Annotated in this window: 53 protein-coding genes and 3 tRNA genes (1 of these 56 cut by a window edge); 21 read left to right on the plus strand and 35 right to left on the minus strand. The window is 59.1% G+C overall.

Annotated features, from left to right (window positions below):
• The first annotated feature begins 254 nt into the window (after window positions 1-254).
• Both J3352_RS08685 and J3352_RS08690 read left to right on the plus strand, forming a co-directional pair.
• Window positions 255-1,031, plus strand: a complete 777-nt coding sequence (locus tag J3352_RS08685) for a type III pantothenate kinase (protein WP_156066913.1) — start codon at window positions 255-257, stop codon at window positions 1,029-1,031.
• 27 nt (window positions 1,032-1,058) lie between these two features.
• Complete coding sequence (locus tag J3352_RS08690; RefSeq protein ID WP_097773114.1) at window positions 1,059-2,459, plus strand: S41 family peptidase; 1,401 nt, start codon at window positions 1,059-1,061, stop codon at window positions 2,457-2,459.
• 70 nt (window positions 2,460-2,529) lie between these two features.
• On the opposite strand, the gene J3352_RS08695 is transcribed toward J3352_RS08690, so the two are convergent.
• A tRNA-Arg gene (locus tag J3352_RS08695) sits at window positions 2,530-2,603 on the minus strand.
• A gap of 235 nt (window positions 2,604-2,838) precedes the next feature.
• Between J3352_RS08695 and J3352_RS08700 the strand changes: the two genes are divergently transcribed.
• Window positions 2,839-4,206 (plus strand): MATE family efflux transporter, encoded by a 1,368-nt coding sequence (locus J3352_RS08700; RefSeq protein ID WP_156066910.1) that lies wholly within the window; start codon window positions 2,839-2,841, stop codon window positions 4,204-4,206.
• A 48-nt stretch (window positions 4,207-4,254) separates the two neighbouring features.
• Here the strand turns inward: J3352_RS08700 and J3352_RS08705 are convergent, their stop codons facing one another.
• The 6 genes from J3352_RS08705 to J3352_RS08730 form a co-directional block, all read right to left on the minus strand.
• The gene (locus tag J3352_RS08705; RefSeq protein WP_035393274.1) at window positions 4,255-5,280 is read right to left on the minus strand and encodes an aldo/keto reductase; all 1,026 of its coding nucleotides are present in this window, start codon (window positions 5,278-5,280) and stop codon (window positions 4,255-4,257) included.
• 125 nt (window positions 5,281-5,405) lie between these two features.
• Window positions 5,406-6,422, minus strand: coding sequence for a flagellar protein FliT (locus J3352_RS08710; RefSeq protein WP_035393272.1), 1,017 nt, complete (start codon window positions 6,420-6,422; stop codon window positions 5,406-5,408).
• 159 nt (window positions 6,423-6,581) lie between these two features.
• Window positions 6,582-8,087, minus strand: a complete 1,506-nt coding sequence (locus tag J3352_RS08715; protein WP_005929235.1) for a carbon starvation protein A — start codon at window positions 8,085-8,087, stop codon at window positions 6,582-6,584.
• A gap of 411 nt (window positions 8,088-8,498) precedes the next feature.
• Window positions 8,499-10,004, minus strand: a complete 1,506-nt coding sequence (locus J3352_RS08720; protein ID WP_156066907.1) for a carbon starvation protein A — start codon at window positions 10,002-10,004, stop codon at window positions 8,499-8,501.
• Window positions 10,005-10,076: 72 nt separating this feature from the next.
• The gene (locus tag J3352_RS08725; RefSeq protein ID WP_156066904.1) at window positions 10,077-10,241 is read right to left on the minus strand and encodes a hypothetical protein; all 165 of its coding nucleotides are present in this window, start codon (window positions 10,239-10,241) and stop codon (window positions 10,077-10,079) included.
• A 64-nt stretch (window positions 10,242-10,305) separates the two neighbouring features.
• A complete protein-coding gene (locus J3352_RS08730) occupies window positions 10,306-11,226 on the minus strand; it encodes a LysR family transcriptional regulator (protein WP_156066901.1) in 921 nt (306 codons plus the stop codon).
• A gap of 336 nt (window positions 11,227-11,562) precedes the next feature.
• Between J3352_RS08730 and J3352_RS08740 the strand changes: the two genes are divergently transcribed.
• A complete protein-coding gene (locus J3352_RS08740) occupies window positions 11,563-12,111 on the plus strand; it encodes a histidine phosphatase family protein (protein ID WP_154277250.1) in 549 nt (182 codons plus the stop codon).
• Between the two features lie 41 nt (window positions 12,112-12,152).
• Here J3352_RS08740 and J3352_RS08745 read toward each other — a convergent pair whose 3' ends face one another.
• From J3352_RS08745 to J3352_RS08780, 8 genes are all read right to left on the minus strand, one after another.
• A complete protein-coding gene (locus tag J3352_RS08745; protein WP_156066898.1) occupies window positions 12,153-13,505 on the minus strand; it encodes an MATE family efflux transporter in 1,353 nt (450 codons plus the stop codon).
• Window positions 13,506-13,530: 25 nt separating this feature from the next.
• Window positions 13,531-13,770 (minus strand): hypothetical protein, encoded by a 240-nt coding sequence (locus J3352_RS08750; protein ID WP_156066895.1) that lies wholly within the window; start codon window positions 13,768-13,770, stop codon window positions 13,531-13,533.
• A complete protein-coding gene (locus tag J3352_RS08755) occupies window positions 13,763-17,101 on the minus strand; it encodes an ATP-binding protein (protein WP_156066892.1) in 3,339 nt (1,112 codons plus the stop codon). The genes J3352_RS08750 and J3352_RS08755 overlap by 8 nt, the downstream gene beginning before the upstream one ends.
• Window positions 17,098-17,703, minus strand: coding sequence for a DUF4194 domain-containing protein (locus J3352_RS08760; RefSeq protein WP_005929221.1), 606 nt, complete (start codon window positions 17,701-17,703; stop codon window positions 17,098-17,100). The genes J3352_RS08755 and J3352_RS08760 overlap by 4 nt, the downstream gene beginning before the upstream one ends.
• Complete coding sequence (locus J3352_RS08765) at window positions 17,687-19,120, minus strand: Wadjet anti-phage system protein JetA family protein (RefSeq protein ID WP_156066889.1); 1,434 nt, start codon at window positions 19,118-19,120, stop codon at window positions 17,687-17,689. The genes J3352_RS08760 and J3352_RS08765 overlap by 17 nt, the downstream gene beginning before the upstream one ends.
• A 131-nt stretch (window positions 19,121-19,251) precedes the next feature.
• Window positions 19,252-19,461, minus strand: coding sequence for a BrnA antitoxin family protein (locus J3352_RS08770; protein ID WP_097769926.1), 210 nt, complete (start codon window positions 19,459-19,461; stop codon window positions 19,252-19,254).
• Between the two features lie 10 nt (window positions 19,462-19,471).
• A complete protein-coding gene (locus tag J3352_RS08775) occupies window positions 19,472-19,756 on the minus strand; it encodes a BrnT family toxin (RefSeq protein WP_097769925.1) in 285 nt (94 codons plus the stop codon).
• A 111-nt stretch (window positions 19,757-19,867) separates the two neighbouring features.
• Complete coding sequence (locus J3352_RS08780) at window positions 19,868-20,368, minus strand: hypothetical protein (RefSeq protein ID WP_156066886.1); 501 nt, start codon at window positions 20,366-20,368, stop codon at window positions 19,868-19,870.
• Between the two features lie 313 nt (window positions 20,369-20,681).
• On the opposite strand from J3352_RS08780, the gene J3352_RS08785 reads away from it, so the two are divergent.
• Window positions 20,682-21,350, plus strand: coding sequence for a hypothetical protein (locus J3352_RS08785; protein WP_156066883.1), 669 nt, complete (start codon window positions 20,682-20,684; stop codon window positions 21,348-21,350).
• Window positions 21,351-21,422: 72 nt separating this feature from the next.
• On the opposite strand, the gene J3352_RS08790 is transcribed toward J3352_RS08785, so the two are convergent.
• Window positions 21,423-23,078: a putative manganese-dependent inorganic diphosphatase gene (locus tag J3352_RS08790; protein ID WP_156066880.1), complete on the minus strand. Its 1,656-nt coding sequence runs from the start codon at window positions 23,076-23,078 to the stop codon at window positions 21,423-21,425.
• Window positions 23,079-23,272: 194 nt separating this feature from the next.
• Between J3352_RS08790 and J3352_RS08795 the strand changes: the two genes are divergently transcribed.
• The 3 genes from J3352_RS08795 to J3352_RS08805 all read left to right on the plus strand — a co-directional run bounded on the left by J3352_RS08795 (window position 23,273) and on the right by J3352_RS08805 (window position 26,444).
• Window positions 23,273-24,070 carry a hypothetical protein gene (locus J3352_RS08795; protein WP_156066877.1) on the plus strand — a complete coding sequence of 266 codons (798 nt, stop codon included), beginning with the start codon at window positions 23,273-23,275 and terminating at the stop codon, window positions 24,068-24,070.
• 91 nt (window positions 24,071-24,161) lie between these two features.
• Window positions 24,162-25,520 carry an MATE family efflux transporter gene (locus J3352_RS08800; RefSeq protein WP_156066874.1) on the plus strand — a complete coding sequence of 453 codons (1,359 nt, stop codon included), beginning with the start codon at window positions 24,162-24,164 and terminating at the stop codon, window positions 25,518-25,520.
• Window positions 25,521-25,790: 270 nt separating this feature from the next.
• Window positions 25,791-26,444 (plus strand): phosphatase PAP2 family protein, encoded by a 654-nt coding sequence (locus J3352_RS08805; RefSeq protein ID WP_242699919.1) that lies wholly within the window; start codon window positions 25,791-25,793, stop codon window positions 26,442-26,444.
• 58 nt (window positions 26,445-26,502) lie between these two features.
• On the opposite strand, the gene J3352_RS08810 is transcribed toward J3352_RS08805, so the two are convergent.
• The 4 genes from J3352_RS08810 to J3352_RS08825 all read right to left on the minus strand — a co-directional run bounded on the left by J3352_RS08810 (window position 26,503) and on the right by J3352_RS08825 (window position 31,731).
• Window positions 26,503-27,531, minus strand: a complete 1,029-nt coding sequence (locus J3352_RS08810) for a leucine-rich repeat domain-containing protein (protein WP_005929212.1) — start codon at window positions 27,529-27,531, stop codon at window positions 26,503-26,505.
• A 219-nt stretch (window positions 27,532-27,750) separates the two neighbouring features.
• Entirely contained in the window at window positions 27,751-28,695 is a 945-nt protein-coding gene (gene gluQRS, locus J3352_RS08815) for a tRNA glutamyl-Q(34) synthetase GluQRS (protein ID WP_156066871.1), read from the minus strand.
• Window positions 28,692-30,008 (minus strand): M18 family aminopeptidase, encoded by a 1,317-nt coding sequence (locus tag J3352_RS08820; protein ID WP_156066868.1) that lies wholly within the window; start codon window positions 30,006-30,008, stop codon window positions 28,692-28,694. The genes gluQRS and J3352_RS08820 overlap by 4 nt, the downstream gene beginning before the upstream one ends.
• A gap of 181 nt (window positions 30,009-30,189) precedes the next feature.
• Complete coding sequence (locus J3352_RS08825; RefSeq protein WP_156066865.1) at window positions 30,190-31,731, minus strand: PTS transporter subunit EIIC; 1,542 nt, start codon at window positions 31,729-31,731, stop codon at window positions 30,190-30,192.
• 259 nt (window positions 31,732-31,990) lie between these two features.
• Here J3352_RS08825 and J3352_RS14285 point away from each other — a divergent pair, with 259 nt between their 5' ends.
• Entirely contained in the window at window positions 31,991-32,578 is a 588-nt protein-coding gene (locus J3352_RS14285; protein ID WP_242699920.1) for a hypothetical protein, read from the plus strand.
• On the opposite strand, the gene J3352_RS08835 is transcribed toward J3352_RS14285, so the two are convergent.
• Window positions 32,541-33,770: a DUF362 domain-containing protein gene (locus J3352_RS08835; protein ID WP_242699921.1), complete on the minus strand. Its 1,230-nt coding sequence runs from the start codon at window positions 33,768-33,770 to the stop codon at window positions 32,541-32,543. The two genes, J3352_RS14285 and J3352_RS08835, sit on opposite strands and share 38 nt — an antisense overlap.
• A gap of 159 nt (window positions 33,771-33,929) precedes the next feature.
• A complete protein-coding gene (locus J3352_RS08840) occupies window positions 33,930-34,760 on the minus strand; it encodes an undecaprenyl-diphosphate phosphatase (protein WP_005929199.1) in 831 nt (276 codons plus the stop codon).
• A 252-nt stretch (window positions 34,761-35,012) separates the two neighbouring features.
• Between J3352_RS08840 and J3352_RS08845 the strand changes: the two genes are divergently transcribed.
• From J3352_RS08845 to J3352_RS08880, 8 genes are all read left to right on the plus strand, one after another.
• Entirely contained in the window at window positions 35,013-35,426 is a 414-nt protein-coding gene (locus tag J3352_RS08845; RefSeq protein WP_005929195.1) for a TrkA family potassium uptake protein, read from the plus strand.
• A gap of 47 nt (window positions 35,427-35,473) precedes the next feature.
• Window positions 35,474-36,139, plus strand: a complete 666-nt coding sequence (locus J3352_RS08850) for a TrkA family potassium uptake protein (RefSeq protein WP_005929193.1) — start codon at window positions 35,474-35,476, stop codon at window positions 36,137-36,139.
• Window positions 36,136-36,567, plus strand: coding sequence for a hypothetical protein (locus J3352_RS08855; RefSeq protein ID WP_005929191.1), 432 nt, complete (start codon window positions 36,136-36,138; stop codon window positions 36,565-36,567). The genes J3352_RS08850 and J3352_RS08855 overlap by 4 nt, the downstream gene beginning before the upstream one ends.
• Window positions 36,564-37,940, plus strand: a complete 1,377-nt coding sequence (locus J3352_RS08860) for a hypothetical protein (protein ID WP_005929189.1) — start codon at window positions 36,564-36,566, stop codon at window positions 37,938-37,940. Before J3352_RS08855 ends, J3352_RS08860 begins: the two co-directional genes overlap by 4 nt.
• Before the next feature lie 94 nt (window positions 37,941-38,034).
• On the plus strand, window positions 38,035-38,691 hold the full coding sequence (locus tag J3352_RS08865) for an HAD family hydrolase (RefSeq protein ID WP_005929188.1): 657 nt from the start codon (window positions 38,035-38,037) through the stop codon (window positions 38,689-38,691).
• Between the two features lie 152 nt (window positions 38,692-38,843).
• Window positions 38,844-39,512 carry a hypothetical protein gene (locus tag J3352_RS08870; RefSeq protein WP_005929187.1) on the plus strand — a complete coding sequence of 223 codons (669 nt, stop codon included), beginning with the start codon at window positions 38,844-38,846 and terminating at the stop codon, window positions 39,510-39,512.
• A gap of 160 nt (window positions 39,513-39,672) precedes the next feature.
• Window positions 39,673-39,749, plus strand: a tRNA-Met gene (locus J3352_RS08875).
• Between the two features lie 91 nt (window positions 39,750-39,840).
• Window positions 39,841-39,915, plus strand: a tRNA-Glu gene (locus J3352_RS08880).
• Between the two features lie 131 nt (window positions 39,916-40,046).
• On the opposite strand, the gene serS is transcribed toward J3352_RS08880, so the two are convergent.
• The 13 genes from serS to rpmH all read right to left on the minus strand — a co-directional run bounded on the left by serS (window position 40,047) and on the right by rpmH (window position 53,317).
• Window positions 40,047-41,378 carry a serine--tRNA ligase gene (gene serS / locus J3352_RS08885; RefSeq protein ID WP_005929185.1) on the minus strand — a complete coding sequence of 444 codons (1,332 nt, stop codon included), beginning with the start codon at window positions 41,376-41,378 and terminating at the stop codon, window positions 40,047-40,049.
• A gap of 243 nt (window positions 41,379-41,621) precedes the next feature.
• On the minus strand, window positions 41,622-42,491 hold the full coding sequence (locus J3352_RS08890) for a ParB/RepB/Spo0J family partition protein (RefSeq protein ID WP_097773098.1): 870 nt from the start codon (window positions 42,489-42,491) through the stop codon (window positions 41,622-41,624).
• A 3-nt stretch (window positions 42,492-42,494) separates the two neighbouring features.
• On the minus strand, window positions 42,495-43,346 hold the full coding sequence (locus J3352_RS08895) for a ParA family protein (RefSeq protein ID WP_005929178.1): 852 nt from the start codon (window positions 43,344-43,346) through the stop codon (window positions 42,495-42,497).
• A 193-nt stretch (window positions 43,347-43,539) separates the two neighbouring features.
• Complete coding sequence (locus tag J3352_RS08900) at window positions 43,540-44,334, minus strand: ParB/RepB/Spo0J family partition protein (protein ID WP_005929172.1); 795 nt, start codon at window positions 44,332-44,334, stop codon at window positions 43,540-43,542.
• A gap of 157 nt (window positions 44,335-44,491) precedes the next feature.
• A complete protein-coding gene (gene rsmG, locus J3352_RS08905) occupies window positions 44,492-45,199 on the minus strand; it encodes a 16S rRNA (guanine(527)-N(7))-methyltransferase RsmG (RefSeq protein WP_097773097.1) in 708 nt (235 codons plus the stop codon).
• A 206-nt stretch (window positions 45,200-45,405) separates the two neighbouring features.
• Complete coding sequence (locus J3352_RS08910; protein WP_347562998.1) at window positions 45,406-45,960, minus strand: prolyl-tRNA synthetase associated domain-containing protein; 555 nt, start codon at window positions 45,958-45,960, stop codon at window positions 45,406-45,408.
• A 170-nt stretch (window positions 45,961-46,130) separates the two neighbouring features.
• On the minus strand, window positions 46,131-48,002 hold the full coding sequence (mnmG, locus tag J3352_RS08915; protein ID WP_156066862.1) for a tRNA uridine-5-carboxymethylaminomethyl(34) synthesis enzyme MnmG: 1,872 nt from the start codon (window positions 48,000-48,002) through the stop codon (window positions 46,131-46,133).
• Window positions 48,003-48,267: 265 nt separating this feature from the next.
• A complete protein-coding gene (mnmE, locus tag J3352_RS08920; RefSeq protein ID WP_156066859.1) occupies window positions 48,268-49,638 on the minus strand; it encodes a tRNA uridine-5-carboxymethylaminomethyl(34) synthesis GTPase MnmE in 1,371 nt (456 codons plus the stop codon).
• Window positions 49,639-49,767: 129 nt separating this feature from the next.
• On the minus strand, window positions 49,768-50,889 hold the full coding sequence (gene jag / locus J3352_RS08925) for an RNA-binding cell elongation regulator Jag/EloR (protein ID WP_156066857.1): 1,122 nt from the start codon (window positions 50,887-50,889) through the stop codon (window positions 49,768-49,770).
• Between the two features lie 5 nt (window positions 50,890-50,894).
• Window positions 50,895-51,977 carry a YidC/Oxa1 family membrane protein insertase gene (locus tag J3352_RS08930; RefSeq protein WP_117505974.1) on the minus strand — a complete coding sequence of 361 codons (1,083 nt, stop codon included), beginning with the start codon at window positions 51,975-51,977 and terminating at the stop codon, window positions 50,895-50,897.
• Window positions 51,978-52,240: 263 nt separating this feature from the next.
• The gene (gene yidD, locus J3352_RS14400) at window positions 52,241-52,540 is read right to left on the minus strand and encodes a membrane protein insertion efficiency factor YidD (protein ID WP_005929149.1); all 300 of its coding nucleotides are present in this window, start codon (window positions 52,538-52,540) and stop codon (window positions 52,241-52,243) included.
• Window positions 52,537-52,935 carry a ribonuclease P protein component gene (rnpA, locus tag J3352_RS14505; RefSeq protein ID WP_035393239.1) on the minus strand — a complete coding sequence of 133 codons (399 nt, stop codon included), beginning with the start codon at window positions 52,933-52,935 and terminating at the stop codon, window positions 52,537-52,539. The genes yidD and rnpA overlap by 4 nt, the downstream gene beginning before the upstream one ends.
• Before the next feature lie 247 nt (window positions 52,936-53,182).
• Window positions 53,183-53,317, minus strand: a complete 135-nt coding sequence (rpmH, locus tag J3352_RS08945; RefSeq protein ID WP_005929142.1) for a 50S ribosomal protein L34 — start codon at window positions 53,315-53,317, stop codon at window positions 53,183-53,185.
• Window positions 53,318-53,703: 386 nt separating this feature from the next.
• On the opposite strand from rpmH, the gene dnaA reads away from it, so the two are divergent.
• From dnaA to J3352_RS08965, 4 genes are all read left to right on the plus strand, one after another.
• Window positions 53,704-55,026 (plus strand): chromosomal replication initiator protein DnaA, encoded by a 1,323-nt coding sequence (dnaA, locus tag J3352_RS08950; protein WP_005929139.1) that lies wholly within the window; start codon window positions 53,704-53,706, stop codon window positions 55,024-55,026.
• A 400-nt stretch (window positions 55,027-55,426) separates the two neighbouring features.
• The gene (gene dnaN / locus J3352_RS08955; protein ID WP_154277232.1) at window positions 55,427-56,533 is read left to right on the plus strand and encodes a DNA polymerase III subunit beta; all 1,107 of its coding nucleotides are present in this window, start codon (window positions 55,427-55,429) and stop codon (window positions 56,531-56,533) included.
• Window positions 56,534-56,544: 11 nt separating this feature from the next.
• Window positions 56,545-56,760: an RNA-binding S4 domain-containing protein gene (locus J3352_RS08960; protein WP_005929126.1), complete on the plus strand. Its 216-nt coding sequence runs from the start codon at window positions 56,545-56,547 to the stop codon at window positions 56,758-56,760.
• Window positions 56,761-56,763: 3 nt separating this feature from the next.
• Window positions 56,764-56,935, plus strand: the 5' end (the start) of a protein-coding gene (locus J3352_RS08965) for a DNA replication/repair protein RecF (RefSeq protein ID WP_117476649.1). 950 nt of this gene lie beyond the right edge of the window; only the first 172 of its 1,122 coding nucleotides appear in the window; it begins with the start codon at window positions 56,764-56,766; its stop codon lies off the right edge, out of view.

Consider the following 56,935-nt stretch of genomic DNA (forward strand, 5'->3'; position numbering starts at 1 on the left):
TCAGAAGTCATTCTTTCCGGCGGCCCTTGGCGCTCAAGTATAATACCACATCCCCAGCCTTCTGTCAACACTTTTTTGCATCTTTTTTGAGTTTTTTCTATATTTCGCAAAAGGAGTGCTTCCGGGCAGGTTTTGAACCCCTCCGAAATGGCCACGGCCATTTCGGCTCCCCTTTGCCAAGGGGAGAGCTCTTGCAGTTTCCGGGGCGGTGTTATATTATATAATTACATTATAGAGCGGAGGAGACCCCAACCATGATCCTTACGGTCAACATCGGCAACACACACATCACGATTGCCGGCTACGAACACGACACCCTGCAGTTCAGCGGGCGGCTGCATTCCAGCCCGGCCGCAACGGTGGACGAATACGCCATGAACCTGCTGAATCTGCTCTCCTTATATCAGGTTGCCCCCGAGCGGATCGAGGGCGGCATTCTGGGCAGTGTGGTGCCCGCACTGACAGGCCGGGTATTGGGTGCGCTGCAGATGTTCTGCTCTGCCCGCTTCCTGACCGTTGGCCCCGGCCTGAAAAGCGGCATCAAGCTGCGGCTGGACAATCCGGCCCAGCTGGGCGCAGAACTGCTATGCGGTGCGGTGGCCGCACTGGAGGAGGGACCCGGACCGCTGGCGGTCATCTCGGCAGATACCGCCATCTCCATTATGGCAGTCAACGGCAAACAGGAGCTGGTGGGCGGTGTCATCCTGCCTGGGCCACAGCTCTCTCTTTCCGCGCTGGTGCAAAAAACTGCCCAGCTGCCCCAGATCGACCTCTCCGCTCCAGCTTCCTCCTCGATCTTGGGCAAGAACACCTCTGCCTGCTTACAGAACGGTTTTGTGCTGGGCACCGCCGGGCTGCTGGACGGGCTGGCCGAGCGCTTTCAGGCAGAGCTTGGCCCGGATATCCGCTTTTATGCCACCGGCAACCTGCCCCGCACCATCCGGGAGGCCTGCCGCACGCCGATCGAATACCGGGAGTATCTGATCACGGACGGCCTATACCGCATCTGGCAGAAAAATCGGAAAGGGTAATATCAAAATCAAAAGGAGTCCTACACCATGAAGTCCAAACTTGCATCTCTGCTCTGCTGTCTGATCGTGCTCATAAACCTTTCTGGCTGTACCAAAGTCACCCAGCTTGTGAAGGATTCTCAGCCCACAAAGGCCGAACTGTTGGATGAGATCAATACAGAGCATCAGCGTTGGGAAGCGGCTCCTGCCGCCGACCCGACACCCTATCTGCGGCATTACGATGACCCCGCCGATGCACAGAAAGATACAGATTACTTTACCGATACCTACAGCGAATACGATGCCGAAAAGGAACTTACCGTAGATGAAGCGAAAGCAGATGTGAATTACCTCTTCGACGCGCTCTACTATGATTATGCTCTCTACGATTATTTTGGCGGACACGCTGTATTCGATCAGGCAAAGGCTGATACTCTGCAGGAAGTCCAAAGCAGGGACAGCCTGACCTGTGAAGATTTGCAGAAGATTCTGGTAAGTCATCTTACCTTTATCAAGGACGGTCACTTCAACATCAATCAGGACTATCCGTCGGAAAAAGACATTCCGTTTTTCTTCCGTCAGGTGATGTTCGTAAAAACGGATTCGGGCTATCAGAATGCCAATGGAAAAGTCGTTGCATCCGTGGACGATCATCCCGATCTGGATGAACTGTTCAAGCGTTCAATCTCTGAGCAGGGGTATCTGGTGTATTATCCGGTCCTGCTGAAGCCTGCTACATTTGATGGGACAGAATGGGAAAAGCACACCTGTGATGAAACGCTGACGGTGCACTATACAGACGGCAGTACTGACACACTGACAGCAGACGCATGGAGCCAGTATTACAAAGAGCTTCCCAAAGACCAGAATACCGATCTTCGCCAGACAGATGGAATCCCGGTATTCCAGTTCAACAGCTTTGAGGTCTCTTTTCTACAGGAGGTCAATGCTGCGGCAGCACAAATGAGTGATGCTGCGATCTCCATGCTGGATCTGCGCTCCAATGTCGGCGGATATGAAGAAGTAGCTCATCAGTGGATCACCCGATACAGCCGCCAGCGTGTACAGGGCAATGGAGTCCGCTATGACGTTGTTAATCCGGTATCCGTAGCGATACAAGCTCATCGGTGGCAAACGCACGACAACATTCTGATTCTTTTAAGCGGAAAATGCTCTGCCTCTTCTGCAGAAATCACAATGGACCTTGCCTATAATCTGGAAAACAGCCTGATCATCGGAGAAAACACAAATGGATGTATGATCGGAAATGGTGGGCATGTGGAACTGCCGAACAGCAAATGCTCGGTTATAATGACATCCGTATGTGTCTATCTGCTGCCGGAGGGTACAGATTATTTTGAAGAAATGCGTGGCCTTTCTCCGGATATCTGGGTCCCGGCCAAAGAAGCCGAAACGCTGGCCGCAAAACTTATGGAAAATCTAAAGTAAGGTCTGACCCGCCCGGCCACAAAGAAAAATCCCCGGCACACTTTTGTGTACCGGGGATTTTATTAACACATGCGACCGGGAGGATTCGAACCTCTGGCCTTCCGGGTCGGAGCCGAACGCTCTATCCAGCTGAGCTACGATCGCACATTACTGGCAAACCAGTGTAATGTAGTATAGCACAGCCGGAGGCAAAAATCAAGCCGTCTGGCGGCTCTGTATCCGGATTCCGTGCCCGATCCCGCGCCAGCAAGACGCTGATGCATTCTGTTCTCCCTTTTTGAAAGATTCATCTTGCAAAAGTGTGCGCATCTCTTATAATAGGTGTTGTGCCCCGGTGTGCGCGGGCACGGTTTAGGACTGGAAAAGGAAAAAAGAGAACATGAAATCTAGCACAAGATCCCTGACAGAAGGCCCTCTGGCAAAGCAGATCCTTCTGGTCAGCCTGCCGCTGGCATTATCCAATCTGCTGCAGGTCTTATTCAACATGTCGGACGTGGCCGTGGTGGGGCGGTTTGCGGGCTCCACAGCGCTGGGCGCGGTGGGCTCCACCAGCATCTTTGTCACGCTGTTCACCGGCTTTCTCATCGGCCTGGGCAACGGCATCAACGTGCTGGTGGCCCGCTTCTACGGAGCCAGACACCCGAATGATGTCCACGACACCGTCCACTCGGCCCTGATCGTCAGCCTGATCGCAGGCGTGATCCTGCTGGTTGTGGGCCTGCTGGGCTCCCCTGCCATGCTGCGGCTGCTGAACACCAAGGAGGACCTGCTGCCGGGTGCGATCCTCTACCTGCGGGTGTATTTCCTGGGTATGCCGGCACTGGCTCTGTACAATTTCGGCAACGCCGTGTTCAGCGCCATCGGTGAGACCAAAAAGCCGCTGTACATCCTGAGCTTTGCCGGTGTGCTGAATATCCTTCTGAATCTGTTCTTTGTCATCGTCTGCAGCCTGGACGTGGCAGGCGTGGCGCTGGCCAGCGCCATTTCCCAGTGTGTTTCCGCCGGGCTCATCCTCCACGCCCTGACCAGGGTGCAGGACTGCTACGCCCTCCATTTCAAGGAGGCAAAGCTCGACCCCGCCATGACCAAAAGCATTCTGGCGCTGGGCCTGCCTGCCGGGTTCCAGAACGCCATTTTCGCCATCGCCAACCTGTTCATCCAGGCCGGTGTCAACTCCTTTGATTCCCTCATGGTCAAGGGCAACAGCGCCGCCGCAAACGCTGATCCGCTCATCTACGACTGCATGGCCGCCTTCTACATGGCCTGTGCCAGCTTTATGAGCCAGAACTACGGCGCAGGCAAGCCCGACCGTGTCAAGAAAAGCTACTTCATCTCGCTGGCCTACTCCTTTGGTGTGGGTCTGGCGCTGGGCGGCGGCCTGTTCCTGTTCGGGCGGCAGTTCCTCGCACTCTTCACCACCGAGAGCGCCGTCATCGATGCCGGTATGAAGCGTGTGGGTGTCATGGCGCTGGCCTACTGCACTTCGGCCTTTATGGACTGCACCATCGCCGCTTCCCGCGGTCTGGGCAAGACCGTGGTGCCCACTGTCATCGTCATCATGGGTTCCTGTGTGTTCCGGGTGATCTGGGTATACACCATCTTCGCCCACTTCCACACCATCCCCTCGCTCTACCTGCTCTACCCCTGCTCCTGGGCGCTGACCGCCATTGCGGAGATCCTCTATTTCATCCGCTGCTACAGGCAGGCCATGAAGATCTTCCGGGAGCCGATCCCCTCTTCGCTGTAAAACAAAAAGATGGATGTCATGCGGCATCCATCTTTTTTGTTTTCTCTATTACACCTTGACTTCCCCGGCCAGGACCCGCTTGTAGTCCTCATAGTTGCGGGCCAGCAGGGCGGGCGTATCCAGCCCGTAGGGGCACTTGGCCTTGCACTGGTTGCAGTGCAGGCAGCCCTCGATCTTCTTCATTTTGGCCTGACCGGCAGGGCTCAGATGCTCTGCCGAAGGCGAGCGCCGGAGCAGCAGGCTCATGCGGGCGCAGTTGTTGATCTCGATGCCAGCCGGGCAGGGCATACAGTAACCACAGCCACGGCAGAACTCACCGCACAGCTCCTCCCGGTCGTGGGCAATGACCGCAGACAGCTCTGCGTCCATCCGGGGCGGGTTATCAATGTAGGAGAGGAACTCGTCCAGCTCCTTTTCCCGCTGAACGCCCCAGATGGGCAGAACGCCCTCGAACTGCGCTTCAAAGGCATAGGCGGCGGCGCTGTTGGTAATGAGACCGCCGGACAGACCCTTCATGGCGATAAAGCCCATCTCGTGCTCCTTGCACAGCTGCACCAGCTCCAGCTCCTGCTCACCGGAAATATAGCTGAACGGAAACTGCAGGGTCTCGTACAGGCCGCTCTCAATGGCTTCCTTGGCCACGGACAGGCGGTGGTTGGTGATGCCGATGTGTCGGATCATCCCCTTTCCCTTGGCCTCCAGTGCGGCTTCGTACAGGCCGGAGCCGTCACAGGGCTTGGGGCAGAAGGACGGGTTGTGGAACTGGTAGAGGTCCACATAGTCGGTGCGCAGATTGTTCAGGGAGGTGTGCAGGTCCTTCCAGAACTCCTCCACGTTCTGGGCGGCGGTCTTGGTGGCGATGTAGACCTCGGAGCGGATGCCGTCAAAGGCTTCGCCCAGCTTCACCTCGCTGTCGGTGTAGGCGCGGGCGGTATCAAAGAAGCGGATGCCCGCCCTGTAAGCCTTGCGGGCCAGAAAGACTGCGTCCTCCTGGGAAATGCGCTGGATGGGCAGAGCACCAAAGCCATTTTTGTTCACGGTGATGCCGGTGCGCCCCAATGTGACCATATCCATAGGGAACCTCCTGTTTTTTCCAAAATACTCTCTGTGCTCATTATAAGACGAAGCGCCCCACAACGCAAGAAAAACCCTCTCCATCAAAGCGTGGCAGTGCACAGCGATGACAGAGAGGGTCAGTTTTATTGATAATCGTGGTTCAGGAACAGCGCTTTGATGGCGACGATCTCGTCGTACTCCTCCTGCTCCACCTGCACATCCGCATTGACAGCCTGCAGGCGGGCCTTGACGGCATCCAGCGCCTCGGCGGTGGTCACGGCCTGACCTTCCTCCACGGCATCGATCATCCGCTTGAGGACGATCGGGTGGGCGTAACAGCTGGGCACCGGGAAGCTGCCGTTGGGGTAGTGCTTCACATACTCCGCCATGGCGGCATCGGCCTGATCGGCCCGCTTCATAATGGCGCTGTTGTTATTGTGCGCAGTGGGCAGCATGTTGTAGCTGGAAAAGAGGAAGATGGCTGCAAAGCCGAACAGTGCAAAGTACACGCCGTAGCTGCCGGTGTGGGTGAACACCGCGTACAGGCCGTAGGCCGCGGCGGCCGTGCCGAACAGGAAGATGGCAAGGGCCACATAGCGGTAGACCGGCTTGCTCTTGAGCTGGGCGCGCTTGCGGCGCTGGGCAGTACTGAGCTCATTGGAAAGCTCGGGCTTTGCGTCCAGATACTCCTTTGCCCTGCGCAGGATCGTCACGGTGTGTTTGGCATCATCAGACAGCTCCGGCAGCTTGCGGGCGGCCTTTTCCTCAGCCTTTTTCTGCAGCGCCTGCTCCCCGGCGGCACTCAGCAGCCGGATCTGGGGCTGCTGCTTTGCCAGCAGCTCCAGCAGGGCATCCACGTCCCGCTCATCCTTGAAGTTGCACTGCTTCTGTTTGCCGCCGTCGTACTCCACCACAAGGTAAGCCATGGAGGCAAACATTCCCTTGCCGGTAAAGCCGCCCGCACTCATGGCCACCCGCTTGAACACGCGGGTGATGCTGGTGTAGGGCAGGTAGTAGCGGCGGTCGATGTAAAAGCTGTTCAGATACAGGGCTTTTTTGCCCACGCCGCAGGGGCCGATCTTTTTGCAGGCTTTCCGGTCAGCCGCCAACTCGGCGGGGTCGAGCCTGGCAAGGCCCAATTGTGCAGGTTTGAAGAGCATAACGTTCATCCCTCTTTTGCGTTTTTGTTTGTACCCATTTTCCCACTCCGGCAAAGAAAATGCAAGGCCCAACCCGCACTCTTAGCCAAAAACAGGAAACCGGCCGCTGAGCTGACAGCGGCCGGTTTGTTTTACTGAGAAATTGCCGCTATGAATGGGTTATGCGGCTTTCTTCTCGGTGTTCTTCTTGGTTGCATGGATGAACAGCGCCAGCATAGCAATTGCAAAGACGATGCCGATGGGATATGCAACTGCGGTGTTGTAAGCCACCAGCTTGCCGTCTGCATAGGTGTTGATCATCTTGCCCAGGCACTCAGGAGCCAGCACGAAGTAGGTGCAGGACACAGCGCTCATAAAGGTAGCGGGCACTGCGGTGATCCAGAAGTTCTTCTTCTCCTTGAACAGGTACATGGAAGCAGCCCACAGGACGATCATAGCCAGCGTCTGGTTGGTCCAGCTGAAGTAACGCCAGATGACGGTGTAGTCGATGAAGCCCAGTGCATTGCCGATGCCCAGGAATGCGCCCACGCCCAGAACGGGAACGCAGAGCTTCAGGCGGTTTGCGTAGCTGTCCTGATCGATCTTGAGCCAGTCGGACAAGGTCAGACGAGCGGAACGGAAGGCGGTATCACCAGAGGTGATGGGGCAGATAACGACACCGATCATAGCCAGTGCCACGCCAACCTTACCCATGGTCTTGAGGCAGACGTCGTAGATAGCGGCAGACTGACCGGCAGCCAGAGCCTCGGCCAGACCGACCATCTTGCCGTCGGTGATGGTGTACAGTGCGCAGCCGGCAGCGGCCCAGATCAGAGCGATAACGCCCTCGCTGACCATTGCACCGTAGAATACGAAGTGGCCCTGCTTCTCACTCTTCATGCAGCGAGCCATCAGAGGCGACTGGGTTGAGTGGAAGCCGGAGATAGCACCACAGGCAACGGTGATGAACATGAAGCTCCAGATGGGGGTGTTGGAGGGGTGCATATTGCTGAAGTTTGCCCAGATCTCGGGGATGGTGTAGGCGGGGTTGGTGAAGATACCAAAGATAACGCCCACTGCCATGATGATCAGGCAGATGCCGAACAGGGGGTAGATCTTACCGATGATGGCATCGATGGAAATAAAGGTTGCGATGAAGTAGTAGGCCAGAATGATGATCAGCCAGAACAGGGTGGTGGTCAGCAGACCGGACATACCGCCGTTCTTGCACAGGGTCACGATCAGGCCTGCGGGACCCACTGCGAACACGGTACCGACCATGATCAGCAGCACCACAGAGAACACACGCATGATGTTCTGCATCACGGGGCCCAGATAGCGGCCGGTGACCTCAGCGATGGAAGCGCCGTCGTTGCGCTCGCTCATCATGCCGGAGAAGTAGTCATGCACGCCGCCGGCAAAGATGGTGCCGAAGGTGATCCACAGGAACACCACGGGGCCCCACAGAGCACCCTGCAGTGCACCAAAGATGGGTCCCAGACCTGCGATGTTCAGCAGCTGGACGAGGAACAGCTTCCACTGGGGCATCACAACGTAGTCAACGCCATCGTTGATGCGCACAGCAGGAGTTTCGCGGTCGTCCGGTCCGAACGTATTGTCAACGATCTTGCCATAGACAAAGTAGCCGATGATCAGGAGCGCCAGACAGAGTAAGAAACTAATCATACCAGAAACCTCCTTTTATCGTCCGTGCCCGGAGCCCCATTCTGCCCCGTCACGGCCATTCCTTGGCCCTATGTTAACACAATCTTCATAAGTCTGGTAATATCCTTCCAGAATGGCCCTTATATCAAAAACTATATAAGTCAGCCGTTCCCGGGAATCCCGGCAAATATTTTTTAACGTATCCTCGGCAAAACTTCTTTTCCGAAATCGTTTCAGCGGGTGTTTTTCCGTTTTCAGTGCACCCTGCCAAACTTTTTGGCATATTTTTGTGCATCTTGTCTGCATTCCTGTTCTTTTTGCCGCAATTCGTTGTTTCTCTGCACAAGCAAAAGCCGCCTGCCGAACGGCCCGGCAGGCGGCTTTTGCGGTTGCGAATGGGTATCGGGATGGATGAAGAGGGGGAAATGTCAATTATGCAGTCTTTTTCACCGTCTGCTTTTTGGTTGCATAGAGGAACAGCGCCAGCATGGCGATCGCAAAGAGGATGCCCACCGGGTAAGCAACTGCGGTGTTATAGACGATAGCGCCCTCAGCAGTCTTATGGTTCAGCAGGCCGCCCAGGCACTCGGGAGCCAGCACGAAGTAAGTAGCGGACACAGCGCTCATAAAGGTAGCGGGCACTGCGGTGATCCAGTAGTTCTTCTTCTCCTTGAACAGGTACATGGAAGCGGCCCACAGAACGATCATCGCCAGTGTCTGGTTGGTCCAGCTGAAGTAGCGCCAGATCACGGTGTAATTGATGAAGCCCAGCGCGTTGCCGATGCCCAGGAAAGCGCCCACGCCCAGCACGGGGATGCAGAGCTTCAGGCGGTTGCCGTAGCTGTCCTGATCGATCTTGAACCAGTCGGCCAGGGTCAGGCGGGCGGAACGGAAGGCGGTATCGCCGGAGGTGATGGGGCAGACGACCACGCCGATCATAGCCAGTGCGATGCCCACGCCGCCCATGGTCTTGGAGCAGACATCATAGATGGCCTTGGACTGACCCATTGCCAGTGCCTGTGCCAGACCGGTGTTCAGGCCATCGGTAACCTCGTACAGAGAGCAGCCTGCAGCGGCCCAGATCAGGGCAATGACACCCTCGCAGACCATGGCACCATAGAACACAAAGTGGCCCTGCTTCTCACTCTTCATGCAGCGGGCCATCAGAGGCGACTGGGTGGAGTGGAAGCCGGAGATCGCGCCGCAGGCAACCGTGATGAACATAAAGCTCCAGATGGGCGTGCCCGACGGGTGCATGCTGCCGAAGTGATCCCAGATCTCAGGGATGATATAAGCCGGGTTGGTGAAGATGCCAAAGATGACACCGATGGCCATGATAATCAGGCAGATGCCGAACACGGGGTAGATCTTGCCGATGACCGCATCGATGGAGATAAAGGTCGCGATGAAGTAGTAGGTCAGAATGATGACCAGCCAGAACAGCAGCGAAGTCATCACGCCGGATGCGCCGCTCTGGCTGCACAGCTCAACGATCAGACCGGCAGGGCCGACGGCAAACACGGTGCCCACCATGATCAGCAGCACAACAGAGAACACACGCATCACGTTCTGCATCACGGGGCCTAAGTATTTGCCGGTGATCTCCGCGATGGAAGCGCCGTCATTGCGCTCACTCATCATGCCGGAGAAGTAGTCATGCACACCACCGGCAAAGATGGTGCCGAAGGTGATCCACAGGAACACCACGGGGCCCCACAGAGCACCCTGCATGGCGCCAAAGATGGGGCCAAGGCCCGCAATGTTCAGCAGCTGGACGAGGAACAGCTTCCACTGGGGCATCACGACATAGTCCACGCCGTCGTTAATGCGCACAGCAGGCGTTTCACGGTCGTCCGGGCCGAAGGTATTGTCCACGATCTTGCCATAGACGAAGTATCCGCCCACCAGGATCGCAAGACAGAGCAGGAAACTAATCATACCAGAAACCTCCTTTTTGCCCCTGCCGGCCGCGGCCCCATTCTGCCGCATACCCGGGGCTCTTTTCTGGCCTCATGGTAGCACACTTTTTTCCAGCAGAGAAATATCTTTCCGGCATGGGGTCATATCGTTTCCGATATAGCTGCAAAGAATTTTTGCCGCTTTTCCGTTTATTTTTTGACCATTTATCAGCAAAAATAAAACCGAGCGCTTATTTTCGCCCGGTTTTACATCCATTTATTGGTTTTTCTGTCAATTTCAAAGGAAGCAACCTTTGCCGTGCCTTAGCCGGAAAGCCCCTTTATTTCACGGTGGAAGCCGCTTCCTTGTGGAGCAGATCCACAAAGGCCTGCTCCTCGGGGCGCAGGCGGCCCTTGTCCGGGTAGACCAGCACATCCCGCATCTGCTGGCGCTGGGCCGGGCACTTCTTCAGCACCAGATGGTACTGCTCCAGTGCCCTGCGGGGCATGGGCGATGCCCACATGTAGGCCGTGGGCAGCCGCTGCAGGATCGAGAACTGGCTGCACCGCTCATACACATGGATGCGGCGCTCCGGGTTGACATGCCAGCGCACACCGTCGCCGCCCTCCTCGCCGGGCAGCTGGAAATCATCGTGGAGGATCTCCATATACTTGTCCAGCTCAGACAGGTCGCGGATCGCCTTCCGGGCCAGCGGGCCGTCCCGGTTGGTCAGCAGACTGTATTCAAAATCCATAATGGGTTCCATTTTCAGGCCCCGCCGGGCGCAGTAATGGGTATAGTGCTCGTCATCCTCCACGGCGTACCGCAGCAGAGCCAGATGATACCCCTGCCGCAGGACATGATCCAGTGCCTCCATGGAGCCGCCCTCCCGGATGTGGATGTGGAGCCGCTCAATGGAAGCCGCCTTCTCCAGATAATCCACCGCCGCATAGGAGGCATAGGTGGCGTGGGGGATCATTACCCGCAGTTCGGCGCAGCGCTCCTGCTCCTCCTGCACGCTCCGGTCCAGCCTGTCCACCTCCCGCAGCACCCGCTCGGCCTGCTCGATGAAGTGCCGCCCCTGCTCCGTGGGGATCATGCCGGTGGATGACCGCTCAAAAATGCGGAGATGGTATTCTTCTTCCAGATTTTTCAGCGCCTTGCTCACGTTGGGCTGAGCGGCATACAGCCGCTTTGCCGCCGCACTCACAGATCCGCATTCCATGATGGCGACGAGATACCGCAGTTCTGTAATGTTCAACTTTTTCTCTCCTTTTGGCGTTTTTATCCCTTGCGCCTAGTTTATCAGGCGGCACACGGGGCTGTCAAGCGTTGACGGGGCCCCGCTGCCGTTTTATAATGTAAGAAACAATCTGCCCGAAAGAGGTCGAAGAGGATGGAAGAAAAAAATTACCGCGTTCTGCGCATTGAGGAACAGCTTTATGGCTGCGAGGAGCTGCCCGAGGGCCAGCCCGTGCTCTGTGATGTCCTGCTGGAGGCTGCCGACGGCACGCAGCGGGTTCTCCCCTACCCGGATGCCGAGCTGACCCGGCTGGACATCAACGAGGGCAGCACCGTCACCCTGCTGGATCACAGGCTGGCCAAGGCGGCGCACAAGGTCTATTTCACCCGCCACGGCGAGACCGTGTGGAACGTGGAAAACAAGATCTGCGGCATGACCGACAGCCCCCTGACCGAAAAAGGCCGCGCCCAGGCCCGGGAGCTGGGCGAAAAGCTCCGGACCAGCGGTCTCCGCATCGATGAGATCCTGTACTCTCCCCTGTCCCGCGCCGCCGACACCGCCCGGGCCATTGCAGAGGCCACCGGCATTCCTGCCCGGTGTGAGCCCCGGCTCCGGGAGCAGTGCTTTGGCCGCTACGAGGGCACGCCCCGGGACGGCGAGGAGTTCCGCATCTCCAAGACCCACTTTGCCGACCGCTACTCCGGCGGCGAGAGCATGATGCAGCTGGCCCAGCGCATCTACAACCTGCTGGACGAGCTCCGGGCCGACACCGACAAGACCTACCTGCTGGTGGCCCACAACGGCATTGCCCGGGTGGTGCAGTCCTATTTTTACGATATGACCAACGAGGAGTACGCGGCGGCAGGCATCAAAAACTGCGCGTTCGTGGAGTTTACATTCTGAACAAAGAAAGGACCCGCCGAGGGTCCTTTCTTTGTTTGCGGTTATTCCGCCTTGCGGTAATGGAACTGCTGGTCTCTGGTGATGAACATGCCGATGCTGACCAGCAAAGCGGCCAGCTCGGCGGCTGTCACGGCCAGCCAGATGCCATCAATGCCCAGCAGGAGCGGCAGCAGCAGAACCGCCGCCACCTGGAACAGCAGGGTGCGCAGGAACGAGATGAGCGCACTGGTCACACCGTCGCCCAGGGCCGTGAAGAAGGAGGACGCATAGACGTTGAACCCCATGATGAGGAAGCTCAGGCCATAGAGCCGGAAGGCCCGGGTGGTCAGAATGAGCAGGTTTTCATCATAGCCCACAAAGAAGCGGGCCACATGGGGGATGATGAACATGGAGCCGATGGTCATTCCCACCGCAACCACACCGATGAGCTTCAGGCTCTTGCGGTAGAGGTTGTTGACCTCTTTGCGGTTATTGGCACCATAGTGGTAGCTGACGATGGGCGCACTGCCCACGGCGTAGCCCACAAACATCGCCACGAACAGGAAGGATGCGTACATGATCACACCATAGGCGGCCACGCCATCCTCGCCCGCAAAACGGAGCAGCTGATAGTTGTACAGGATGTTCACCAGCGACATGGAAAGGTTGGTCATCAGCTCAGAGGAACCGTTCACACAGGCTTTCAGCAGCACACCGCCCTCAAACTGCGTGCGGCAGAGGTGGAGCAGGCTGGTGTTTTTCCGGTTGAGGAAGTAGAACACCGGCAGCAGGCCGCCCACCACCTGGCTGAGCATGGTGGCAATGGCGGCACCCTCCACGCTCCAGTGCAGGATGCCCACCAGCAGCACGTCCAGCACCATGTTGGTGCAGCCCGCGCCCACCGTGAAGTAAAAGCCCAGATGCGGCTTTTCGGCGGTGACAAAAAAGCTCTGGAACATATTCTGCAGGATAAAGGTGGGCAGGCTGAGCATCAGCACCCGGCCATAGCGCAGGGCGTAGTCCAGCATCTCGCCTTCTGCACCCAGCATCAGGGCCACCGGCCGGAGCAGCAGCAGCCCCAGCACGGACAGCACGATGCCGGCGATCAGCGCCGTTGACATAAACAGGCTGAAATAGCGGTCGGCACGGGCTTTATCGCCCTCACCCAGCGTGATGCCCACAATGGCGCTGCCGCCGGTGCCCAGCATAAAGCCCACTGTGCCCACCAGCATGGGCACGGGCATGATGAGGTTGACTGCCGCAAAGGCCGTTTTGCCCACAAAGTTTGAGACACACAGGCCGTCCACAATGCCGTAAATGGAGGTGAACAGCATGGTGCCGATGCAGGGCAGCACAAAACGGATCAGCCGTGAATAATCAAAGTGATCCGAAAGTTGGATTTTCTGTTTTGACATGGATTCTCCTTTTTGCCGGGGTGGATCACACCATCCCGCCGGGCCGCCAGCCGGTGCAGTAGCGGGCGTAATCGCGGTCGGCCTGTTTGACGTAAAGGAGGAACTGTTCCCTGCCTTCCTTGTCCGTGACCTGACGGACTTTGGTGGGCAGGCTCTGGCGCTGGAGCAGCTCCAGTTCATCGTTGAGCTCTTCCTCGGTATCAAAAGCATCCAGCTTGGTCCAGTGGGTGGCAAAGAGCCAGATGTTTGCAAGGGTGTTATTCATATTCAGTCTCCTTTTCCGGGGCATCGGCAAGGATGCCGGCCCGGTAGAACGGCGCAATGGCGTTGGCATCGCCGTGGCGCACGATGGAATAGGTAATGTCGCAGTAGGGCTGGATGGCCGTGCTCTTTTCCACAGTGGAGATGAGCAGCACCTGCAGCTGCAGGCGGCGGAACAGCTCCATCATGGGGCGGATGCGGTCACTGGTCATCTTGCTGAAGGCCTCGTCCAGCAGGACAAGGCGGATGCTGTTCTCGCTCTTCTGGTAGATCTGCAGCAGGCTGGCGCAGATGGCCACATAGAAGGGAGCCTGATTCTCGCCGCCGGAGGAATCGCGGCTGACGCGGGAAAGATAGGCCTGCTGGCCCGAGACGGTGTTGGTCACCTTGATATCATAGTCCAGATAGGTGCGGTAGTCCACATAATCCGAGAGGGTGGCACCGGAGGTGGTGCGGCCCTCCTGCCGGGCCCGGGTGTTCTCGTCCACATCGGCCATGATCTTTTCCATCAGCGCGTCCACCTGCCGCTCGTAGACGGGGTCAGCAGTGGCGGCAAGGTTGTCCAGCGAGTCGCCGTCGGTCATCTGCTGGTTGCCCTTGTCCACAATAACCTGATAGAAGGCGGCCAGCTGGGGGTCACGGCTGGGCTCCAGCTCAAAGCGGTAGACTTCCTCGCCGTAGGTCAGCTGCTCCATCACCTTGTTCAGCTCCCGGAACTGGCGGCGGGCGTTGAAGATATCATCCTTCATCCGGAAGAGGATATCCTTGCGGAAGCGGTCCTTGCAGTCCCGCTGTGCCTGCTCCAGCCGGGCGGCGTAGCGTTCCAGATCAATGCGGACAAGGCTGTCGTGCTGGGCGCGGTACTGCTCCACTCCGGCCAGACCCAGCGGATAATCGCAGACGTAGTGCTCGTTGTAATCCCTCTGGGCGGGTTCCAGCGTGGAAGTGAGATAAGCTCGCAGGGCATCGTCCAGCCTGGTCTGTGCCTTTTCGGCAGTCTGCGCGGCGGCACGGGCCGTGCGCCCGCCCGTCATCAGGCCCTTTTTGCGTTCCTGTGCCAGAGGCTCCAGCAGCGGGTGCTGTGCAAAGAATGCCTCTGCCGCTTCCCTGCTCTGTGCGGCGGTCTCCACCGCCTTCCCCTGCTCCGCCTCACAGGATGCGATCTGCTTTTCGCAGACGCGGATATCGCCGCCCACCTGCTCCACGGCCTTGCGGGCAGTCTCCCATGCGGCTTCCCGGGCTTCTTCTTCGCGGTAGAGCTGCTGCAGCATGGGGTTCTCGCGGCAGTCTGCCAGCTTCTGCTCCTGCGCGGCGTAGTCGGCACGGGCGGCATCCAGCGCGGCCCGGCTGGCCCAGAGTTCGGCCAGCTGTTCCAGCGCATGGCCCCGCAGGACGTTCTGGTACTGGTCATAGGCAGATTTCAGGGTCTTTTCGGTCTGGGCGGCTTCGCGGCAGCGGTCGGCCTGAGCGGCAAGCTGTGCTTCCAGCGCTTCGGCACGTTCCCTGCGGGCATCCAGGCCGATATAGCGCTGGGGCCTGCGCAGGCGTTCCAGCCGGAAGGGATGATGGCGCAGCAGGTCCCGGGTGGCGCTGTCGGGGAAATGCTCCAGCGTGTCGGGGGTGTCGCAGCAGACGATGCGGCGCAGGATGGTGTCCGCATACTGTGCGGCCAGCGGGTTCTCGCTGGTGACCTGGGCGGCAAGGCTGTCGGCGGGGGCTGTCTCCGCAAGGCGGTCCGCCTTGCGGATGCCCGGGGTATCCAGCAGGCTGATGGGCCCCACTCGGTCGCCCAGCGCCACAAAGGCGCTCTTGGCGGCGGCATAATGGGCAGGCGGCACAAGGATATCGAACCGGCGGTCACCCAGGCAGGCCTCCACACAGTCCTGCCAGCTCTCATCGGCCACGGTCAGCAGTTCACAGAAGATCTTTGCATCCGCTGTCATGCCGCGGCTTTTCAGCTCGGCATTCACGGCATCCCGCACTTTTGTGGCGGCATCACCGTGGGGGTAGACCCACTTGCCGCCGGACACGGCGTTCAGCTCGGCCCGCAGAGCCTCCTGCTCTTTTGCCAGATCCGCCGAAGCCTGCCGGGCAGCGAAATACTGCTCCTCCAGCGGCTTTTCGATGCAGGCCAGCGCCTCAGTCAGGGCGGGGAGATGTTCCGCTGTCAGGCGCTGGGGCCAGAGCTCCTTCTCCACCGCAAAGCCGCTGCGGTTCAGCTGAGTCAGCAGGCCGGTGATGGTATCCGCAGTTGCTTCCAGACTATTCCTTGTCCGGGCTGCTGCATCCAGTGCGCTCTTTTTCCGGGCCAGCTCCTCGGTCAGGGCATCCAGCGCCCGGCCCGCGCCGCTGTCACCGGCCGCTCCGTGGGCCGCCAGATAGGCCCGGCGGGCTTCGGCTTCGGCGTTCTTGGCGGCCTCGTATTTTGCGTTCAGGTCGGCCAGCTGGCGGCGGCCTGCATCCAGATGGCTCTGCCAGGAGGCATCCTCACCGGCATCCGCTTCGGCGCGGGCCAGCAGGGCCGCGCCCCGGTTGACAAGGGCATCCGTCTCTTTGGCAGCGGCTTCCCGGCCATACGCCACGATCTGTTCCAGCGCGGAGGCACGGGTCTGGGCCTCGGCCAGAACGGCGTGAAGGTTTTCCAGCTCCACCCGGTCACCCTGCAGCGCTTCCAGATCCAGCTCCGGCTGGGGCAGGATGTACTGGTACAGGAACTCCCGGAAGTTGGGGATCTCGTCCATGCTGGTGCCCATCTGGAACACTTCGTTGAACTTTTTGCCCAGCGGGCTGGAGGCGCGGCCAATGCCCAGCGCGCGGCAGATGCGGTCCCGGGCCTCGCTGGGGCTGCGGGTGTAGGACAGACGGCCCACGGCGGGCTTGAAGTCCTCCTTGGCGCTGGGGGCACCGGTGCGCGGATCAAGGAAGGGCAGCTTTTCCAGCGTGATGCCGTCCTCGGAGATGTACCAGGTCTGGTCGCCGGGGTGAAGCTCCTGCATGGGGCCCTCGGATTCCACCCGGACAGCGATAACAAAGTTTGTCCGCTTGACGGTATCCCAGAACTCTGCACCGATATATGCCACCGTGCGGCCCGGGCGGCGGTAGGCGTTCTCGCCGCGCTGCTTGGCGTGGACAGAGCCCTGCAGGGTGCGGCCGCTCTTTTTATTGCCCAGGGCATTGAAATTGCGGTTGGTGGTCAGGCAGTAGCGGATGGCATCCAGAATGGTGGTCTTGCCCACCGCGTTGACACCGATCATATAGGTCAGACGGGCACAATCGAAGGTGACATTTTCAAAGTTGTGCCAGTTGATGAGCTTCAGGCGCTTTAATTCGATCATTCTTCTTCCTCCCCGCTGGCATCTCCGTCAGGCCGCTCGTAGAGGGCCAGTTCCTCCCGGGTGCGGCTGCTCTCGGCGGCGGCATCGGCAAGGTCTGCGTCCGGCAGAGCCAGCAGCACAGTGGGGAACACCTCGATGCGGCTGTCCAGACCGGTCAGCCGCCCCACCGGGCGGGCCAGATTGTACCTGCGCAGGGTGCGCATCAGCTCCTCCAGCGTGCGCTGGTCCAGCCGCCGGGGCAGGTTCATCTTCTGCAGCTCTGTCTGCACCTCTTCCACCGTGACCAGCACCTGATCGGCGCTGGCGGCAAGGCTCTCCCGCTTTTGCAGGTAGAGCAGGCGGAGCACCAGCAGCAGGATGCTCTCGTACTTCAGCAGCCGTGCCTGGCTGCCCTCATGCTCGTTGACCAGCGCCGCCGCCTGCAGCGGAGCCGGGTAAAGCGTTACCGCATAGCCCAGCGGCGCGAACACGGCCCGCACCTCGGGCAGATGATCCTGCACATAGAGGTATTTTGCCCGCTGATCCTCCACGCCGCCCAGCACAAAGCAGTGGTTGAGCAGATAGTTTGCGGTCTCTTCCAGCATTTTATTCGGTTCGGCCATGGTCAGCGTCCTCCCTGCGGGGTGTCAGAATAAACTCTTCAAACCGGAAGCCGCCCCGTTCGACCCAGTTTCCGGTAAGGGTGATATCGTAAGCCCGGCGCGGCGACTGCGAGTAGGTGTGCAGGCCGATGATGCGGGCAAAATCGCGGGGGTATTCCTCCGCCAGCGTAGAGGCAGCCACCGCACTGCGGGCGGCAAGGGCCTGTTTTGCCAGCAGGCCCACGTTTTCCTCAGTCACGGCCATCCGGGCGTAGTCCAGCAGCAGCTGCTGTTCTTTGCGCAGCTGCTCCTCGTCCAGCCCGGCCTGCCGCACCGGGGCCAGCGGCGTTTCGCTGCGGGGCGCGGCAGGCGGGTAGAGGGGCTTTGCCCCGAACACCGCCGCCGGGTAGAGGTGCAGGTGCTTTGCCACCGGGCCGTCATCCGGCGCGAACAGCTGGTCGGGCGTTTTGATCTCCTCGGCATAGCGGCGGAGCAGGGCGGTGACACTGCCCTGTGAGGAGCGGTCGCTCAGCAGCAGGAACTGTGCCCGCTGCACGGCCCGCTTGCGGTAGCGGATATGGCTCTGGTCGATCTGGCGCATCAGGGTGCTCATCTCTTCCAATGAATCCCGCAGCTTCTGGATGAGGGCACGCACGGCAGGGGCGGCCTCGCCGGGGGCACAGCGCTCCACCCGGGCGTAATCCAGCGCCAGCCGGGGCAGATGGTTTGCCTCGCAGTCGTCCAGCTCCTCTTCCAGATAAGCACGGTAGTTGAACAGGTTATCGCTGGTCTTGAAGCGGTGGTAAGCGGCGGCCACCACCTTTTCCTCGTACTGGTCGAAAAGCTCCAGCACCTCCTGCGGGGTGCGGTTGCGGGTGAGCCGGTCGATATAATGCCCGATGGACGCGTTCAGCGCCCGCAGGGACTTGTTCAGTGTTTCCAGATCGGAGGCCACCTCCCGCAGAACATTCTCATAGGGGCTCTTTTCCTCCCCGATGTTCTGCAGCAGCTGCCATGCCTTGTACAGCTTGCCGGTGTAGGTGACAACGCGCGGGTTCAGGATCTCCTCCAGCGCCTCCAGCAGGGGGGCCACCTCGGGCACAAAGGCAAGGGCAGGCTCTTCCTCATAGCTGCCGGGCTGCTCTTCCAGCCAGCCGGTGCGGCGCAGGCGGAGCAGAAAGCCCAGCGCAAGGGTATGGGGGTCCCGGGTGGGCTGTTCTGCTTCGTCGCCCGCGTCATCGGCATCCAGCGCCAGCGGCTTTGCCAGCGCCGCAAAGTAATCCTCGGCCCGGCTCACCGCTTCTGCCCGGGAGATGGAGTAATCCGCCGTGTGGCGGCACTCCTCCCACAGCAGGAGCAGCAGCTCCGCATAAAACGCCCGGTTGGGCCCCGCCAGCGGGCGGAACAGCCGCGGGCTGACCAGTTCAAACAGCTGCATCCAAAGGTTCCTTTCTTTCGATAAAATCTATCTTTTATTGTACCACATCACAGCCTTTTTTGCATCTTTTATGGAAAAGTTGCAAACAAAAAGCCCGCCCGGAGCAAAACCGGACGAGCCCGTTTTTCTTCTCACTGCCACGACAGAGACAAATGACGGTTATTGGCAACGCAGTCTTTCAAGTACAAATTGATCAGGGTCTGGTAAGGGATGCCCACCACTTCGGCCTGCTCCTTGAAGTAATCAATGGTATTGCTGTCAATGTTAATGGTGATCTGTTTTTTCAGCGCCTTGGCATAGGGATTCTTTCTTGCATTGCTGAAATCGTACTCTTTGAGCATAACACCGACCTCACTTTCCATAATATTTCGATTCAGTTTTTGTGGCCTTTCTGGCCGAGATAATACGGATGACAGTATCTGACGCACGGTAGCAGTGACACACGACAAGCAGATTTGCCCTACTGCTCAGGCCGAGAATGATAAATCTGTCCTCCTGTTCTGAATGCTCCGGGTCATCAATTACCAGTGCTTCCTCGTCATAGAAAACTGTCTTTGCTTCCAGGAATGAAATGCCGTGCTTGTGCTGATTGATGCGGTTTTTATTTTCATCCCATTCAAACTGTATGCTTTCCATATCTATATTATAATTATATTATAATTATAAGTCAAGTGTCACAGACGCAAAAAAGCCCCGGAGGGCGGCCTTTCAGCCACGCTCCGGGGAAAATCATATAATTTGTTTTGCTCAGGCATTTGTATCAATAGCCACCGAGATAGCCATGTAGGTCTGACCATTCACAGCTTTGACAACAACGCCAACCTGTGTCCATTTCGTGCTCTGTGCGATATTCGCGTTTCCAAGATTGCCGCCTTCTGCAATTTTCTGAACAAACTTATTCAGCTTTGTGCCATCATAGTCAAATGTCGTCACAAATGTAGCTGCACACTTACCATCTTTGGGGCCATCAATTTTGAACCAAACCTTAGACGAATAGCCAAACAGATTCAGCGAGAAATTCAAATCTCCATTTGCTACCTCATCAATATGTTGGCTTGCAATCGCTCTGCACTGTGCGTTGTTTTCCAGTTTCTTTCCCTCTGGGCGATTTGCATTGATTGTGCTCATCATCTGAGCTTCCGCCTGAGCCTCGGGGCTCTGGGCGGTATCACCGCCGCAGGCGGTGAACAGAACAAGTACCATGGTCGCCGCCAGAATCAAAGCGGCCAGTTTTTTCAGCATTTTCATGTCGGGACCTCCAGTCGTTTTGTTGTGTTTTTCATAATATGCGGGGTGCCTTTCCATTTTGAAACAGGGCCCCTTCTGACTTTATTTTATCCAACGACTGTCGCTTTTGTCAATTGCCAGCTTCACCAAACATTTTCTCCTGCTTTTGTTGTTTTTTCCAGAACGAATCTTCGCAAAGATCCTTTGCCATGCCCGGGGCAAAAACCGGAAAATATTTCCGGCGTTTACACAATTCTACCACGATTTGGTGCTAAACTTAAAGCAATGGGAACCGCCGGGTGCCGTTCCTGAACAAGGAAAAGGAGTTTGCCCCATGCAGCATGGTTCCCTGCGCGCTCCGGTGCGCGTTTTCATGGCAGCAGTTCTGCTGTGCCTGACCTTTCTGGCCGCGCCAAAGGCTGCGGCGGCACAATTGCAGAATGTGAACGGCATCACGCTGCTGTCCTTCGACAGCCAGCAGATCGTCTCCATCGGCAACCAGACCTCGGGCCGGTGCAGCTGGTACGCCCTGCGCTACGCCCGCACCATTCTGGATGGCAAGCCCTGCTCAGGCAGCGGGATGTGGTCGAACGGCGCGGTATGGTCTGCCGCCGGGTACTACGCTTACAGCGGCTCCCTTTCCGGCTGCCTTTCCCGCCTGTATGAAGAGCTGCAGGCCGGGCGGCCCGTCATTGTACATCTGAAAAACACCGCTGTCAGCGGCGTGTCCAAGCACACCAACCGCGTGACGAGCTATGAATACCACCTCTCTGGCTCCGGCTGGAAAGAGGTCAACTACCCCCACATCGCCACCAGCAGCACCTACGGACACTGGGTGTGCGTGGTGGGCATCTCCCCCACGGCAGACCCCGAAAACCTGCGGGAGAGCGATTTCTATGCGCTGGACCCCGCGCGGGTCAGCGTGAACGGCACACTGGCCGTAACAAAGCTTTTGGATGGCACCATCTGGACTGATAACTCTCCCTTAAAAGTCGCAGCCTGACGCTCCCTTACAAAACACAACAGCCCCCGGAACATGCAGGGTTCCGGGGGCTTCGTGTTTTGTATCGGGGGGTTACAGCTCCTGATAGGCGCTCATCATGGCGGGGATGAACTGCTTTTTGCGGCTGACCACGCCGGGCAGCGTCCAGCTGCCGTCGGCAGCGGGTCGGCTCTCAAAGCCGTTGCTCAACACCTCGGCGGCGTAGCGGCCGGTGCAGATGACCACGCTCTCCTCCTTGGGCACATCGGTCAGCAGCATGTAGAGGTCCTCCACGTTCTGCTTGTTGCGGGCCTCTTCCAGATAGGGCTGGAGCAGCGCCTGGGCGGCCTGCAGGTTTTTGCGGGTCATGTAGCTGCCCTGCGCCACGCCAAAGCGGATATCGCCGCACATGAACACCTTGAAATCCTGCAAAAAGACCTCTTCGGGGGTCTTGCCGTCCAGTTTTTCACCGGCCTCGAACATTTCGGTGGAAAACTCTTCAATGTCCACGCCTGCGATCTTGGCCAGACGTTTGGCGGTGTTTTCATCCACGGGGGTGCAGGTGGGGCTGCGGAAGGCCAGCGTATCCGAAAGGATAGCCGCCAGCAGCAGGCCCGCAATCTGGGGCGGGATGTCCACACCGTTTTCATCGTACATCTGGGTGATGATGGTGGCGGTGCAGCCCACGGGCTGGTTGCGGAAGTAGACCGGGCCGCTGGTCTCCAGACTGCCGATGCGGTGATGGTCGATGATCTCCAGGATCTCGGCCTGATCAAAGCCCTCCACGGCCTGGGTGGCCTCGTTGTGGTCCACCAGAATGATGCGCCGCTTGCGCAGGGCAATGACGTTGCGGCGGCTGACCATGCCGCAGTATTTACCTTCCTCATCGAGGATGGGGAAATAGCGGTGGCGCACCTTTGCCATCACCCGCAGCACATCGGCCACGGGGGTGACGAGGGTGAATTTGAGGATATCGTCCCGGGTCATATAATAGGAGATGGGGGCGCACTGGCTGATGAGCTTGCCCGCCGCGTAGGTATCCACGGGGGTGGTCATAATGGCAACGCCGGTCTCATCAGCAATGCGCTGGATGGTGCGGCCCACCTTGGCCCCATTGCAGATGATGAGCAGGGAGGCTTCCTTTTCAATGGCGCAGAGCTGGCTTTCGTACCGGTTGCTCAGAATGACGATATCCCCCTTTTCCACGCTGCTTTCCAGCATCTCGGGGGTGGCGGTGCCGATCTTGATGTGGCCGGTGGTGCAGACCGCGTCGGCATTGCCCACCACCATGGTGCCGTTCAGCGTTTCAAGGATATTCTTATAAGAGGTACGGCTCTTGGCCAGCACCGCGGTATCGAACACGTCCATGTTGGCGGTGGCAAGATCCTTCACGGTGATGATGCCCTCCAGCTCGTTGTCCGCGCTGGTAATGGACAGGGTGTCGATCTGCTGGTCGCGCATGATCTTCCATGCGCGGCGCAGGCTGGTGGAGCCCGGGATGCCCGGCATCTCGCGGTAATCCACGTCCCGGATCTTGGGGTTCACGTCGGTGCACATCCGGGGCGGCGTGACACCGAATTTTTTCAGGACGAACTCGGTCTCCTGATTCATTTTACCGGCACGGCGCGGCTCACAGACCAGCGTGCTGGTGCGGTTTTTGAGCTCCGCATAGGCAATGGCGGAGCAGATGGAATCGGTATCGGGGTTGCGGTGCCCGATGACCACGACCTTGTGTGCTTCTTTTGGCATAGGTTGTTCCCCTCTCTGGGTCAGATTCATTTACCTTCCGATCGGCCCCATGCCCCAAAACCACCGGGCACAGCTGCCAGCTACATTTTAACACATCCGGCACCGAGGGTAAAGGCGGCAGATATCTTTTTCTTGACAGCACCCCAAAAATCGTCTATCCTTGACCTGAATTTTTTCTCTTTGGAGGTCACCCCATGAAAAAGCTGTTCCGCGCCCTTTCCCTCTGCCTGACGCTGGCCCTGTGCGTGTTCGGCAGCACCGCCGCGCTGGCCGAGGCTCCCGCCGCCACGCCCGCCCCCCAGGACGAACGTGTCATCACCGATGTAAGCCCCCTTGAGGATCAGATCCGCAACATCGTCGGCTTTACCACCAGCACCGGCGGCCCCTACGATTTTGAACAGGCCGATCATAAATCTGCCGTGCAGGCCTACGGTGCAGAACCCGCCGAGGGTGCCGTGGCCCTGCTGCGCATCTACGCCCGGGCCGAGGACCGGGGCGATGCCTCCATCAATTCCAGCGGCCACTCCTTCCTCTCGGTGCGGAACGTTTCGGACCACGACATCGAGGTGGGCGGCCTGCGGATCGCGCCCGACACCGAGATGACCTTCAGCCCCCGCGGCAACCGCTGGGAGCACACCGGCATCTGGTACAATCTGGAGGGCTACTACAAGCGCTATCTGGCCGATTCCTACTACCAGAACATCTATGCTGTCCAAACCTCGCTGGATCAGGGCCAGCTGGACGTGGTCAACCGCAACCTTGCCAAATCTGACCACTGGTCGGCCTACTTCAACTGCGCCGCCTTTACCGAGAGCATGTGGAACGCGGTCTGCGCCGACACCCTTTCCGCCGGGCAGCCCTACACCCCGGAGAACCTGCGGAACGACATTCTGGCCAAGTACGGCGATCTGGCCGCATACAACCCCCAGATTCCCTACGACTACATCGTATATTATGGCACCAGCCTGACCCCCAGCAAAGAGTTTGCCTGATTTTTTGATTTGTTGGATACAACATCTTGATTTTCACGTCATTCCGCGCTATCATGGGTGTGTTTGAATCCACGCGCCAAGGGAGGACACCATGACAGACGCATCGACCACATCAAGACCGCTGTTCAACCGTCAACAGCTCATCTCACTTTTCCTGCCGCTGGTGGCAGAGCAGGCCCTCAGCATCTCCATCGGTCTGGCGGACACCCTGATGGTCTCCTCGGTGGGCGAAGCCGCCGTTTCGGGCGTGAGCCTGGTGGACTCCTTCAATGTGCTGATGATCCAGCTGCTCAGCGCACTGGCCACCGGCGGCGCGGTGGTCGCCAGCCAGTACATCGGCCACCGGGAGCCCAAACGGGCCAAGGCCAGCGCCGCACAGATCATGTTCATTATGATCTCGCTCAGCGTGGTCACCGCCGTCATCGTGGCGGTGGGGCGGCACGCCATCCTGCGGGGCATCTTCGGCTCCATTGACGCGGATGTGATGCGCTACGCTGAGACCTATTTTCTGCTCTCGGCCCTGAGCTATCCCTTTATCGGCGTGTACAACGCCGGTGCGGCCCTGTTCCGCGCCCAGGGCAACAGCAAGATCAGTATGCTTTCCAGCCTGGTGATGAACGTGGTGAACATTGGCGGCAACGCCATCCTGATCTACGGGTTCGGCATGGGCGTGATGGGTGCGGCCACCGCCAGCCTCGTGAGCCGGATGATCGCCTGCTTCACCGTGATGTTCCTGCTGCAGAAGCCAGACTGTGCGCTGCGCATCGACCGCCTCACCGACCTGAAGCCTGACCTCGACCTCATCAAGCGCATCCTGAAAGTCGGCATTCCCGCCGGCATCGAGAACGGCATGTTCCAGATCGGCAAGCTGTCGGTCTCCAGCCTGACCAGCACGCTGGGCACCGCCGCCATTGCCGCAAACGCCGTGGCAGGCAACATCTCCAGCTTCCTGAACGTGCCCGCCTCCGCCGTTGGCATCGGCGCGCTGACCGTTGTGGGCCAGTGTCTGGGTGCCGGGGAAAAGGTGCAGGCCAAGCGCTATTCCCGCCTGCTGCTCCTGACCGCCTACGCCGGGGACTGGCTGATGAATCTTTCCGGCCTGTTCTTCCTGAACAAGCTGGCGCTCTCCTGGTTCAACCTCTCGCCGGAGGCCTACGGCATGGCACTGGAGCTGATGGTCTGGTTCAACGCTGTATCGCTGATCCTGTGGCCCTCCAGCTTCACCCTGCCCAACATCCTGCGCGCCGCCGGAGATGCCGCCTTTACCATGACGGTCAGCGTCATCTCCATGTGGGTGTTCCGGGTGGCCTTCTGCTACCTGATGGTGCTTAAGTTCCACTGCGGCCTGCTGTTCATCTGGATGGGCATGTTCCTGGATTGGGCCATGCGCTCGCTGTTCTTCTGCGTCCGCTTTGTCCGCGGCAGGTGGATGGAACAAAAGGTGATCTGAGTTTCCGTATATCCGGCCCTCTCCGCCATTGCAGTTTTGGCGGGGAGGGCCTTTTTTGTGCAGGAAACCTGCATCCTGTCTCGTATCAATAGGCAGAAGCTTCTCTCCCCTGCATCCGCTTCCCCAAAGCATACCAAATTCCGCGCGGATGTGTTCACGATTTTGTCAGCTTTTTGTCTTGTTTTCTTCGTCTTTGCGCGGTATAATCATACGCTGCAAAGAACTTTAGGCGGGGCTGCGGCCCCCATTCCAGAAAAGGAAGTGTGTTCCATGCGCAACTGGTTTTCCCGCCATCCCGTTTCGTTCATGGCGTTTTATCTCCTGTTTTACCTTTCGGCGTTCCATTGGCTCGAAGTCCATATTGCCGTGCCCGATGTTCTGGTGCACTGCCATCTGGACGACCTGATCCCCTTTTGCAAATATGCCATCGTGCCCTACTTTGCGTGGTTCGTATGGATCCCGTTCACCCTGTTCTACCTGCTGTGGAAAGCGCCCCGGGCCGACTTCTGGCGGCTCTGCCTGCCCCTGTTTGCGGGCATGACCATTGCGCTGGCCTGCTATGTCATCCTGCCCACCGGGCTTGACCTGCGGCCCTACCGGGTGTACGGCAGCGATATCTTTGCTCAGGCCGTGCGGATGCTCTATGCCACCGACACGCCCCTCAACGTCTGCCCCTCCATCCATGTGTTCAACTCCGTCACCTTGATGATGGCCTATTACCGCAGCCGCATCTTTGAAACGCCGGGCCGCCGCTGGATGCGGCCTGCCTCCGCCGTGCTCTGCGTTTCCATCATTGCATCCACAGTCCTGCTCAAGCAGCACAGCTGCATTGATGTATTGCTGGGCATCCTGCTGGCCATGGCGCTGGATACCGGCATGACCGCACTGGAACGCAGCGACGCAAGAGCCTTGCAGCGGCTCTGAATCTGTACAGAAAAACACCCATGCCGGCGCTGGCATGGGTGTTTTGCATTTTGGGGCATTACGGAGCCGGGGCAGTGAACTCTTTCAGGTGCGCTGTATCCAGCTCTTCGGCATCTTTGGCCGCTGATGTATAGGAAATTTTCAGATATTTCAGGGCCGTATCGTTTGCCAGCAGTTTTTTGCAGGTTTCCGTATCAAACGTGATGTTGTTGGTCAGATCCAGCCAGATCAGCTGCGGCATCTGGGTCAGGGGAGTATAATCCATGTCCTTGTAGGCTTCCTGTGCACCCTGAGAGAGAGACATACTCAGATACTGCACACTGCTCTCCGCCAGCGGGGCAAAGCTGTCGATCTCCGGCCCTTGGCACAGCTGCAGAAAGCTCAGATTTTCCATCTGCTTCAGCGGTTCCAGCGAACCGATCCGGGTCACGTCCAGTCTCAGGACCCGCAAGTCAGCTCCGGCCAGCTGGGTCAGATCGACCTCACTGCCGGTGATCCACAGCATCTTCAGCGACTTCATCTGCGCCAGCGCCGAAAGGTCGGAGACATTGGAATCCGCCCGGATCCCGTCACTGCCATACTTCAGCTCTACCACAGAATCCAGCTTTGCAAAGGTCGGGAATGCGCTGCTCTCCACACTGGGCACACTCAAAAGCATCAGATTTTTGCATTCCTCCAGACCTGTCAGATCTGTAATGGGTGGGGCTCCCCTTCTATTATTGACCGACAATACCTGCAAGCTGTCAAAATGCCGCAGGTCTGCCAGAGAGGTCACCGGATCATACGTTCCCTCTACGCTGACTGCGCAGGCTGCCAGCTGCTCATTGCTGTTGACGTTTCTTCCAATGTCCACCCCATCCGGTGCATCTTTGACGATGAGATCCCCTACGCCGGTTCCGGAATTTATCGAGACCCGCTGATAATCCCAGACATCGCTGTGATAGATATCTCCCTTCGGGCGGTCAAGCCATTTCCGGACGTGCTTTTCCATCACAGGGTCCTGCCACTCAATGACATAATCCTCCCCATGCTCGGCGTGACTGGCCGGAACCGTAAGTGTCGTCTGCTGAACGAAAACATCCTGCATTTCCGAACGGAAAGGTCCCGGTCTCAGATTCAAAGAGCTTGCACATGCGCTGAACAAAAGCATTGCACAAATCAACAAACTCGACGCTTTTAACATTTTACGCATAACAGGCTCCTTTCCGTTTCGGCAAAATCTCTAGTTATATTTTACCATAGATTGTTTTTTTGTAAAGAAAAACCCACGATCTTTGCACAGGCATGGCAAAAATCGTAGGTTTGCTTAAAACAGGCCTTCCGGCAGGCAGATGTCCTGCTTGGGCACCTTGTCCCAGGAAAAGTCTGGAATCAGGCTTTCCGGGGTGCGGGGAGCCGGTTCAGGTTGGAGACCATAGGCAAAGGCAAGCCTGCCCACGATCTCTTCCGCCGTATACTTTGCCCGCAGGTTTTCCAGGCTCTGGTCCCCGTCCCGTTTGGACAGGCGGCGGCCATCGGGAGCCAGCAGGAGCGGGCAATGAGCAAACTTTGGGGCGGGCAGGCCCAGCAGACGGTAAAGATAAAGCTGCCGCGCGGTGGAAGAAAGCAGGTCCGCGCCCCGCACCACCTCCGTCACGCCCATGCGGGCATCGTCCACCACCACAGCCAGCTGGTAGGCAAACACGCCATCGGCGCGGCGGAGGTAGAAATCCCCGCAGTCGTGGAGCAGGTTCTCGGTGTGGGGGCCCATACAGCCATCGGTGAAGGTGATGTCCTCATCGGGCACCATGAGACGGTAGGCCGGGGCTTTCTTTTTGCTCTTTTCGGCGATCTGCTCCGCCGTCAGCCCCCGGCAGGTGCCGGGATAGATCACATTGCCGTCGGAGGTGTGGGGTGCGCTGGCGGCATGGAGCTGGGCACGGGAGCAGAAACAGGGGTAAACAAGGCCCTGTGCTTCCAGTTTGTTATAGCTCTCGGTGTAGATGGCGGCGCACTCGCTCTGGTAATAGGGGCCGTTGGGGCCGCCGCTGCTGCCGCCCTCGTCCCAGACAAGGCCCAGCCAGCGCAGGTCCTCTTCCAGTGCGTCGGCATATTTGCGAGGGCAGCGCTCGGCATCCAGATCCTCAATGCGCAGAACGATGCGCCCGCCCTGACTTCTGGCGCTGAGCCAGGCCAGCAGGCTGCAGGCCAGATTGCCCAGATGCAGCCGCCCGCTGGGGCTGGGGGCAAAGCGCCCGGTCACAGCGCTCACAGGCCCAGCTTCCACTCGCCGTCCACAGGCTGGGAGATGGGCGTGTTATAGAACTCGGCCACGGCCTTTGCCATGTACTCGGCATCCTTGCAGCTGGCGGTCTCCATTGCGGAATGCATGGCCAGCTGTGCCAGACCGATATCCACCATGGGGATCAGGATCTGGTGGCCCAGCAGGTTGCCCAGCGTGGAGCCGCCGGGAACATCCGCGCGGTTTGCGGCCACCTGCACCGGCACACCGGCCTTTTTGCAGATCTCGGCAAAGGCAGCGCCGGTAAAGCCGCTGGTGGTGTAGGTCTGGCGGGCATTGTACTTCAGCAGCACACCGCCGCCCATGACCGCCACGTTGGCGGGATCGCTCTTTTCGGGGTGGTTGGGGTGGGTGGCGTGGCCATTGTCAGCGCTCAGCAGCAGGCTGTTGGTGCAGGCACGGATGCTCTGCTCCCGGGTGACCCCCAGTTTTTCCTCAATGCGGGCCAGCACATTGGCCATCAGGGTGCCCTGTGCGCCCTGCCGGCTGGAGGAGCCCACCTCCTCGTTGTCGAACATGACCCACATATCACCCCGGCCTTCCTCCTCGCCGCGGCCCTGCAGGAAGCCCCACAGGGTGGTGTAGGCACATTCCAGATCATCGATGCGGCCGGACATGAAGTATTCGCCCTTCAGGCCCACGCGCTCGGCCTTTTCCCGGGTGCAGAGCACCAGGTCAGCGTCCACGATATCCTCTGCCTTGACCCCGGCCTCCTCAGCCAGAGCGTCCCGCAGGGTGGAGCCCGCCTCACCAAAGATGGGCTGCAGATCCACCTGAGGGTTGTACTTCATGCCGTTGTTCAGGTCATGGTTGAAGTGGATGCAGAGGTTGGGGATGACAGCCAGCGCCCGGTCGGGGTGGACCAGCAGGCTCCGGATGCCGTTCTCCGTGCGGACCAGAATGCGGCCCGCCACGCTCAGGGGACGGTCCAGCCAGGTGGGCATGATCATGCCGCCGTAGCCCTCGGTCTCCGCCTTGGCAAAGACAGTGTCCTTGCCGCCGTCCAGCTGCTTGATGCGCCAGGTGGGAGAATCGCTGTGGCTGGCGGTGACATGCCAGCCGGTCAGCTCACCCTTGGGCATCCGCCATGCCAGCACGGCAGAGGCATTGCGGGTGGTGTAATATCTGCCGCCGGGCACCAGCTCCCAGGCTGCACTCTCGGGGCAGTTCTGGTAGCCGTTCTCCTCCAGGAGCTTCACAGCCGCAGCCGTGGAGTGGAAGGCGCTGACACCGGCGTTCAGAAAATCGAAGAGACCTTCGACGGAAAAGGTGTTATTCTGCATTTTATGTTCTCCTTTATTTTCAGGTTATCCATTGCTAAACCTCTCCGTCATTGCTTCGCAATGCCACCTCTTCTAATAGGAGAGGCAGGGGCCTTTCTTGGCTCCCCTGTTAGAGGAGCTGTCGCCGCAGACAACTGAGAGGTTTCGCCACAATTATACCGTTTCTCTTATCAAAATGCAATCACACCGGGGCCATCTCGGCAAGCTGCTGTTCAAGCGCATGGCGGAGCTGGGCGGCGTGCAGGCCGCAGACCAGCTGGACCCGGGTGCCCTGCACCACAAGACCTTTATGGGGCAGAGAGAGCAGAGCCCCCATATCCAGCAGCGAGGCATCCCGCACCGTGAGCCGGAGGCGGGTGAAGCAGTTTCCCAGCTGGGCGATGTTCTCCGGCCCACCCAGCGCGGCAATGAACCGGCACACCTCCTGCGGGTCGGTGTACGGGGACTGGTCTGCGGAAAGGGCAGCTTCCCGGCCCGGGGTGGGCAGATCCTTTGCCTTGATGAGGATGCTGAACGCGGCAAAGTAGGTCAGGATCTCCGCAAAGCCCAGCAGATAGAGCAGCGGCATGTTCTGCAGCTGCTCCCCGGCGCTCAGGTTGAACACCAGCGACCCCAGCAGGTTGGAGGTAAAGGCCCGGACATGCAGGACATGGAGCAGCACCATAAAGCTGCCCGTAATGACCGCATGGGCCACCCAGAGCAGGGGCGAAACGAAGCAGAACAGAAAATCAATGGGCTCGGTGATGGAGGCCACCGAGGCCGTGACCGCCAGCGGAATCATAGCGGCGGCGGTACGGGCACGGTTCTCTTTGCGGGCCGTGAAGATGAAGGCCGCTGCAATGCCCAGATAGCCAAAGGTCTTGGTGAAGCCGGTGTACATCCAGACGATGCCGTCTGAGAGGGGCAGGCCCATGGTGTACTCGGTCATGCAGACGGCGTAAGCACCTGTGTAGGTCACAGAGCCTACGGTCAGGCTGCCGCCCAGCGAAGAGAACTGGAAGGGCATATAGATGAGGTGATGCAGGCCGGTGGGGATGAGCAGCCGTTCCAGAAAGCCGTAAAGGAACACACCCGCGTTCCCTGAAGCCGCGATCCAGCCCGTGAGGGCGCTGACCGCCCGCTGCAGCGGCGGGCAGACAAAGCAGAACCCCAGCCCCAGTGCCACCGCCAGCGCCGACAGCCACAAAAACGACCACCGCAGGCCCGAATAGAGCTGGGTGATCATGCCATAAAACTGCTTTTCGCAGGTGCGGTTGAAGAGCCACGCCGCCGCAAAGCCCAGCACGATGCCGCTTGCCACGCCGGTGTCCACCACCTGAATGCCCAGAATGGTGGTCTGACCCGTGCCCGCAAGGCCGGTCATCCCGTTCGGCTGGGCAAGCAGTCCCAGCGCTTCCAGCGCGGTGTGGTTGGCTGTGAGGAACACAAGGTAAGCCATCAGCGCCAGCAGGGCGGCATCCTGCTTTTCGGTTTTGGCGCGCACGGCAGCCACCCCCACGCAGAGAATGACGCTGAGGTTGTTGATGAGCACCATCATCCCGTTGTAAAGCAGCTGACCCATCAGCTGCAGCGGAGCCCACTGCAGCACCGGCAGCGCCTGACACAAGGGCTTGCTGGTGAGCAGCGCCCCCAGCACCAGCAGCAGGCCCGCCGCCGAAAGATAAGACAGCGGCGACAGCAGCGACTGTGAAAAGCGTTCCAGCCGCCGCAGAAATTTCTGCATCCGTTTCTCCCCCTTTTCCCGGTTCTTCACTCATTTCTCCCAGTTTGACCATGGCCGAATTATACGCGCCAGCGCAAAAAATGTCAATCCCGCCCGACTGAGAAAAAAAGGACAAAAGTTTGTATAGTTTGCACAGCCGGGGTGAAAAATCGTCCTGCGCACGCCGATTGACAACAGCCCGGCAGAACAGTATACTAGAAATGTACCAGAGCAGTTTCTCCGGCAGATGGGCCGGAACACGATAAAAGGAGGCTTTCCTATGATTCGCAAGCGTATTCTTTCCCTGCTGGTCTGCGCCGCCCTGCTGTGCGGCGTGCTGGCAGGCTGCAGCACCTCTTCCGGCAGCACTGCCGCTTCCAGCTCTTCCGCTTCTGCAAGCGAGAGCATCCCCTCTTCCACTGTGACCGCCGACACTGGCAAGGTGGGCCCGCTGGACGCAGGCGAGAACTCCCTGTTCTCCCTCTCTGACCCGGACGATGCCTTTGCCCCCTGCCTCGGCTGGGGCCCCGGCGTGTCCGGCTGCTCGCTGAAATCCGTCATCGCGGCGGCTTCCCTGCTGAAATGGGCCGATGGCTGCAACATGAGCATCCAGCCGGTCAGCGACATCAAAGATGCCTATACCCAGTGGTTCGACAGCCTGAGTGCCGATGACCAGCAGAGCTTTGCCGATGCCTGGCCGCTCATCAAGGCCGATGCCGAGACCCTGCTGACCGACAAGGACAGCATGACCGGCCGCATCGAGGATGCCGGTCTGGATGCCAAAGAACTGCCCGGCTGTTCCGAGGAAAACTGGAAAGCCCTGGCCGATGTCATTGACATACTGGTCCCGGCTTCCAGCGAGTATTGATCGTTCCGTCTGCCCCTGAATGCAAGAGACATAAAAATAAGCCCGACGTTGTCGGGCTTATTTTTATGTCTCTTGCATTCAGGGTGTACTGGCGGGTGCCCATGCCGATCTTTTCGGCCTGCTCCAGCGTTGCCTTCCACTCGACATTGGGGTTGGAATCCTTGAAGTTGTCGTGGTGGCAGTTCCAGCCGGGCTTTGCAAGGTTCTGGCCCAGCTGGCTGTTGGGCAGGGGCTGTGCGTTCAGGCAGGCATCGGCACAGGCCTGATCCAGCGCCACGGGGTCAAAGGAGGCAAACATGCCAATATCCGGCAGGATGGGGGCATCGTTCTCGCCGTGGCAGTCACAGTTGGGGCTGATATCCTGCACCAGGCTGATGTGGAAGCAGGGGCGGCCTGCACAGACGGCGGCGGCGTACTCTGCCATCTTGCGGTCCAGCTCCTCGTTGGCGCTGCTGTCGATGGAATAGATGGCATCGAAGTTGCAGGCACCGATGCAGCGGCCGCAGCCCTTGCACTTTTCGTAATCAATGACCGCCTTGTTGTTCTCATTGTAGCGGATGGCATCGGAGCCGCACTCTTTGGCGCAGCGGTGGCAGCCGCGGCAGAGCTCCTCCTGCACGGCGGGCTTACCGGAGGAGTGCTGCTCCATCTTGCCCGCACGGGAACCGCAGCCCATGCCAATGTTCTTGATGGCTCCGCCGAAGCCGGTCGCTTCGTGGCCCTTGAAGTGGGTCAGGCTGATGAAGATGTCGGCATCCATAATGGCGCGGCCGATCTTGGCGGTCTTGCAGTATTCGCCGTTGGGCACGGGCACCTCAAGCTCATCGGTGCCGCGCAGGCCGTCGCCAATGATGATCTGGCAGCCGGTGGTCATGGGCCAGAAGCCGTTTTCCTGCGCGCAGCTCAGGTGCTCCAGCGCGTTCTTACGGCTGCCCGGGTACAGCGTGTTGCAGTCGGTCAGGAAGGGCTGGCCCCCCTGCTCCTTGCACAGGTCTGCCACCACCTTAGCGTAGTTCGGGCGCAGGAAGGCCAGGTTGCCCAGCTCGCCAAAGTGCATCTTGATGGCCACGAACTTGCCGTCCATATCAATGCTCTTGATGCCCGCCGCAATGCACAGGCGGCGCAGTTTTTCGGTCAGGCTGGTGCCCACAGGACACCGGAAGTCGGTGTAATATACAGTCGATGCTTCCATAGGGATCTCCTCCGTTTTTGACAATTTCAGGCGCGGCACTCTCCCGCCGCCGGGTTCTCTCTTTATGGCTCCAGTATAACACAAGGCCGGGGCCGGGGCAACTGCCCCAGGGCGCAAAAAAGCCGCCCGTGCGGGCGGCTGGGGGGGTTGGGGAGCAATTTACGCAATGGCGGTGATGGCAGCCACGGCCAGGACGATCAGGCCCAGCACGATGCGGTAAAGACCGAAGAACTTGAAGTTATGGCGCTTGACGTAATCCATCAGGAAGCGGATGGCGGCAAGGCTGACCACAAAGGCGACCACGCAGCCCACCACGAGGACAGCGATCTCGGTGCCGGTCATCGCAGCGCCGGAGAGAACAAACTTGACCACCTTGAGCAGGGACGCGCCCGCCATAACCGGGATGGCGAGGAAGAAGGTGAACTCGGCCACACAGGCACGGGACAGACCCAGCAGCAGGCCGCCCACGATGGTGGCACCGGAGCGGGAGGTGCCGGGGATGATGGCCAGCATCTGCCACACGCCAACGATGAAGGCTTCGCGGTAGGTGATCTGTTCCAGCCGGGTGACATGCGGGGCGGTGCGGCGATTCTCCACAAGGATGAAGAGGACACCGTACAGGATCAGCATGGCGGCGACTGTAATGTAATTGTAGAAGCGGGTCTCAAACCAGTCGTCCAGCGGGCTGATGATGAGCACCGGAATGGTGGCGGCCACTACCTTGAACCAGAGCTGCCAGACGGCAGGTTTGGAGCAGACGCGGCCATGGCGCAGGCCGAAGGGCCAGAGCTTATTCCAGAACAGCACCACCACGGCCAGAATGGCACCCAGCTGGATGACCACGCGGAACATGGACATAAATTCCTCGCTGGCGTTGAACTTGACCACCTGCTCCACCAGGATCATGTGGCCGGTGGACGAGATGGGCAGCCACTCGGTGATGCCCTCCACAATACCCATCAGGATGGCTTTCAGTATTTCAAGAAACATGGGTTCTCCTCCCTGCAAAGCAGCACAGGCGCTCTGCACACATTCAGATTGGGTTCGCTCTCCAGTATATCATATTCTGAGAGCCTGCGCACGAAAAATCACAAATTTTATACAGGAGCACTGTCTGCTTTTTCTGTATTTATCTGCCGCGGGAAATATGCTATACTGGACACAACGTTTTTCCCTGTGTTTCCTTCTGACACGGAATGCCGGGCCAGATAACAACAGATTTTGAACAATGAGGTGACATCCATGAATATTCTGGTGATCGGCTGCGACCAGGTGGGCGCGGCACTGGTGCGGGATCTGGAACGCATCGGCCATGATATTTCCCTGATCGAAAAGGACCCCGAGCAGCTCAAGCGGCTGGACAGCTTTGATGATTATTCCTTTGGCGGCACAGCCCTTGTGGGCGACCCCACCGATCCCGACATCCTCAAGCAGGGCGGCGTGGAGAACTGCGACGCGGTGGCCGCTGTGAGCGAGGATGACTCCGTGAACCTGATGGCTGCGCAGATCGCAAAGAACATCTTCCGGCGCGAAAAGGTCATCTGCCGCGTCTCCGACCCGCATTTGCAGGTGCTCTACCACAAGACCTACGAGCTGGACACGATCTGCCCCACCATCCTGACAGAACAGGCAGTGTTCCGTGCGCTGGCGAAGTGAGGTTTTATCCCAAAATAGTTTTACCCAAAGTAATACGAGGTGTCAATATGAAAGTTTGTATTGCAGGCGGCGGGCGTGTTGGGCGGTATCTGGCCCAGAGCCTGCTGACGAACCACCATTCGGTGGTCATCATTGAACCCATCGAGGCCCAGTGCCGGATGCTGGCAGATTCGCTGGACATCCCCGTGATCTGCGGCGATTCCATCAGCGTGGACACCCTGCGCACCGCCGATGTTGGCAGCTGCAACGCCTTTGTGGCCGTGACCGGCTCGGATGAGGACAACCTCGTGGCCTGTCAGATCGCCAAGCGGGAGTTCGGCGTGGACCGCACCGTGGCCCGGGCCTCCAACCCGAAAAACCGGGAGCTGCTGCACACCTTAGGCGTGGACACCGTGGTCTGCGGCACCGACAACCTGAGCCACATTCTGGAACGGGAGATCGAGACGGATACCATCCGCCAGCTGCTCAGCCTGGGCGGCGGCACGGCCAGCCTGAACGAGATCCTGCTGCCCGAGAACTTCAAGTTTGCGGGCAAGGCCATCATGGATGTGCCCATTCCCGGCGATGCCATTCTGGTCAGCATCACCCGCGACACCGAGTTCATCATCCCCCACGGCAACACCGTTCTGCTGCCCTGGGACCGCATCCTGGTGCTGACGCAGGACGATACCTTGCACCTGCTGACCGATGCCTGGGAGCTGAACAGCAAGTGACGGAGCGGGAGCTGCGCCGCACGGCGCTCATCATCCCGCCCCGGGGCCGGGCTGTGCTCTGCTGCTGGGCCGCCATCCCGGGCCTGTTGGCGGCTCCCTTTGTGTTCTGGCAGAGCCTGCCTGCCGGGGTGGTGTTCTGCCTGCTCTGGGCCGCACTGGTGGCGGTGGTGTACCAGCGCGCCTGCAGCTATGCCGCCGCGCTGGGCGCGGAGACCCTGACGGTGTACTCCGGCATCGTCTTCCCGCTGCGGCGGGCGATCCGATGCAGGGCCGTAACAGGGCTGTTCCAGCTGCGCACGCCGCTGCTCCGGCTGGCAGGGGTATCGGTGGTCGTCATCACGGCACCGGGCACGCGGCTTATTTTACCGGCGGTCCCGGCAGAGCAGGCCGCTGCCCTCACCCATGCCCTTGCGGAGGAGATCCGATGAATGAACGCCGCCTGCACCCCTTTACCGTCCTGCGGTTTCTGCGCAAGACGCTGGTGGTCTATCTGCTGCCGCTGGTTCAGGTGCTGTTTGAGCGGAACTGGACAGCCCTGCACACGGCTCTGCGGCAGGATGCGCTGCTGTTCCTCTTACTCTGCGCAGTGAGCTGGGGCATCCTGCGTGTGAGCAGCTGGAGCATGGATGACACCGGAGTCTTTCATCTGTACTGGCGGCTGGGCATCCGGCTGGATCGTGCCCTGCGGGGCGAGATGCTGGCGGCACTGACCATCGACCGGCCCCTGCTCTACCGGATGGCCGGGGCAAGCCGCCTGACCCTTTACCCGGTGGGCGCGGTGCAAAAGCACACCCTTTCGGTCTGCCTGCCCAAAGCCGATGCCGAGGCGGTGGCAGACCAGCTGATGCCTCTAGTAAATCCTACCCTGCACCGGCCCGCCGGAGGGGAACGGGCGGCACTGGGCTTTCTGGGGGCCAACGGCCTCTCCACGCTGGCCCTGTTCGTGCTGGCCGTACGCCAGACCCGGGATGTTCCGGACTGGAACCCTGCCGTTTTTGCCCAGATCCAGGTGAACTTTCTGGCCCAATTCGCGGCGCGGTGGCTCCCTGCAGGCGCGGCGTGGCTGCTGGCGGCCGCAGGCTTTCTGCTGGGGGCCAGCCTGATGCGCAGCTTTGCCCAGACCGTGCACTACACTGTCTGGCACACGGCCGACCAGATCGGCAGCCGGGGCGGCTGGCTGGGGCACTTCGAGTGCCGGGTGCGGACAAGCGAGATCAGCTTTGCAGATGTCCGCATCTCCCCCGCCGCCCGGCTGATGAAACGCTGGCCGGTCTTTGTAACCGCGGGCGGCTGCTCCCCCGAGCTGCCGCTGTTCGTCTACCGCAGCGGCGAGGAGGCATTGTTCCGGGAGCTGCTGCCGGAGTTCCGGATGCCGCCTGACCTGCTGGCCCGCACCGAGCAGCGCAGTCTCATCTTTTTTGCACCGGCAGGCATTCCCTTTGCCCTCTGCCTCCTGCTGACGCTGGTCTCGGCCACAGTGCTGCCCCAGCTGACCGTGACCCTGCTCATCCCCACGCTCTTCTTTGGGGCACTGCTGGCCGGGGCCGCGGCCGGCTACCGACGGGAGGGCCTCTGGCTGCGGGAGGGCCGCATGACCCTGCGGCGGCAGCAGGGGCTCTACCTGCACTGCATCTGTGTGTTTCACCCGGATGTCTGCCTGACCGCAGCACAAAGCCCCTGGGCTGCCAGCGTTGGCCGCACCAACCTGACCCTGACCTTTCCCGGCTGGGTAAAGCTCAAGGTGAGGAGCGTGCCGCTGCGGGATGCGGAGAATTTTTTCAGATTTATGGAAACGAATTAAACCTCTCAGCCGCCGATCGGCGACAGCTCTCCCAATAGGGGGAGTCCTTGGCATAAAGATAAAGCTATTTGTTTTTAGGGGAAGTAAAATTGTTATGATTCATACGGTATTATTTGATTTGGACGGCACTTTGCTGAACACCATCGATGACCTGGCCGATGCAGGCAACTGGGTGTGCGCACAGCACGGGTGGCCGGAGTTTACGGTGGAGCAGTTCAAGCACATGGTGGGCAACGGCATCCCGAAGCTCGTGGAGCGGTTTTCGCCCGCCGATGCCCGCACACCGGAGCAGCTGGCCGCTACGCTGGCGGAGTTTACCGCCCGGTACGATGCCCACAAGGAGGACAAGACCGCGCCTTACCCGGGCATTGCTGCCCTCATTGACGCGCTGAACACCGCGGGCGTGCAGTGCGCGGTGTTCTCCAACAAGGCTGACCCGCTGTGCGGCAAGATCATCGAGCATTATTTCGGGGCAGGTCGGTTTGTTCTGGTGCGGGGCAGCCGCCCGGGCGTGCCCACCAAGCCCGACCCCACCGGTGTTTACAGCCTGATGCAGGACCTGCACGCAGACCCTGCCAGCACCCTGTTTGTGGGCGACAGCGATGTAGATATCCTGACCGGGCACAATGCCGGTCTACCTGCCATGGGGGCGCTGTGGGGCTTCCGGGGCCGCGCAGAACTGACTGCTGCCGGAGCCGATGCACTGGCCGGCGTGCCTGAGGATATTTTAGAATACGTTAGAACACATTAAAGGAACGACCCTCTCCGGTGCTGTGAAGCACGGACGGAGAGGGCCGATTTTTATTTGCAGACTGTTCACAGGATGTTTCTTGCATAAATTCCCCTGTTTTCCTATAATATAGTTCCTATTTGAAACAATTGAGAAACGGAGGACTTGCCCCCATGGCAGCTGAAAAGAAAACTTCCCCCAACGTAGAGAGCCGCCTGCGCCACAACATCCTGAAAATGCCCCAGGAGGTGTATGCCGCCAGCGGCATCGTCATCAACGGGCGGCGGCTGAAAAGCTTTGTATTCACCACCGACCTTGCCATCATCCGCAACTGCGACGCGGACGCGGTGTTCGCGGTCTATCCTTTCACGCCACAGCAGGCCATCAGCGATGCCATCATCAAGGCATCCTACATCCCGGTGTTCTGCGGTGTGGGCGGCGGCACCACCCATGGCGTGCGCACCCTGAACCTTGCCCGCGACGTGGAGAGCCAGGGTGCCATGGGCGTGGTGCTCAATTCCCCCATCTCTGACCTGAACCTGCTGGCGGTCTCGCGGGTGGTGGACATCCCGGTCATCATCACAGTAACAAAAGAGAACACCAACATCCAGAGCCGCATTGATTCCGGGGCATCCATCCTGAATGTGGCCTGCAGCACCGACACGCCCCGGGTGGTGGCAAAGATCCGGGAGCAGTTCCCGGATGTGCCCATCATCGCCAGCGGCGGCAAAACCGGCGAGAGCATTTCCGCCACCATTGCGGCGGGTGCCAACGCCATTACCTACACGCCGCCCTCTCCGGCTGTGCTGTTCAAGGAAATGATGGAGAAATATCGGGAATGATTTACGCAAGACGCTGTAACTTTTTTCTGTTACAGCGTCTTTTTTACGCCATGAAAGGAGATATTTCAGAAATTTTTGAATTTTTGCGAAATAATTGTTGACAAATCGCGGTCGATTGGCTATAATAATAAAGCACTGTTCAAGTGCACAAAATAAATATGGCGGTATAGCTCAGTTGGCTAGAGCATTCGGTTCATACCCGAAGTGTCACCGGTTCAAATCCAGTTACCGCTACCACGTTACAGAGTTTCGCTAAGATAAGGGGGACGGTCGTCCGCAGTAGTGGATGATGGATGTCGGAGGTTTTAGCGAAGCTCTGTGTTTTTGAGGCCCGTTGGTCAAGCGGTTAAGACACGGCCCTTTCACGGCTGTAACATGGGTTCGATTCCCGTACGGGTCACCAAAAAGCTTCTGATTGAAAAATCAGGAGCTTTTTTCTTTTTGTTTTTTCTACACAACAAAACCCCGCCGTCTGCATCACGCGGACGGCGGGGTTTTCAACATTTTATGAGTGCTTTGTGGAAAAGCTCAGGCTCAGCCCTTCTTGTGGGTAGGAACCATAACTTCCAGGCCGCCCATGTAGGGCTGCAGCACCTTGGGGATGGTCACGGAGCCATCGGCCTGCAGATGATTCTCCAGGAAGGCGATCAGCATACGCGGAGGAGCCACGCAGGTGTTGTTCAGGGTGTGGGCCAGATAGGTCTTGCCGTCCTTGCCCTTGACGCGGATGTGCAGGCGGCGTGCCTGTGCATCGCCCAGGTTGGAGCAGGAGCAGACCTCGAAGTACTTCTGCTGGCGGGGGCTCCAGGCCTCGATATCGCAGCTCTTGACCTTCAGGTCAGCCAGATCGCCGGAGCAGCAGTTCAGCTGGCGCACGGGGATCTCCATGCTGCGGAACAGCTCCACAGAGTTCTTCCAGAGCTTCTCGTACCAGTCGGCGCTCTCCTCGGGACGGCAGACCACGATCATCTCCTGCTTCTCGAACTGATGGATGCGGTAGATGCCGCGCTCCTCGATGCCGTGTGCGCCCTTCTCCTTGCGGAAGCAGGGGCTGTAGGAGGTCAGGGTCAGGGGCAGAGTTGCCTCGTCCAGGGTCTGGTCGATGAAGCGGCCGATCATGGTGTGCTCACTGGTACCGATCAGGTACAGATCCTCGCCCTCGATCTTGTACATCATGGCATCCATTTCGGGGAAGGACATCACGCCCTGCACCACGTTGCCGTGCATCATAAAGGGAGGAATGACATAGGTGAAGCCCTTGTCGATCATAAAGTCGCGGGCATAAGCCAGCACAGCCTCGTGCAGGCGGGCAATGTTGCCCAGCAGGTAGTAGAAGCCATTGCCGGCAACGCGGCCAGCAGCGTCCATATCGATGCCGTCAAAGCTCTCCATGATCTCGGTGTGGTACGGGATGGGGAAATCGGGCACCACAGGCTCGCCAAAGCGCTGAGCCTCCACGTTGTAGGTGTCATCGGGGCCGATGGGCACGCTGGGGTCGATCATCTGGGGGATGGTGTACATGATCTCCTGGATGCGGTCAGCCAGCTTGGCTTCCTCGGCTTCCAGCTCTGCCATCTTGTCCGCGTCGGCCTTGACGGCGGCATTGTTGGCATCGATCTGTGCCTGCAGCTGGGCCTTCTGGGCCTCATCGGTGCACTTCTTCAGCTGACCGAACAGGGGGCCGTTGGCCTTGCTCAGCTTGTTGCGGGCAGCCTTCAGGCTCTCAACTTCCTTCAGGCACTCGCGGTACTTTGCGTCCTTCTCGATGACTTCATCCACCAGAGGGAGCTTGGCATCCTGGAACTTCTTCTTGATGTTTTCCTTGACAGCATCCGGGTTGTCACGGACAAATTTGATATCAAGCATGATTTACTCTCCTTACTCTATTTCGGTTCGCATGGGGCGGGTAAGCCCTTTCCCATGCCGTTCAAAGGCGGCGTGCGCCTTAGATCGCTATGTTTTTCTTCTCGGGCAGGCTTGCCTTCGTACAACCTCTCAGTCGGGCTTGCGCCCGCCAGCTCCCCTAGCAGGGGAGCCTCTGGCGTATACGAAAAGCTTCCATCGGCTGCCAAGGCCCCTCCTACTGGGCAACAACAATGACGGAGAGGTTTAATCCTCAACCTGATATTGCCCTAATAAGTTTGCAAAAGCCTTCAGCTGCTCATCTGAGTAGAAATGGACGGTCAGCTTGCCCTTGCCGTCGTGGTAGGCCACATTGACCTCACTGCCCAGTGCCTGCTTCAGGCTCTCCTCCACCTCCACAGGCAGGGTGCCGCGCGGGGCGGGCTCCACAGGCTCTTTGGGGGGCTTGGCCAGCTTTTTGCACAGGGCCTCTGCCTGCCGGACATTCAGCTCATGGTCGGCAATGATCTGTGCCGCCTGCTCCTGCAGCTCCGGGGTGGGCAGGCCCAGCACCACCTTTGCGTGGCCGGTGGTGAGGAAACCGCCCTTCAGCAGCTCCAACACCGTTTCGGGCAGGTTGAGCAGACGCAGGCTGTTGGCCAGCGCACTGCGGCTCTTGCCCAGTTTGCGGGCGGCCTGCTCCTGGGTCAGGTCACAGCGGGTCATCAGCTCCCGGATGCCCAGTGCTTCTTCCACCGGGTCCAGATCCTCGCGCTGAAGGTTTTCCACCAGCGCCAGCTCCATGGCCTGCTCATCTGTGACATCCTTCACGACGACAGGAGCCTCGGTCAGGCCCGCCATCCGGCAGGCACGCCAACGGCGCTCACCGGCCACGATGAGATAGCGGTCCACCCCGTGGGGCCGCACCGCGATGGGCTGCAGCAAACCGTGCTCTGAGATGCTGGCCGCCAGCTCTGCCAGCGTTTCCTCATCAAAGGTCTTGCGGGGCTGGGCCGGGTCCGGCTCGATCTCCCGCAGGGGCAGTGTCTCGATCCGGTTATCGGACTCAAAACTGGGGGCTGTGTCCTCAAACAGACTTTCCAGGCCCCGGCCCAGTCCTCCTCTTTTTTTTGCCATAGGTTACGCTTCCCCCTGCTTCACTTGTTCCAGTGCGCTTTTCTGCTCGGCGGGGGCACTGTTCCCTTTTGTGCGGCGGCGTGCCGGTTCATGCGGGCGGTTGTTCTTTACGAACTCAATGGCGAGATCCATATAAGCCTCGCTGCCCTTGCCCTTGGGCTCATAGAAATTGATGGGCTGGCCGTAGCTGGGCGCTTCCGAGATGCGGATGGTACGCGGGATGGTGGTCTTGTAGACCTTGGTGCCAAAATACTTTTTGACCTGATCCACCACCTGCAGCGTCAGGTTGAACCGCCCGGAGAACATGGTGAACACCACGCCCTCGATGTCCAGATAGGGGTTGTACTTCTTGCGGATGGTCTTGAGGGTGCTGATGAGCTCCGACAGGCCCTCCAGTGCGTAATACTCACACTGGATGGGGATAAGCACGCTGTCGCAGGCGCACAGACCGTTCAGGGTGAGCAGATCCAGGCTGGGCGGGCAGTCCACAAAGATGAAGTCGTAGTCCTTCTGCACCGAGGCCAGCGCCTTGCGCAGGCGGCTTTCGCGGCCCGGCAGGTCGATCATTTCCAGACCCGCACCCGCAAGCCGGGTGTTGGAACCGATGACATCGGTGCGGAACTCGGTCTTGCGGATGGCATCCTTTGCCTCCGCCTCACCGATCAGCAGCTCATAAGTACCCACATCGACACTCCGCTTGGGAATGCCGTAACCGGTGGTGGTATTGCCCTGCGGGTCCAGATCGACGATGAGCGTCTTTTTGCCCAGAGCCGCAACGCAGGACGAAAGGTTCACGGCCGTGGTGGTCTTGCCCACGCCGCCTTTTTGGTTTGCAATTGCAACGATTTTAGCCACGCTCTTTGTTTCCTCCCGGGAAAATTATTTGTTCCACGTGGAACATTCGAGGCCGGGCCCCGCTGTTTTCCCACCAGCAAAGCCCCTTTAAAGACTAGTATAGCACATCAGCGCGGCTTTTTGAACCTGTTTCCTGATTATTTTGCGTAAAAACCCTGTGGAATTGCATTTTTTGTGAAAATTGCGATGCGTTTTATCTTTGCGCGGCTGCGGTTGGAATGCGCACCGTGTATTCGATATAGCCGTCCCGCTCTTCCCTGTGGGCCGTGGCAGGCACACCGTTGTCCGTCATCAGCCGGATGGCATGGTCGATGGTGTTGACAAAGATGCGCACATCCTTGACCATGGAGATGCGGTGTCTGCCCGGGGCGGCGGCATTGAGCACCTGCTCAATGTACAGGTCGGTCTGCCGGGCATTCATCCGCCGCTTGGCAATGGTGATAAGGGCTTCGCTCCGCCGGTTCTCGGGCAGGCGCAGGACAGCCCGGGCGTGGCGCTCGGTCAGGCCATTGTCCAGCACGAACTGCCTTTGGTCGGTGGTCAGCTGCAGCAGCCGCAGCTTGTTGGCAAGGGTGGGCTGTGCCATGCCCAGCCGCTTGGCCGCCTCGGCCTGGGTGCAGTCCCAAAGGGCGATCACATCCCGCAGCCCTTGTGCCTGCTCAAAGGGGTTCAGATCTTCCCGCTGGATGTTTTCCAGCAGACCCAGCGCCGCAGTCCGCTGGTCGCCGCAGTCGCAGAGGATGGCCGGGATGGTCTCCATCCTGGCCAGCTTGCAGGCACGGAGCCGCCGCTCCCCTGCCACCAGCTCGTAACCGCCCTCGACCTTCCGCACCGAGATGGGCTGCAGCAGGCCGTTTTCCCGGATGCTCTGAGCCAGCCCCGCCAGCTCCTTTTCATCAAAAACTGTCCGAGCCTGAAACGGCGAGGGACGGATGCTTTCCACAGGCAGGGTGTAGATCTTTCCGGCAGATTTCTTCCATTCAAACATGATTCTTTCCCCTTTCGCTGAAATGTGACACGGTTTTCCACTGTTTCCCGGGAAACGGTGGAAAACTCACTCATTGCAGTTCCAGTGTACCAGAAATCAAAAAGCCCTGCCAGAAGAATCGTTCGGCAGGGCTTGGCATTTATCTTGCGGTTTTGCGTTATTTCAGCGGAGACTTTGCGATCTTTCCACCGTTTCTGGGGTAGGCTGTCGGAGTTTGCGAAATCTTTTTGCAGAGGATGAGGGTGCGGGTATCGCCGCCCGGCAGATGCAGGGTGCGGGTCTCCTTATACTCACCGCCCAGCTTCCGGATGGCACCGCGGGCTGCAGCCAGCTCCTCCTCGCCGGAAGCACCCTTCATGGCAAGGAAGCTGCCACCCACCTTGACCAGCGGTAAGCAGTACTCGGCCAGCATGGGCAGAGCCGCCACCGCACGGGCAGAGGCCAGATCAAACTGCTCCCGCCATGCTTTGCGGGCGGCTTCCTCAGCGCGCTCCTTGGCAAACTCCACCCCGGTCAGGCCCAGCTGAGCGCAGGCATACTTCAAGAACTCCACCCGCTTGCCGGTGGGCTCCATCAGGGTCAGCTCCAGCTCGGGCTTGTAGATCTTTGTCACGATGCCCGGGAATCCGGCACCGGCACCCACGTCCACCATCTTCCCTGCCACCTCGGGCTGGCTGGCAAACAGCAGGCTGTCGAGGAAGTGCTTGTCCTCAATGCCCTCTGGGTCGGTAATGGCGGTCAGATTGACCTTCTGGTTGTAGTCCACCAGGATCTGCGCAAAGGCATCCAGCTGGTCCAGCTGTTCCCCGGTCAGCGCAATGTTCCACATGGAACATTTTTGCTCCAGTCTCGCTTTATCGATCATTTCGCACCTCTCGTTCTCGATTTCAAATCGGCGCAGAACAAAAATGCGGTCAAGAGATTTTCGTGCGAATGCACGAATCTCCAGCATTTTTGTTTGAAGCCTTCTTCTTTGGGGTCACCAGGGGCGAGCAGCCCCTGGTTCGTGCCTCCCGCGCCTCGAAAGTAGCGGGTGCTTTTCTGGTTCTCTTTTGGCAGGCAAAAGAGAACTCAGTCTCCATTCAAAACAACATAAACAGGCTCATGGCGTACCGCCGGCAGGAACTTTTCCAGAACATCCTTCGTGTACAGCTTGAGCGAGGAGGTGTTGATGCAGGGGTGGCATCCCAGAAACTCCCCCTTGACCACATCCTCATCCATGAGAAGCTGAACTTTGTTTTCCTTGTCGTTCGCCAGCCCCATAACAGACGAGGAGCCCGGCGTACAATCCAGATACTGCTCCATATCCTCCGGGGAGGCAAAGCTCAGGCGGGAAATGCCCAGCTGATGGGAGAGCTCCTTTGTCTTGAAGGGCTTGTCCCCCGGCATCATCAGCAGGTAGAAGTTCGTTTTCTGCCGGTTGCAAAGGAACAGGTTCTTGCAGACCGTGGCACCCAGGCTGTCATCAATGACCATGCAGTCCTCCATGGTGTCGGCCCGCAGAAAGGCATGGTCAGTGCGCCAGTACTCCAGCCCCAGCGCATCCAACAGATCATAGGTGCGGATCTCTTTTTCAAGCCTGCCCGTACAATCGGCAGGGCGGCCCTTGTATAGAACCAATTCCATAAAGTAACCCTTCTTTCTTACCATCCTCGCCCTCTCAGGCCGCTTCGCGTCCAGCTCCCCCAAAGGGGGAGCCATTGGCAGGGTTGATTCTACGTTCTGATCAAACCGCCAGAGCCTCTCCCTTTGGGAGAGGTGGCAGTGCAAAGCACTGACGGAGAGGGCAACCCCATTTATCGTTTTGCAGCAGCCAGCGCAATACTCAGCTGCGCCACATCGGAGGGTGAAACGCCGGGGATGCGGCCCGCCTGCCCCAGATTCTTCGGACGGATGCGGGTCAGCTTCTCACGGGCTTCCAGCGTCAGGCCGGTCAGGTCAGCATACTCAAAATCTGCGGGAATCAGGGTCTTTTCGTGGCGGGCCACGTCACGGATCATCCGATCCTGCCGGGCAATGTAGCCTGCGTACTTGATCTCGGTCTCCAGCCGCTCGGCCAGCATGGGGGTGATGCCCTCACCCCAGCCGATCACACCCGCCAACAGCGGATAGCTGATCTCAGGGCGGCGGAGCAGCTCCTCGGCAATGCCGCCCTCAGCGGCAGGGGTCAGCCCGGCTGCTTCCATGGCAGCACGCAGGTCAGCGGTGCGCAGATGGGTCTCGTGCAGGCGGCGGCGCTCCGCTTCCAGAATGCTCTGGGTGTGCTGGTATTTTGCCCAGCGGTCATCCTGCACCAGACCATACTCCCGGCCAATGGGGGTCAGCCGCTGATCGGCGTTGTCCTGCCGCAGGGTCAGGCGGTACTCGCTCCGGCTGGTCATCATGCGGTAGGGATCCATGACCCCCTTTGTGACAAGGTCATCCACCAGGGTGCCCAGATAACTGGTCTGGCGCTCCAGGATGAGCTGACTCTCCCCTTTTGCACTGCGGGCAGCGTTCAGACCGGCCAGCAGACCCTGCGCGGCGGCTTCCTCGTAGCCGGAGGTGCCGTTGAACTGGCCCGCGCCATACAGGCCCCGCACCACCTTGCTCTCCAGCGTGGCCTCCAGACTGGTCGGGTCTACGCAGTCATACTCGATGGCGTAGGCCGGGCGCATGATCTCAATGTGTTCAAACCCCTGAATGCTCCGGTAAAAGGCGTTCTGCACATCCTCGGGCAGGCTGCTGGACGCACCCTGCAGATACATCTCCTCTGTGTTCTCGCCGCAGGGCTCCACAAAGATGGGGTGCCGGTCCTTGCCCGCAAAGCGCACCACCTTGTCCTCAATGGAGGGGCAGTACCTGGGGCCAATCCCCTCGATCATGCCGCCATAGAGTGGGCTGCGCTGGATGTTGTCCAGAATGATCCGGTGGGTCTCGGGGTTGGTGTAGGCGATCCAGCATTCGACCTTGTTGTGCATGGGTGCATCCGTCAGAAAGCTGAAGGGCTGCAGCTCGCTGTCCGGGTCGCCAGGCTGGCATTCCAGCTTGGAGAAGTCGATGCTTCTCCGGTGGACGCGGGCAGGCGTACCGGTCTTGAACCGCCGCAGAGGCAGACCGGCGGCTTTCAGGCTTTCAGTCAGGGCATTGGCGGCGTGCATCCCGTCAGGGCCGGAAGCATACCACGCATCACCGACAAAAATTTTGCCGCCCAGGTTGGTACCCGTGGCAATGACCACACACTTTGCGCTGTACTCCCCGTTCAGCTGGGTCACAACGCCCTTGACATGGCCGTTCTCCACCTCAATGCCCACCACCTCGGCCTGATGGATGGCAAGGCCGGGCGTGAGTTCAAGGGCGTGCTTCATATATTCGTGGTAGCGCTTGCGGTCGGTCTGAACGCGCAGGGCATGAACGGCAGGGCCTTTGCCCTTGTTCAGCATCCGGCTCTGCAGGTAGGTGGCATCCGCCGCAAGGCCCATCACACCGCCCAGCGCATCCAATTCGCGTACCAGCGTTCCTTTTGCAGTTCCGCCGATGCTGGGATTGCAGGGCATGTTGCCAATGGCATCCAGGCTCATGGTAAACACCGCCGTTTTGGCACCCAGCGTGGCAGCAGCGTGGCCCGCTTCAATGCCAGCGTGGCCCGCGCCTATTACGATCACATCATAATCTCCTAAATGGTTCATAACTTTTTCGGATTCCCTCTATTGTCAATGGAACAATCGAAACTGTACCTACACAGCCCGTCGCGCAGCGACTTCAAATCGGTGGAAAGCAAAAATACGGTTAAGAGATCTTCGCGCGGGAGCGCGAATCTCCAGCATTTTTGTTTGGAGCTCACTTCTTTGGGGTCACTAGGGGCGAGCAGCCCCTAGTTCGTGCCTCCCGCGCTTCGAAAGTAGCGGGTGCTTTTCTGGTTCTCTTTTGGCACGCAAAAGAGAACATTCCTCATTACTTCCCCACACAGAACCGCTCAAACACTTCATTGATGACATTCTCCGACGCATTTTCGCCGGTGAGGTCACAGAGGGCATCCAGCGCATCGTCCACACAGACCGATACAGCATCCAGTCCGAACCCGCCGCTGACCGCATCCAGCGCACCGGCCACTGCATCCCGCGCACGGGTGGCGGCGGCAAGCTGGCGCTGGCCCGAGAGGCTGGCAGCGTGGGGGTCGATGTTGTTGGTGCCCAGCAGGCGGGCAACGGCAGCAGCAATCACCCTGCGGCTCCCCTCTTCCTGGCAGCAGACCGGGATCACCATGGCAAAATCGCCTGCAATGATCTCTGCGTCAAACTGAGTGGGCTTGTCCTCTTTGTTGACCAGTGCAATGGCCGGGCGACCGGCGCACCGCTGCGCCAACGCAAGATCCTCCCGGGTCAGGGGCTCAGAGCCATCGAACACCGCCAGGATCAGCCCTGCCTCTTCTAGCTTTTTCCAGCTGCGGCGGATACCTTCGGCCTCGATCGCATCCTCGGTCTCCCGCAGACCGGCCGTGTCGAACAGGTTCAGCCGGATGTCCCCCAGCCGGACGGCCTGCTCCACCACATCCCGGGTGGTGCCCGCCACGGGGGTGACGATGGCCCGGTCGAACCCGGCCAGCAGATTGAGCAGGGTGGACTTGCCCGCATTGGGCCGCCCCACGATGGCACAGTCCACACCCTCCCGCAGGACAGCACCGGCATCATAATTCCGGATGAGGGTGTCCAGCTCTCCCTTCACGGCAGTCAGGGTGGATATCAGCTGGGCATCCTCCAGCGCGGGAACGTCCTCCTCGGGGAAATCCACCCAGGCAGTCAGATGGGCCTGCAGGGCGGTCAGGGCATCCTTTTCAGCCCCGATCTTCTTCGCCAGCGCGCCGTTCAGGGAGGCATTGGCCAGCGCCGCACCCTGTCGGCCATCGGCAGAAATCAGGTCCATAACGGCCTCGGCCTGGGTCAGCCCCAGCTTGCCGTTGAGGAAGGCGCGGCGGGTGTACTCGCCGGGGGCGGCGGGGGCGGCACCGGCTGCGATGCAGCTTTCCACCAGCCGCCGGGCCACCGCACTGCCGCCGTGGCAGGAAAGCTCCACTACATCCTCGCCGGTGTAGCTGTGAGGTGCCCGGAAGAAGAGTGCCACGCCCTCGTCAAAGGCTTCCTCCCCTTCCATGAAATGCCCAAACAGAGCGGTGTAGCCCTTGGCATCTTCTACCCGCTTTGCCGGGTTGGCCGGGTGGAACACCTTTGCCGCCACGGCATAGCTCTCTGGGCCGGAAAGACGCACCACGGCAATGCCGCCTGCGCCGGGCGCGGTTGCAATGGCCGCGATCGTTGAATGTTCCATGTTGGTGCTCTCCCTCCGCTCTCAAATCAGAATTATTGTATCACGAAGCGACGAAAAAGGAAAGAGACAAAAAGCCCCCTTCCAGTTTTCCACCGGAAGGGGGCAGCATTGTGCAAAACTCAGCGGAGTTTACAGCTCAATCTTGCCAAAGCTGAAATCGGCAAAATCATCCACGCGCTCGGTACGCTTGGGTGCCACGGGTGCGGCAGTCTCTGCGTCACGGGGAGCATAGGTGCGCTCGGGCACACTGGAAGGACGAGGACCGCGGCTGCCTGCGGGGCGGCCATTGCGGGGACCGCCATTCCGGGGGCTGCTGCCGCGTCCGCCGCGGAAGCCGCCATTGCGGTTGCCGCCGGGGCGGCGGCCATTGCCCCGCGGGCGGCGCTCGCCGTAGGTGTTGTCGGTCTGGGCATCGGGAGCAGTGGAATAGATGACCACACGGCGGTCACGCCCCTCCCCCTTGCTCTCGCTGCGCACACCCTCCATCTTGCCGATGGCAGAGTGGATGATGCGGCGCTCGTAGGGGTTCATGGGCTCCATGGCAAAGCTGCGGCCGGTCTTGCGCACCTTGTTGCCAATGCGCTGTGCCAGCACGGTCAGGTCATTCTCACGCTTGTCGCGGTAGCCGGCCACATCCAGGCCCAGCTTGATGTAATCTCCTTCCAGACGGTTGGCCACCAGGCTTGCCAGATAGGACAGGCTCTCCATGGTCTCGCCGCGGCGGCCGATCAGGGCACCCAGCTTCTCGCCATCCAGACGGATGATGGTGGCCTCGCCCTTCTGCACGGCGCTGAAGGTAACATTCTCCACGCCCATCAGGGCAATGACTTCCTTCAGGTAGTCCACAGCGGCCTTGACCTTGGCGTTCTCTTCGATGTTGATGGGAACTTCCGGCTCCTCACCCTCTGCGGCGGGGTCAGCAGTCTCCTCAACGGGAGCGGCCTCCTCTGCCACAGGGGCAGCGACAGGCTCTTCGGCCTTGGGTTCCTCAGCGGGAGTTTCCTCCACAACAGGCTTCACCTCAGGCTCCACCTTCTCCTCCACCACGGGAGCGGCCGGGGCATCGGGCTCTTCCACGCTCACACGCACCTTGGCGGGGGTGGTCTTCAGGCCCAGAAAACCAGTTTTCTGAGGCATTTCGAGCACTTCATAGCTCACATTCAGGTCGTCGGCCTGCACGCCCAGCAGGGCGCAGGCTTTTGCGCGGGCTTCATCGACCGTCTTGCCGGTCGCTTCCTGAGTACGGATCATAACCGTCAATCCTCCTTCTTGTTTTCCAGCTCGCTCAGCGGAACGGTGCGCTCGTCCTTATAGCGCTCCTCATCCAGCTTGCGGGCATACTCCAGGCGGCGCTTGTTCATTTCGCTGGCGGAGATATTTTTCTCCACGACCTCGCCGGTCTTTTCATCCGTGACCTTGATGGTGGTGCTCTTTACACCGCGCTTCTGCTCCTTCTTGCGGGCAGCCATCTCGGCGGCGACCTCTGCCTTCATCTTCTCAGGGTCGTAGATCTTCTTCATCAACAGGCTCTGCACGGTCATCAGGATGTTGGAAACAACGTAGTACAGAGAGAAAGCGCTGGGCACGGTGAAGCAGAAGAAGACGTACATCAGCGGCATCATATACATGGTCAGCTTCATGCTGCCCTGCATCTCCTGGCCGCTGGCCTTCATGCTGATGTGGGTGGACAGGAACATGGTCACGATCGCCAGGACCGGGAGGATCAGCAGGGGCAGGTTCTCTGCAGCCAGGCTGTATTGGGGCACACGGGTCAGGTCGATGCCAAAGAAATCCATGTGCTGGCCGAACTCGGTGATGGTAGCCACCTGATCCGGGGTGAAGCAGGAGGAAACGGTGCTCTCGCCTGCAATGACCTGTGCAATGATGTTGGTGTCGCGGGTCACGGTGGTAAAGCTGATGCCCATGGCAGTCAGGGCCTCACCTGCGGCGGTCAGGGCATCGGCACCAATGTGGAAGATGCGCTGCAGCGGGCGGTACACCACCTCGATAACACCGAACATGACCAGGAAGTTGACCAGCATTGGCATACAGCCTGCGGTGGGCTTGTAGCCCTGCTCCTGCAGCTTCATCAGCTCTTCCTGCTGCTTTTCGGGCTTGTCGCGGTACTTTTTCTGGATCTCGGCCACCATGGGCTGGAAAGCGCTCATGCGGGCCATGCTCTTCTGCTGGTTGAGCTGGAGGGGGATCTTGATCACGGTGATGAGCAGGGTGAACAGGATGATGTCCCAGCCGTAGTTGGGGATCAGCTTGTAGATCCACTCCATTACATAGCCCAAGGGCCAGCCCAGGATGTACAAAGGATTCATAGTTTCGTCCATTCTGCCCCGCCTGTGGTGCGGGACGTTTAGATTTTTATGAGAAGGACACCCCGCCCACAGTGCGGAGCGTCACAAGAAGCAAAAAAAGCGGATGAAACCTCTCAGTCAACGCCTGCAGCGTTGCCAGCTCCCCTAATAGGGGAGCCCTTGGCAAAACCGTCAACTGGATCGGACTGCCAAAGCCTCCCCTACCAGGGGAGGTGGCATTGCGAAGCAATGACGGAGGGGTTGTACAAAGGAGCCGTGTATCATAAGCACGCTGCTTAACCGTGCCGCCCCCGGAACAGCTTTGCCGGGGACAGTCTCCGCTCCGGGCTCACCCAGCGGCCTTTGGGCGGCACCGGGTCAAAGCCCCACCGGCCAAGGGGGTTGCACCGGGCGATGCGCCAGGCGGTGAGCAGCAAGCCCTTGATGCAGCCATGGGTCTGGATGGCTTCTATGCCATACTGGCTGCAGGTGGGGGTAAAGCGGCAGTTGCGGCCCAGCCCCGGGCTGATAAAGCGCTGGTAGAACCGGATGGGCGCACAGAGCGCGTTCCGGCAGACGCGGGAGACGGGATTCACTGTTTTGCGGCCCGGTCTGCGGGCGGGACCGTGGCAGGGGGCTTTGCGCCCGGCTGCTTTGCCTTGTCGGGCAGGCCAGCCTGGGCAAAGAGCCTGGCCACCACTTCGCTGAGCTGCCAGCTCTTCAGGCGGGGGGTCATGCCCCGGGCCACGAACACCAGATCATAGCCGCCGATGTTCTGATCCAGATGCTCATCAATGGCAGCCTTCATCACGCGGCGGGCGCGGTTGCGTTGGACGGCATGGCCGATCTTTTTGGTGGCTGTCAGGCCCACGCGGGTCTTTTTGCCGCGGGTCTTGAGCACATACAGCACCAGCGCCGGGTTCACATAGGACTTGCCGCGGGCATACACGCGGCCAAACTCGCTGTTGCGGCGGATGGGACGATAGCGCACTGCTCCGTCGCCTCCTTTTCGGTTAAAAAATCGCAGAACTTCCCTAAAGGCAAAGTTCAAAATTCAGTATAGCAAAAAAACGCCGACATGAAAAGGCTGTCCGGGCGTTTTTTGTGCCAAATCTTTTGCCAAATTTTTAGTCATTCCGCGCGCAGAACGTCCAAAATAAGAAAAAGACCGCCAATTCTGGATCAGCAGTCTTTTGTGCGCATGTTCAATTCTGCGCCGGATCCCTGGCAAAACGGGATCAGACGGTCAGGCTCTTGCGGCCCTTAGCACGGCGAGCATTGATGACCTTGCGGCCGTTCTTGGTGCTCATGCGGGTCAGAAAGCCATGAACTTCCTTGCGATGACGCTTCTTGGGCTGAAAAGTTCTCTTCATGGTTGTATCCTCCGTAAAAACTCGTCCCCGGTAATGGGGTATTTCTGGTCCCAAATTGGGGACAGGCTTGCAATTCAACAGTATATCGCACACTATCCCCTTCTGTCAAGCGTTTTTTTCACTTTCCAGCAAACTTTTTTCAAATTTCTTTGTGAAAAAGCTTTCAACTTTTTCACCGGTTCTCCGTGGAAAACTTTTCTTCCACCATATCTTGTGGCCAAAAACCGCCTAGAACACAAGAGCCGCGAGGGCACGATGGAGCGTCTTTTCTTATGTATTATAAATTACATTATAGAATATAGACGCAGGGAGATTTTTGTGGTATACTAACGGGGTATCAGCAGCATTGTTGAAAACTTCGACCAATTCAATGGAGTGGATGTTTTATGGATTCTTTCAAGGACGTTTTAGAGGCCGCCCAGGCATACTGCAAAACGCAGATGGCCGAGCCGACCTATAATCTCTACATCGACGGACTTGAGCCCATCAGCTTTGAGGACTCGAGCCATATCACCCTGTCGGTGCGCAACGATTTCATCTGCAAGATCGTCACCGACCGCTACCTCGGCCTGCTGAAAGAGGCCTTTAAAACCGTGCTGGGCTTTGACGTGGACATCACGCTGGTGGTGCCCAGCACCCCGCCCCATGAGGTGGTGCTGGCCCAGCAGTACGAGGCAAACCCCGCCTCGCCCCAGGGTAATTACGAGTTCACCTTCGAGAACTTCATCAAGGGTCCCTCCAACCAGTTTGCGTTTGCTGCGGCGCAGGCGGTTGCGGCCAACCCCTCCGGGGCCTATAACCCGCTGTTCATCTACGGCGGCTCCGGTCTGGGCAAGACCCATCTGCTCACGGCCATCCAGACCGAGATCAAGCGCACCCACCCCGATTTCGTTATCATGTACGTTACCTGCGAGCAGTTCACCAACGAGCTGATCGCCGCCATCCGCGCCGGCAGCACCGAGGACTTCCGGATGAAGTACCGCGTGGCCGACCTGCTGCTGGTGGACGATATCCAGTTCATCGCCGGCAAGGAGTCCACCCAGGAGGAGTTTTTCCACACCTTCAACTCCCTGCACGATGCCCACAAGCAGATCGTGATCGCCTCTGATCGCCCGGCCAAGGAGATCAAGAGCCTGGAAGAGCGCCTGCGCACCCGCTTTGAATGGGGCCTGACCGCCGATGTCCAGCCGCCTGATTTCGAGACCCGCGTGGCCATCGTCAAGCGCAAGGCCGAGCTGCTCCACTTGGATCTGCCCGAGGACGTGGCTGAATTCATCGCCAACCACCTGAAGAACAACATCCGCCAGCTGGAGGGCGCAGTGAAAAAGCTGAACGCCTACTACATGCTGGAGGGCATCCAGCCTGTCATCAGCGTGGCACAGAACGCCATCAAGGACATCCTCAACGAGACCCAGCCCGTGCCCGTGACCATCGAGAAGATCGTGGGCGAGGTCTCCCGCACCTTCAACGTCTCCCCTGCCGACATCCGGGGCACCAAGCGGAACGCCAACGTTGCATCCGCCCGCCGCGTGGCGATCTATATCCTGCGCGAAGTCACCGGCATGAGCATGGAGGAGATCGGCCGGGAGTTCTCGGGCCGTGACCACTCCACCATCGTCTACTCCCTCAAGACCATGGAGCGGGACATGAAGAATGACCAGCACCTGCGCGAAACCGTCAGCGACATCATCAAGAACGTCAAGGCCTGACGGGAAAACAGGGGCAAAAGTCATACTCTCACAGAGGATAAAACCCCAAATATGGGGAGAAATGCAGGGGAATCCGGGAAAACAGAACAAGATATTGTGTTCAGACGACAAAGTTCTCCACTCTTTCCACCGAGTTTTCAACATTCAACTTCTGTTTTGCACACCCGCCGTGGAAAGAAAAGCAGCTCCAGCCCTTTCCACAAGCCTTTCACACTGCATTCACAATCCGGTGGAAAACCATGGAGCCGCACCATTCCACACATTTTCCGACTTTTCCACATCTTCCCCAGCCCCTACTACGAATACTACAACAAGTTCAATATAGATTTGGAGGTTTTGTCCCTGTTTTATGGGAGAAAGGACCTCAAAACTTGAATCCAAAATAAGGAGAGACGCGCAATTGAACATCATCTGCGATAAGACCCTGCTGAGTGCAGCCATTGACGGCGTTTCCAAAGCTGTTACCCTGCGCTCCACCATCCCTGTGCTGGAGGGTATCCTGCTGAAAGCCGAAGGCTTCCAGCTCACCCTGACCGGCTACGACCTGGAAATGGGCATCGTGACCACCATTGATGCCAATGTCAAAGAGCCCGGCGAAGTGGTACTGAACGCCAAGCTGCTCAGCAGCATGGTCAGCCGGATGCCTTCCGGCCAGATCAACATCCAATCTACCGAAAACGGAAAAACCACCATCCAGAGCGGTGTGGCACAGTTCGAGATCCAGTCTATGAACCCCACTGATTTCCCCGAGCTGCCCAACACCGGTGCCGAGGAGACCCTGAACATCAAGACCGGCGTGCTCCGTGATATGATCGAGCGCACCCTGTACGCCGTCAGTCAGGATGAGAAAAAACCTGCGCATACCGGTGAATTATTTGAGATTTCGCCGGATAAGCTGACCGTTGTTGCGCTGGACGGCTACCGTCTGGCCATTGTGGAGCGGCCGGTGGAAGCCATAAAGGAGATTCGCATCATCGTGCCCAGCAAGACCATGAACGAGGTCTCCCACCTGCTGGCCAACGACGACGAGGAGACCGTGCACATCTCCGCAAACCGCCGCTATGTGGTGTTCACCACCGCCGGTTACACCATCATGAGCCGCCTGATCGAGGGCGAATTCCTCAACTACCACAACGTGATCCCCAATGGCAGCCGCACCAGCGTGGTTCTGGACACCAAGGAGTTCATCGAGACCATCGAGCGTGCCTCCCTGATCATTACAGAGCGTTTAAAAAATCCCCTCCGCATCAGTTTTACAGAGGGTAAAGTGGTGGTCCGCTGCCAGACCAATCTGGGCCGCGTGGTGGATGAATTCAACGCGCAGTGCGAGGGCGATGAGGTGGAGATCGGTTTCAACAACCGCTATCTGCTGGATGCCCTGCGCAACGCCCGCACCGAACAGGTCAAGCTGGAGATCAGCGGCCCGCTGAGCCCGGTCAAGGTTCTGCCTACCGAGGGCAGCGACTTTTTGTATCTGGTCCTGCCCGTCCGCTTCAAGAATGATTGAGAGGCATAAAAATGCAAAAAATTCTCATCCATACGGAATTTATCAAGCTGGATGCCCTGCTGAAATATGCAGGCCTGTGTGAGACCGGCGGCGAAGCCAAAGAGCTGGTGCAGGGCGGTGCTGTCAAGGTGAACGGTGAGGTCTGTACCATGCGGGGCAAAAAGTGCCGCGCCGGGGATGTCGTCGAGCTGGACGGCCAGACCGTGGAAGTGGGACAGGGCCAGTAAACCATGCGCCTGCTTTCCTTAGAAGTAACGAATTACCGCAATATTGCATCGGCAAGCCTGACCCCGGGCCGGGAGTTGACCGTGATCTGCGGCAACAACGGCCAGGGCAAGACCAACCTGCTGGAGGCCATCTGGCTGCTGACCGGCGGCAAGAGCTTCCGGGGCGGCAAGGATG

It is taken from the genome of Faecalibacterium sp. Marseille-Q4164, assembly GCF_017377545.1.
Classification (GTDB): domain Bacteria; phylum Bacillota; class Clostridia; order Oscillospirales; family Ruminococcaceae; genus Faecalibacterium; species Faecalibacterium duncaniae.

Excerpts from the sequence above, each read along its gene's own strand:
- J3352_RS08685 (WP_156066913.1), top strand. The coding sequence starts at position 255 with ATGATCCTTACGGTCAACATCGGCAACACACACATCACGATTGCCGGC.
- J3352_RS08690 (WP_097773114.1), top strand. The coding sequence starts at position 1,059 with ATGAAGTCCAAACTTGCATCTCTGCTCTGCTGTCTGATCGTGCTCATA.
- J3352_RS08700 (WP_156066910.1), top strand. The coding sequence starts at position 2,839 with ATGAAATCTAGCACAAGATCCCTGACAGAAGGCCCTCTGGCAAAGCAG.
- J3352_RS08705 (WP_035393274.1), bottom strand. The coding sequence starts at position 5,280 with ATGGATATGGTCACATTGGGGCGCACCGGCATCACCGTGAACAAAAAT.
- J3352_RS08710 (WP_035393272.1), bottom strand. The coding sequence starts at position 6,422 with ATGCTCTTCAAACCTGCACAATTGGGCCTTGCCAGGCTCGACCCCGCC.
- J3352_RS08715 (WP_005929235.1), bottom strand. The coding sequence starts at position 8,087 with ATGATTAGTTTCTTACTCTGTCTGGCGCTCCTGATCATCGGCTACTTT.
- J3352_RS08720 (WP_156066907.1), bottom strand. The coding sequence starts at position 10,004 with ATGATTAGTTTCCTGCTCTGTCTTGCGATCCTGGTGGGCGGATACTTC.
- J3352_RS08725 (WP_156066904.1), bottom strand. The coding sequence starts at position 10,241 with ATGGATGTAAAACCGGGCGAAAATAAGCGCTCGGTTTTATTTTTGCTG.
- J3352_RS08745 (WP_156066898.1), bottom strand. The coding sequence starts at position 13,505 with ATGTCAAAACAGAAAATCCAACTTTCGGATCACTTTGATTATTCACGG.
- J3352_RS08750 (WP_156066895.1), bottom strand. The coding sequence starts at position 13,770 with ATGAATAACACCCTTGCAAACATCTGGCTCTTTGCCACCCACTGGACC.
- J3352_RS08755 (WP_156066892.1), bottom strand. The coding sequence starts at position 17,101 with ATGATCGAATTAAAGCGCCTGAAGCTCATCAACTGGCACAACTTTGAA.
- J3352_RS08760 (WP_005929221.1), bottom strand. The coding sequence starts at position 17,703 with ATGGCCGAACCGAATAAAATGCTGGAAGAGACCGCAAACTATCTGCTC.
- J3352_RS08765 (WP_156066889.1), bottom strand. The coding sequence starts at position 19,120 with ATGCAGCTGTTTGAACTGGTCAGCCCGCGGCTGTTCCGCCCGCTGGCG.
- J3352_RS08770 (WP_097769926.1), bottom strand. The coding sequence starts at position 19,461 with ATGCTCAAAGAGTACGATTTCAGCAATGCAAGAAAGAATCCCTATGCC.
- J3352_RS08775 (WP_097769925.1), bottom strand. The coding sequence starts at position 19,756 with ATGGAAAGCATACAGTTTGAATGGGATGAAAATAAAAACCGCATCAAT.
- J3352_RS08780 (WP_156066886.1), bottom strand. The coding sequence starts at position 20,368 with ATGAAAATGCTGAAAAAACTGGCCGCTTTGATTCTGGCGGCGACCATG.
- J3352_RS08785 (WP_156066883.1), top strand. The coding sequence starts at position 20,682 with ATGCAGCATGGTTCCCTGCGCGCTCCGGTGCGCGTTTTCATGGCAGCA.
- J3352_RS08790 (WP_156066880.1), bottom strand. The coding sequence starts at position 23,078 with ATGCCAAAAGAAGCACACAAGGTCGTGGTCATCGGGCACCGCAACCCC.
- J3352_RS08795 (WP_156066877.1), top strand. The coding sequence starts at position 23,273 with ATGAAAAAGCTGTTCCGCGCCCTTTCCCTCTGCCTGACGCTGGCCCTG.
- J3352_RS08800 (WP_156066874.1), top strand. The coding sequence starts at position 24,162 with ATGACAGACGCATCGACCACATCAAGACCGCTGTTCAACCGTCAACAG.
- J3352_RS08805 (WP_242699919.1), top strand. The coding sequence starts at position 25,791 with ATGCGCAACTGGTTTTCCCGCCATCCCGTTTCGTTCATGGCGTTTTAT.
- J3352_RS08810 (WP_005929212.1), bottom strand. The coding sequence starts at position 27,531 with ATGCAGGATGTTTTCGTTCAGCAGACGACACTTACGGTTCCGGCCAGT.
- J3352_RS08820 (WP_156066868.1), bottom strand. The coding sequence starts at position 30,008 with ATGCAGAATAACACCTTTTCCGTCGAAGGTCTCTTCGATTTTCTGAAC.
- J3352_RS08825 (WP_156066865.1), bottom strand. The coding sequence starts at position 31,731 with ATGCAGAAATTTCTGCGGCGGCTGGAACGCTTTTCACAGTCGCTGCTG.
- J3352_RS14285 (WP_242699920.1), top strand. The coding sequence starts at position 31,991 with ATGATTCGCAAGCGTATTCTTTCCCTGCTGGTCTGCGCCGCCCTGCTG.
- J3352_RS08835 (WP_242699921.1), bottom strand. The coding sequence starts at position 33,770 with ATGGAAGCATCGACTGTATATTACACCGACTTCCGGTGTCCTGTGGGC.
- J3352_RS08840 (WP_005929199.1), bottom strand. The coding sequence starts at position 34,760 with ATGTTTCTTGAAATACTGAAAGCCATCCTGATGGGTATTGTGGAGGGC.
- J3352_RS08845 (WP_005929195.1), top strand. The coding sequence starts at position 35,013 with ATGAATATTCTGGTGATCGGCTGCGACCAGGTGGGCGCGGCACTGGTG.
- J3352_RS08850 (WP_005929193.1), top strand. The coding sequence starts at position 35,474 with ATGAAAGTTTGTATTGCAGGCGGCGGGCGTGTTGGGCGGTATCTGGCC.
- J3352_RS08860 (WP_005929189.1), top strand. The coding sequence starts at position 36,564 with ATGAATGAACGCCGCCTGCACCCCTTTACCGTCCTGCGGTTTCTGCGC.
- J3352_RS08865 (WP_005929188.1), top strand. The coding sequence starts at position 38,035 with ATGATTCATACGGTATTATTTGATTTGGACGGCACTTTGCTGAACACC.
- J3352_RS08870 (WP_005929187.1), top strand. The coding sequence starts at position 38,844 with ATGGCAGCTGAAAAGAAAACTTCCCCCAACGTAGAGAGCCGCCTGCGC.
- serS (WP_005929185.1), bottom strand. The coding sequence starts at position 41,378 with ATGCTTGATATCAAATTTGTCCGTGACAACCCGGATGCTGTCAAGGAA.
- J3352_RS08890 (WP_097773098.1), bottom strand. The coding sequence starts at position 42,491 with ATGGCAAAAAAAAGAGGAGGACTGGGCCGGGGCCTGGAAAGTCTGTTT.
- J3352_RS08900 (WP_005929172.1), bottom strand. The coding sequence starts at position 44,334 with ATGTTTGAATGGAAGAAATCTGCCGGAAAGATCTACACCCTGCCTGTG.
- rsmG (WP_097773097.1), bottom strand. The coding sequence starts at position 45,199 with ATGATCGATAAAGCGAGACTGGAGCAAAAATGTTCCATGTGGAACATT.
- J3352_RS08910 (WP_347562998.1), bottom strand. The coding sequence starts at position 45,960 with ATGGAATTGGTTCTATACAAGGGCCGCCCTGCCGATTGTACGGGCAGG.
- mnmG (WP_156066862.1), bottom strand. The coding sequence starts at position 48,002 with ATGAACCATTTAGGAGATTATGATGTGATCGTAATAGGCGCGGGCCAC.
- mnmE (WP_156066859.1), bottom strand. The coding sequence starts at position 49,638 with ATGGAACATTCAACGATCGCGGCCATTGCAACCGCGCCCGGCGCAGGC.
- jag (WP_156066857.1), bottom strand. The coding sequence starts at position 50,889 with ATGATCCGTACTCAGGAAGCGACCGGCAAGACGGTCGATGAAGCCCGC.
- J3352_RS08930 (WP_117505974.1), bottom strand. The coding sequence starts at position 51,977 with ATGGACGAAACTATGAATCCTTTGTACATCCTGGGCTGGCCCTTGGGC.
- rpmH (WP_005929142.1), bottom strand. The coding sequence starts at position 53,317 with ATGAAGAGAACTTTTCAGCCCAAGAAGCGTCATCGCAAGGAAGTTCAT.
- dnaA (WP_005929139.1), top strand. The coding sequence starts at position 53,704 with ATGGATTCTTTCAAGGACGTTTTAGAGGCCGCCCAGGCATACTGCAAA.
- J3352_RS08960 (WP_005929126.1), top strand. The coding sequence starts at position 56,545 with ATGCAAAAAATTCTCATCCATACGGAATTTATCAAGCTGGATGCCCTG.